The 47,546-nt window shown below is 67.0% G+C and carries 49 protein-coding genes (1 of these 49 only partly in view); 23 read left to right on the top strand and 26 right to left on the bottom strand.

All coding sequences use genetic code 11. The features are described 5' to 3' along the window. The first annotated feature begins 392 nt into the window (after window positions 1–392). The 5 genes from ACSQ23_RS26545 (at window position 393) to ACSQ23_RS26525 (ending at window position 5,357) form a co-directional block, all read left to right on the top strand. Window positions 393–1,664, top strand: coding sequence for an extracellular solute-binding protein (locus ACSQ23_RS26545; protein WP_082527998.1), 1,272 nt, complete (start codon window positions 393–395; stop codon window positions 1,662–1,664). Window positions 1,665–1,894: 230 nt separating this feature from the next. Next, on the top strand, window positions 1,895–2,782 hold the full coding sequence (locus tag ACSQ23_RS26540) for a carbohydrate ABC transporter permease (protein WP_248310508.1): 888 nt from the start codon (window positions 1,895–1,897) through the stop codon (window positions 2,780–2,782). Beyond that, complete coding sequence (locus ACSQ23_RS26535; RefSeq protein ID WP_055877446.1) at window positions 2,779–3,609, top strand: carbohydrate ABC transporter permease; 831 nt, start codon at window positions 2,779–2,781, stop codon at window positions 3,607–3,609. The genes ACSQ23_RS26540 and ACSQ23_RS26535 overlap by 4 nt, the downstream gene beginning before the upstream one ends. 39 nt (window positions 3,610–3,648) lie before the next feature. Continuing rightward, complete coding sequence (locus ACSQ23_RS26530; protein WP_055877449.1) at window positions 3,649–4,572, top strand: sugar phosphate isomerase/epimerase family protein; 924 nt, start codon at window positions 3,649–3,651, stop codon at window positions 4,570–4,572. Beyond that, window positions 4,569–5,357, top strand: coding sequence for a TIM barrel protein (locus ACSQ23_RS26525; RefSeq protein ID WP_436092450.1), 789 nt, complete (start codon window positions 4,569–4,571; stop codon window positions 5,355–5,357). The genes ACSQ23_RS26530 and ACSQ23_RS26525 overlap by 4 nt, the downstream gene beginning before the upstream one ends. Before the next feature lie 189 nt (window positions 5,358–5,546). Here ACSQ23_RS26525 and ACSQ23_RS26520 read toward each other — a convergent pair whose 3' ends face one another. The 11 genes from ACSQ23_RS26520 to ACSQ23_RS26470 form a co-directional block, all read right to left on the bottom strand. Then, window positions 5,547–6,170: a TetR/AcrR family transcriptional regulator gene (locus tag ACSQ23_RS26520; RefSeq protein ID WP_436092449.1), complete on the bottom strand. Its 624-nt coding sequence runs from the start codon at window positions 6,168–6,170 to the stop codon at window positions 5,547–5,549. Window positions 6,171–6,172: 2 nt separating this feature from the next. Continuing rightward, window positions 6,173–6,958, bottom strand: coding sequence for a hypothetical protein (locus tag ACSQ23_RS26515; protein WP_436092448.1), 786 nt, complete (start codon window positions 6,956–6,958; stop codon window positions 6,173–6,175). Between the two features lie 13 nt (window positions 6,959–6,971). Then, window positions 6,972–7,835, bottom strand: coding sequence for an alpha/beta fold hydrolase (locus tag ACSQ23_RS26510; RefSeq protein ID WP_436092447.1), 864 nt, complete (start codon window positions 7,833–7,835; stop codon window positions 6,972–6,974). Between the two features lie 84 nt (window positions 7,836–7,919). Next, window positions 7,920–8,045, bottom strand: a complete 126-nt coding sequence (locus ACSQ23_RS26505) for a hypothetical protein (RefSeq protein WP_436092446.1) — start codon at window positions 8,043–8,045, stop codon at window positions 7,920–7,922. A gap of 120 nt (window positions 8,046–8,165) precedes the next feature. After that, window positions 8,166–9,725: a polyamine aminopropyltransferase gene (locus ACSQ23_RS26500; protein WP_436092445.1), complete on the bottom strand. Its 1,560-nt coding sequence runs from the start codon at window positions 9,723–9,725 to the stop codon at window positions 8,166–8,168. Then, a complete protein-coding gene (locus ACSQ23_RS26495; RefSeq protein WP_055884344.1) occupies window positions 9,722–9,952 on the bottom strand; it encodes a hypothetical protein in 231 nt (76 codons plus the stop codon). Before ACSQ23_RS26495 ends, ACSQ23_RS26500 begins: the two co-directional genes overlap by 4 nt. Continuing rightward, the gene (locus ACSQ23_RS26490; RefSeq protein WP_055995021.1) at window positions 9,949–10,599 is read right to left on the bottom strand and encodes a hypothetical protein; all 651 of its coding nucleotides are present in this window, start codon (window positions 10,597–10,599) and stop codon (window positions 9,949–9,951) included. Before ACSQ23_RS26490 ends, ACSQ23_RS26495 begins: the two co-directional genes overlap by 4 nt. 9 nt (window positions 10,600–10,608) lie before the next feature. Next, window positions 10,609–11,460, bottom strand: a complete 852-nt coding sequence (locus ACSQ23_RS26485; RefSeq protein WP_436092444.1) for a DUF350 domain-containing protein — start codon at window positions 11,458–11,460, stop codon at window positions 10,609–10,611. Window positions 11,461–11,492: 32 nt separating this feature from the next. After that, entirely contained in the window at window positions 11,493–11,888 is a 396-nt protein-coding gene (gene speD, locus ACSQ23_RS26480; RefSeq protein ID WP_055884448.1) for an adenosylmethionine decarboxylase, read from the bottom strand. Window positions 11,889–11,995: 107 nt separating this feature from the next. After that, window positions 11,996–12,532, bottom strand: coding sequence for a nucleoside kinase (locus tag ACSQ23_RS26475; protein WP_436092443.1), 537 nt, complete (start codon window positions 12,530–12,532; stop codon window positions 11,996–11,998). 7 nt (window positions 12,533–12,539) lie between these two features. Continuing rightward, the gene (locus tag ACSQ23_RS26470) at window positions 12,540–14,396 is read right to left on the bottom strand and encodes an ABC transporter ATP-binding protein (RefSeq protein ID WP_436092442.1); all 1,857 of its coding nucleotides are present in this window, start codon (window positions 14,394–14,396) and stop codon (window positions 12,540–12,542) included. A gap of 195 nt (window positions 14,397–14,591) precedes the next feature. On the opposite strand from ACSQ23_RS26470, the gene ACSQ23_RS26465 reads away from it, so the two are divergent. Next, window positions 14,592–15,512 (top strand): cation diffusion facilitator family transporter, encoded by a 921-nt coding sequence (locus ACSQ23_RS26465; protein ID WP_436092441.1) that lies wholly within the window; start codon window positions 14,592–14,594, stop codon window positions 15,510–15,512. Between the two features lie 220 nt (window positions 15,513–15,732). Here the strand turns inward: ACSQ23_RS26465 and ACSQ23_RS26460 are convergent, their stop codons facing one another. Further along, window positions 15,733–16,629 carry an AraC family transcriptional regulator gene (locus tag ACSQ23_RS26460; RefSeq protein ID WP_436092440.1) on the bottom strand — a complete coding sequence of 299 codons (897 nt, stop codon included), beginning with the start codon at window positions 16,627–16,629 and terminating at the stop codon, window positions 15,733–15,735. A gap of 165 nt (window positions 16,630–16,794) precedes the next feature. Between ACSQ23_RS26460 and ACSQ23_RS26455 the strand changes: the two genes are divergently transcribed. The 4 genes from ACSQ23_RS26455 to ACSQ23_RS26440 all read left to right on the top strand — a co-directional run bounded on the left by ACSQ23_RS26455 (window position 16,795) and on the right by ACSQ23_RS26440 (window position 19,856). Next, the gene (locus ACSQ23_RS26455) at window positions 16,795–17,097 is read left to right on the top strand and encodes a putative quinol monooxygenase (protein ID WP_436092439.1); all 303 of its coding nucleotides are present in this window, start codon (window positions 16,795–16,797) and stop codon (window positions 17,095–17,097) included. Between the two features lie 73 nt (window positions 17,098–17,170). After that, on the top strand, window positions 17,171–18,118 hold the full coding sequence (locus ACSQ23_RS26450) for an alpha/beta hydrolase (RefSeq protein WP_436092438.1): 948 nt from the start codon (window positions 17,171–17,173) through the stop codon (window positions 18,116–18,118). 11 nt (window positions 18,119–18,129) lie between these two features. Continuing rightward, on the top strand, window positions 18,130–18,873 hold the full coding sequence (locus ACSQ23_RS26445; RefSeq protein ID WP_436092437.1) for an SDR family oxidoreductase: 744 nt from the start codon (window positions 18,130–18,132) through the stop codon (window positions 18,871–18,873). A 104-nt stretch (window positions 18,874–18,977) separates the two neighbouring features. Beyond that, complete coding sequence (locus ACSQ23_RS26440; RefSeq protein ID WP_436092436.1) at window positions 18,978–19,856, top strand: hypothetical protein; 879 nt, start codon at window positions 18,978–18,980, stop codon at window positions 19,854–19,856. Here the strand turns inward: ACSQ23_RS26440 and ACSQ23_RS26435 are convergent. After that, the gene (locus tag ACSQ23_RS26435) at window positions 19,816–20,712 is read right to left on the bottom strand and encodes a 2-dehydro-3-deoxygalactonokinase (RefSeq protein WP_436092435.1); all 897 of its coding nucleotides are present in this window, start codon (window positions 20,710–20,712) and stop codon (window positions 19,816–19,818) included. The two genes, ACSQ23_RS26440 and ACSQ23_RS26435, sit on opposite strands and share 41 nt — an antisense overlap. A gap of 129 nt (window positions 20,713–20,841) precedes the next feature. Between ACSQ23_RS26435 and ACSQ23_RS26430 the strand changes: the two genes are divergently transcribed. The 8 genes from ACSQ23_RS26430 (at window position 20,842) to ACSQ23_RS26395 (ending at window position 29,696) form a co-directional block, all read left to right on the top strand. Next, a complete protein-coding gene (locus tag ACSQ23_RS26430; RefSeq protein WP_436092434.1) occupies window positions 20,842–21,768 on the top strand; it encodes a dihydrodipicolinate synthase family protein in 927 nt (308 codons plus the stop codon). Then, the gene (locus tag ACSQ23_RS26425; protein WP_436092433.1) at window positions 21,768–22,937 is read left to right on the top strand and encodes a mandelate racemase/muconate lactonizing enzyme family protein; all 1,170 of its coding nucleotides are present in this window, start codon (window positions 21,768–21,770) and stop codon (window positions 22,935–22,937) included. Before ACSQ23_RS26430 ends, ACSQ23_RS26425 begins: the two co-directional genes overlap by 1 nt. Before the next feature lie 27 nt (window positions 22,938–22,964). Then, window positions 22,965–24,224, top strand: coding sequence for an ABC transporter substrate-binding protein (locus ACSQ23_RS26420; RefSeq protein WP_436092432.1), 1,260 nt, complete (start codon window positions 22,965–22,967; stop codon window positions 24,222–24,224). A gap of 95 nt (window positions 24,225–24,319) precedes the next feature. Next, entirely contained in the window at window positions 24,320–25,249 is a 930-nt protein-coding gene (locus ACSQ23_RS26415; protein ID WP_436092458.1) for a carbohydrate ABC transporter permease, read from the top strand. Window positions 25,250–25,262: 13 nt separating this feature from the next. Beyond that, window positions 25,263–26,093, top strand: coding sequence for a carbohydrate ABC transporter permease (locus tag ACSQ23_RS26410; RefSeq protein WP_055884301.1), 831 nt, complete (start codon window positions 25,263–25,265; stop codon window positions 26,091–26,093). Between the two features lie 4 nt (window positions 26,094–26,097). Continuing rightward, the gene (locus ACSQ23_RS26405; protein ID WP_436092431.1) at window positions 26,098–27,228 is read left to right on the top strand and encodes an ABC transporter ATP-binding protein; all 1,131 of its coding nucleotides are present in this window, start codon (window positions 26,098–26,100) and stop codon (window positions 27,226–27,228) included. Between the two features lie 12 nt (window positions 27,229–27,240). Beyond that, window positions 27,241–28,947 carry an SMP-30/gluconolactonase/LRE family protein gene (locus tag ACSQ23_RS26400; RefSeq protein WP_055884296.1) on the top strand — a complete coding sequence of 569 codons (1,707 nt, stop codon included), beginning with the start codon at window positions 27,241–27,243 and terminating at the stop codon, window positions 28,945–28,947. After that, window positions 28,944–29,696 (top strand): SDR family NAD(P)-dependent oxidoreductase, encoded by a 753-nt coding sequence (locus tag ACSQ23_RS26395; RefSeq protein ID WP_436092430.1) that lies wholly within the window; start codon window positions 28,944–28,946, stop codon window positions 29,694–29,696. The genes ACSQ23_RS26400 and ACSQ23_RS26395 overlap by 4 nt, the downstream gene beginning before the upstream one ends. Window positions 29,697–30,010: 314 nt before the next feature. On the opposite strand, the gene ACSQ23_RS26390 is transcribed toward ACSQ23_RS26395, so the two are convergent. The 8 genes from ACSQ23_RS26390 to ACSQ23_RS26355 form a co-directional block, all read right to left on the bottom strand. Then, entirely contained in the window at window positions 30,011–31,087 is a 1,077-nt protein-coding gene (locus ACSQ23_RS26390; protein WP_055995109.1) for an ABC transporter ATP-binding protein, read from the bottom strand. 5 nt (window positions 31,088–31,092) lie between these two features. Further along, on the bottom strand, window positions 31,093–32,085 hold the full coding sequence (locus ACSQ23_RS26385; RefSeq protein WP_436092429.1) for a hypothetical protein: 993 nt from the start codon (window positions 32,083–32,085) through the stop codon (window positions 31,093–31,095). Window positions 32,086–32,096: 11 nt separating this feature from the next. Then, entirely contained in the window at window positions 32,097–32,975 is an 879-nt protein-coding gene (locus tag ACSQ23_RS26380; RefSeq protein WP_436092428.1) for a carbohydrate ABC transporter permease, read from the bottom strand. Further along, window positions 32,975–34,048: a carbohydrate ABC transporter permease gene (locus ACSQ23_RS26375; RefSeq protein WP_436092427.1), complete on the bottom strand. Its 1,074-nt coding sequence runs from the start codon at window positions 34,046–34,048 to the stop codon at window positions 32,975–32,977. Before ACSQ23_RS26375 ends, ACSQ23_RS26380 begins: the two co-directional genes overlap by 1 nt. Before the next feature lie 77 nt (window positions 34,049–34,125). Beyond that, window positions 34,126–35,382 carry an extracellular solute-binding protein gene (locus ACSQ23_RS26370; protein WP_436092426.1) on the bottom strand — a complete coding sequence of 419 codons (1,257 nt, stop codon included), beginning with the start codon at window positions 35,380–35,382 and terminating at the stop codon, window positions 34,126–34,128. Window positions 35,383–35,387: 5 nt separating this feature from the next. After that, the gene (locus ACSQ23_RS26365) at window positions 35,388–36,470 is read right to left on the bottom strand and encodes a LacI family DNA-binding transcriptional regulator (RefSeq protein ID WP_055995124.1); all 1,083 of its coding nucleotides are present in this window, start codon (window positions 36,468–36,470) and stop codon (window positions 35,388–35,390) included. A gap of 258 nt (window positions 36,471–36,728) precedes the next feature. After that, window positions 36,729–38,108: a sensor histidine kinase gene (locus ACSQ23_RS26360; RefSeq protein WP_436092425.1), complete on the bottom strand. Its 1,380-nt coding sequence runs from the start codon at window positions 38,106–38,108 to the stop codon at window positions 36,729–36,731. Beyond that, window positions 38,105–38,761 carry a response regulator gene (locus ACSQ23_RS26355; protein WP_055884264.1) on the bottom strand — a complete coding sequence of 219 codons (657 nt, stop codon included), beginning with the start codon at window positions 38,759–38,761 and terminating at the stop codon, window positions 38,105–38,107. Before ACSQ23_RS26355 ends, ACSQ23_RS26360 begins: the two co-directional genes overlap by 4 nt. 176 nt (window positions 38,762–38,937) lie before the next feature. Here ACSQ23_RS26355 and ACSQ23_RS26350 point away from each other — a divergent pair, with 176 nt between their 5' ends. Beyond that, on the top strand, window positions 38,938–39,570 hold the full coding sequence (locus tag ACSQ23_RS26350; RefSeq protein ID WP_436092424.1) for a Spy/CpxP family protein refolding chaperone: 633 nt from the start codon (window positions 38,938–38,940) through the stop codon (window positions 39,568–39,570). A 49-nt stretch (window positions 39,571–39,619) separates the two neighbouring features. Here ACSQ23_RS26350 and nusG read toward each other — a convergent pair whose 3' ends face one another. The 3 genes from nusG to ACSQ23_RS26335 all read right to left on the bottom strand — a co-directional run bounded on the left by nusG (window position 39,620) and on the right by ACSQ23_RS26335 (window position 42,017). Beyond that, entirely contained in the window at window positions 39,620–40,174 is a 555-nt protein-coding gene (gene nusG, locus ACSQ23_RS26345) for a transcription termination/antitermination protein NusG (RefSeq protein ID WP_436092423.1), read from the bottom strand. A gap of 365 nt (window positions 40,175–40,539) precedes the next feature. Continuing rightward, a complete protein-coding gene (locus tag ACSQ23_RS26340) occupies window positions 40,540–41,445 on the bottom strand; it encodes a hypothetical protein (protein WP_436092422.1) in 906 nt (301 codons plus the stop codon). Next, on the bottom strand, window positions 41,442–42,017 hold the full coding sequence (locus ACSQ23_RS26335) for a helix-turn-helix domain-containing protein (RefSeq protein WP_436092421.1): 576 nt from the start codon (window positions 42,015–42,017) through the stop codon (window positions 41,442–41,444). The genes ACSQ23_RS26340 and ACSQ23_RS26335 overlap by 4 nt, the downstream gene beginning before the upstream one ends. Before the next feature lie 474 nt (window positions 42,018–42,491). Here ACSQ23_RS26335 and ACSQ23_RS26330 point away from each other — a divergent pair, with 474 nt between their 5' ends. Then, a complete protein-coding gene (locus ACSQ23_RS26330; RefSeq protein ID WP_436092420.1) occupies window positions 42,492–43,211 on the top strand; it encodes a S24 family peptidase in 720 nt (239 codons plus the stop codon). 257 nt (window positions 43,212–43,468) lie between these two features. Here the strand turns inward: ACSQ23_RS26330 and ACSQ23_RS26325 are convergent, their stop codons facing one another. Next, window positions 43,469–43,717 (bottom strand): hypothetical protein, encoded by a 249-nt coding sequence (locus ACSQ23_RS26325; protein ID WP_436092419.1) that lies wholly within the window; start codon window positions 43,715–43,717, stop codon window positions 43,469–43,471. Between the two features lie 166 nt (window positions 43,718–43,883). On the opposite strand from ACSQ23_RS26325, the gene ACSQ23_RS26320 reads away from it, so the two are divergent. Next, a complete protein-coding gene (locus ACSQ23_RS26320; RefSeq protein WP_436092418.1) occupies window positions 43,884–44,282 on the top strand; it encodes a hypothetical protein in 399 nt (132 codons plus the stop codon). 12 nt (window positions 44,283–44,294) lie between these two features. On the opposite strand, the gene ACSQ23_RS26315 is transcribed toward ACSQ23_RS26320, so the two are convergent. Further along, window positions 44,295–44,750, bottom strand: a complete 456-nt coding sequence (locus ACSQ23_RS26315) for a PH domain-containing protein (protein WP_436092417.1) — start codon at window positions 44,748–44,750, stop codon at window positions 44,295–44,297. Between the two features lie 578 nt (window positions 44,751–45,328). Here ACSQ23_RS26315 and ACSQ23_RS26310 point away from each other — a divergent pair. Further along, window positions 45,329–46,852: a M81 family metallopeptidase gene (locus ACSQ23_RS26310; protein WP_436092416.1), complete on the top strand. Its 1,524-nt coding sequence runs from the start codon at window positions 45,329–45,331 to the stop codon at window positions 46,850–46,852. Window positions 46,853–46,902: 50 nt separating this feature from the next. Further along, on the top strand, window positions 46,903–47,546 hold the beginning of the coding sequence (locus ACSQ23_RS26305; protein WP_436092415.1) for an extracellular solute-binding protein. Its footprint extends 655 nt past the window's final position; 644 of the gene's 1,299 nt are visible here — the first part of the coding sequence; its start codon is at window positions 46,903–46,905; the stop codon falls past the right edge of the window.

Genomic DNA, 47,546 nt, shown 5'->3' with positions numbered 1-47,546 from the left:
CCCCCCCCCCCTTTGTCCCCCCCCCGGGGGGGGGGGGGGGGGACCAGGGGAGGGGGGGGGGGGGGGCGGCAAGAGTCTCGGCTTTGGCCCCCCCCTCCACCACCCTTCGGGCGGTCCCCCTCCCCCGCCACGCGGGGGAGGATGATTGAGAGACCGGTGCGTGCATTCCCCCGACAACTAACCAATCAGCGCCAAGGGCTTAGCGCCCGGTCCGCTGTCGCTCTCAACTGCCCATCTCATGTGCACAAATCCCGCTTGCGTAGAAAATCAGCATATGCAACCAATAGCGTCATGGCAATCGATTGCCAAGCCTAACCGGTGTCTCGAGGGAAGACGTTTAGACGGCGCCCACGGACACGAGTGCCCACTCATCACCAGCTCGGGGAACAGGTATGAAGTCCACCAATCGTGTAGCTCGGAGGGCCGTCCTTATCGGCGCCTCCGCCTTGGCCGCGTCGCTCGGCCTCGCCGCCACTGCCCATGCCCAGACCATCGACGATGCTCCGGCGAGCGGGGTACTGCAGCTCTGGATCGGCGGCGCCGAGGGCGAGAAGCTGCCGAGCTTCCTTGCCGATTTCGAGAAGGCCAACCCTGAGCTGAAGGTGGAGATCACCCAGATCCCGTCCGACCAGTTCGACGCAAAACTGTTGACCGCCATTGCTGCCGGCACGGTGCCCGATCTGGTGCGGCTCTATTCGCAGAGCCAGGCCAGCCTGATGGCGACCGGGGCCTTTGCAGCGGTGCCTGAAGGGCTGGTCAAGGCCGAGGATTTCTTCCCCGGCGCCTATGCCACCAGCGTCAAGGGCGGCGTCGCCTACGGCGTGCCGATGGATGCCTATGCCACCATGTTCCAGTATCGCAAGGATCTGGCCGACAAGGCCGGGCTCGGCGCGCCCAAGACCTGGGATGAGATGAAGGTTTTCGCCAAGGCGATGCAGGGGCAGGGCGCCACCTGGGGGCTCGGCATGGATATCGGCTACGATATCTACAACGCCCAGGGCCTCAACGAGTATGTGCACCAGAACGGCGGCGGCTTCCTCAGCGCCGACGGCACGCAATGGACCATCAATTCCGACGCCAATGTCGCGGCGCTCGACTATTGGGGCTCGTTCTTTTCCGAGGGGCTCGCTTCGCCCGACGGCCCGAAATTCCTCGATACCGTGCCGTGGTTCACCTCCAACGAGATCGCCGGCAAGGATATCGGCCCCTGGTTCGAGCAGTGGCTGGTCGATGCCAATGGGCGCGAGTGGGTGACTGCCAATCTCGCCACGGCAACCATGCCGGCCGGCCCCGCCGGCAGCGTCTCGGCGCTTGGCTCGGGCAGCCTTGCGGTGCTGAAGGACGGCAAGAACCCGACCGCCGCCTGGAAGCTGGTGCGCTACATGACCAAGCCCGAAACCCAGGTCGCCTGGTACATGTACTTTGGCAGCCTCCCCGCGGTGAAGGCGGCCTGGGACGATCCGGCCATTGCCGCCAACGGGCTGCTCAACGCGCAGCGCGAGGCACTGCAGACTGCCGTCGACGTGCCGCAGGTTTCCACCTGGAGCCAGGTCGGCACCTATCTCGGCCAGCAGATGGAACTGGTGGCCCGCGGCCAGGCAACGGCGAAGCAAGTGCTCGACGACGTGCAGGCCTTCGCGGAGTCGGCTGGGGTCGGGAACTGAGGCTGGCGCTATAGGGCGCGGGATGGTTCGGTTCGCATAGAGCACCCCCACCCTGTCCCTCCCCCGCAAGGGGACGCGGTAGCGCCCTGAGGGGGAGGAGACCAAAACACTGGCGTCAGTGTGAGCGTCTCCCTCCCCCTTGCGGGGAGGGGACAGGGGAGGGGGTACTCTTCCCGCACCGGCCCGGGAATTCGGCGGAAACATCGTCTCGGAGAATTGTGTTGGCCAATGTGGGCACAAGGCGGGGATCGTCGTGGCAGGCTGCCACGGCCTGGCTGTTCGTCGCGCCGTTCCTCGCAATCTTCCTGGTCTTCACCGCCATCCCGGCGCTGGTGGCCCTGGTCTATAGTTTCACCGATATGGGCGTTGCCGATATCCGGCGCCCGCTCGAGGTGGATTTCACCTTCCTCGATACCTTTGCCCGCGTGCTCACCAATGCGGGGTTCCTCAAGTCGCTGTGGACCACCGGGATCTTCATCGTCATCGGCGTGCCTCTGACGATGGCGATCGGGCTGATCCTCGCACTCGCCCTCAACAGCGGCATCCGGCGGCTCCGCGCCGTCTATCGCTCGGCCTTCTACCTGCCTGTCATCACCAACATCGTCGCCGCCGCGGTGATCTGGCAATACGCCTTCACATTGAAGGGGCCGGTCAACACCTTCCTCGGCTCGCTCGGCCTCCTCGGCCCCAACTGGCTGGGCGACCCGAACATGGCGATCGGCACGGTGATCCTCCTCACCACCTGGCGCAATGTCGGTACCTGCATGGTGCTGTTTCTCGCCGGGTTGCAGGCCATTCCCGAGGATGTCTACGAGGCGGCGGCGATCGACGGCGCCTCGGCCTGGCGGCGCTTCCTCTCCATGACCCTGCCGCTGCTGAAACCGGCGACCGTGCTGGTCAGCGTCCTGATGACAGTCTCCTACATGAACATTTTCGATGAGCCGTACCTCCTCACCAAGGGCGGGCCGCTCAGCGCGACCAAGTCGGTGGCGCTCTGGGTCTACGAGCAGTTCGGGCACGGCAATATCGCCGCGGCGATGGCCGGCTCCTACGTGATGCTGGCGATCGTGGTGCTGCTCGGCATCCTTCAGCTCAGGCTGCTGAGGGCCTGGCGATGAGCGGCAAGCACCCGTTGCGCACCGCGCTGCTCTACGCCGCACTGACCCTCGTGGCAGCCATCGTGCTCATGCCCTTCGTCTGGGTGCTGTTCGGCGCCTTCAAGACGCAGGGCGAGATCATGGCGGCGCCGGGCGCCTGGCTGCCGCAGGATTTCTCCAACCTCGCCAATTTCGCCGAGCTGTTCGAGCGCCGGCAGTTCGGCACCTATATGGGCAATTCGCTGATCGTTTCGGCGTTCACCGTCGCCTCGAACGTCTTGTTCAGTTCGCTCGCCGGCTATGCGCTGGCCAAGCTCCCGTTCAAGGGCAGCAAGCTGGTGTTCGGCTGCATCCTCGCAGCGATGATGATCCCCTATATCGCGCTGTTCGTGCCGCAGTTCTTCATCATCGTGCAGTTCGGCCTGGTCAATACGCTGGCCGGCATCGTGCTGCCGATCGCGGTGATGCCGATCGCGGTGTTCATCATGCGCCAGTTCGCGGATTCGGTGCCCGACGAGCTGCTCGAAGCCGCCCGGCTCGATGGCGCCGGGGAGTTCCGCATCTTTTTCGGCATCTTCCTGCCGCTGGTCGGGCCGGCGATTGCGACGGTCGCCATCATCACCTTCCTCAACTCGTGGAACTATTTCCTCTGGCCGCTGATCGTGGCGCAGGACCAGGGCACCTACACCCTGCCGGTGGGGCTCGCCGTCGCCAGCCAGGCGGCGCGCTCGATCGACTATGGCCTGCTGCTCGCCGGCGCCATCGTGGTGCTGCTGCCGGTGCTGATCCTGTTCCTGTTTTTGCAGAAGTACTTCGTGCGCGGCGTGGCCGTCACCGGGCTCAAATAACGCCCACACCCCTCAGTTTCATCCAGCGGAGATAAGTCCATGGCCAGCCGGCTCGCGACCGACATCATCACCTTCTACCACCCCCGGTTCTGGGGCCTCGAGAGCGAGGCGGAACTGGGGAGCTGGGCGGCGGCCAATCTCGACAAGTTCTGGGGCACGGTGCTCAACGCGCTCAGCGAAGCCGGCGTCAGCGGGCTCGAACTGACCTTCGCGCCGGGCAGCATCGACAATGTACTGAAGGCCTTCGGCAGCGCCAAGGCGTTCCGGGCCGAGCTCGATAGCCGCGGCCTCGCGGTGGTCAGCGCCTTCATGGCCGATGCGCCGGCCTGGAGCGGCACCGCCGATCTCGGCGCCATCATCGCCGATGCGGAGCGGCGGGCGGCGTTCATCGCCGAGGCGGGCGGCGAGATCCTCGTTACCGGGCTGCCGATGCGGAAGACCCGCGGCGTGCGGCCGCCGATGTTCATCGATCAGGCCTTCATGGCTGAGATGGCCCACATCGCCCATGCGGTGGGTGAGGCAATCGAGGGGGCCGGCATCAAGCTGGCGCTCCATACCGAATCCAACAGCGCGCTGTGGTACGAGCGCGATATCGCGCTGTTCATGGCCTATACCGACCCGCGCTATGTCTGGCTCTGCCCGGATTCCTGCCACATCACCTTGGGCGGCGGCGATCCGGTGCGGGTGGCGCGCCAGCACGACCAGCGCATCATCCTCGCGCACTGGAAGGATGCGGTGGGCAGGATCGAGACCGATCTCACGATCGACCACACCATCTACAGCCAGCAGCAGCGCTATATGGCCGATTTCGGCGTCGGCATCGTCGATTGGAATGCCTGGTCGGAGGCGATGCTCAACACTCCGGGTGCGGACATTGTGCTGCTCGAACTCGATGCGGCGAGCGATCCGGTCGCGGCGCTGAAAGCCGGCCGGGCAGTGGTCGACGCGGTGCGGGGGAAGTGATCGACTTTTCCATCTCGATCGAGCTGGCCTTCGCCGAAGGCGATCGTCCGTTCCCCGATCGGGTGCGGGCGGCAGCCGATGCCGGCTTTCCGGCGGTGGAAATCTGGGACTGGCGGGACAAGCCGCTTGCGGCGCTGGGCCGCGCGCTGCGTGACACCGGCACCAGGCTCGAAACGCTCTGCGTCGAGGATTGGCGCAACAAGTGCCAATTGGCCGAGCCGGCCGAGCACGCCGAGTTCGTGCGGCGGGTGGCCGAGACGGCGGCGGTGGCGGTCGAGCTCGGCTGTCCGAAGCTGGTGGTGCTGGCAGGCGACATCAGTGCTAGCGTGGCGCTCGAAACGCAGCTCGCGGCCGCCGGCGAGGCGCTGGCCCGGGCGTCCGATGCGATTGCCGGCCTGCCGGTGGAGCTGCTGGTGGAAGTGGTGAACCGGCAGTTCGAGGGGCCGAACGCGCTGCTGCAGGATAGCGAAAGCGCGCTCGACCTGCTGCGCCGGCTGGGCCGGCCGAATGTACGGTTCCTCTATGACCGCTACCACGCCATCCTCAATGGCGAGGCGCTCGGCTGGGCGGTGGCGGGGAACATGCCGCTGGTGGGGCACATCCAGGTGGCGGACATCCCCGGCCGGCACGAGTTCGGGGCAGGGGCGCATGACTGGGCAGCGGAATTCAACTGGCTGCTGCAGGCGGGCTATGCGGGGTTTGTCGGGATCGAGGCGATGCCGGTGGGGGCGAGCGCGGGGTTGTACCAGGGCGCGCAGGCGGTGTTGCGGGGGGCGGTGGGCTGACCCAGGAGTGCGACGGACGTCGGTTAAGTCCGTCGCTGCGCGGTTGCCGACCATCCACGTCACCGAACCCAGCCCCGCCGGTGCTGCTGATCCATGGGACCGAAGACGAGGTGGTGCCGATCGAACAGAGCCAAGGAGTTTCGAGAATCTGGTAAGGTTGGAACCAGGACAAGCGGGCCGGACGCTTGCTCAGTGCGGCAGGATCACCCGCACGCGGCCGGCGATTTCCGCCATGATGTCGTCGACCGAGCGCGTGGCGTTGATGGTGGCCGCCATGCTGACGAACATGATCGTCGAGACGATCTGCGCCAGGGTGGCGGCGACGTCCGGTTCGATGCGCTCGTTTCGACACAGAACCGCGGCGACTGCCGCTTCGGTCTTGAAGGTCAGCGTCAGGGCATCGCGGTGGTGCGGCTCGTCGGGGTCGCCGAAGACCAGTTCGCGCAGGTAAGCCCGCCCGTTCTCGACATTGACGCGGTTGCATTCGACGATCGGGCGGATGATGGCGAGCACCCCATCGAGCGCTCCGGACGTGGCTTCGGCGGCGGCCCGGCCTTGCTCGAGCGCCTCGACATAGCCCGAGTTCTGCACCAGCAGCAGCAACTCGCTTTTGCTTTTGGCATAAAGGAACAGCGTGCCGGTGCCGATGTCGGCCCGGTCGGCGATCTGCTGCGTGGTCACCGCATCGACGCCGTGGGCCTCGAAGAGCTGGCGCGCGGCGGCGACGATCCGGTCGAGCTTGTCCTGCTTGTTGCGCTCGCGACGTCCCACCGGTTTCGGTCCGGCCGGCGACATGTCCTCCAAGGTCTTCACCGCTACTCCTGATAATGGGGAAGGATGACGCCATCCCACACGAACGTCAGTGCCTCGGCGACCTGATAGGCATGGGCGGCAGAGGCGATTTGGGCCAGCCCGGTCGACAGACTAGCCAAACTGCGGCCCGCAAAGAAGGCCGCCTGCGTGGCCGTGTCGGGGAAGCCGAGGATCACCGAGGCGTGGAACTGCTGATCCCCGGGATTGTCGTGCGCGACATTGGGGGTGTTCCACAGGGCCTTGCTCCAGGGCAGGAAGGTTTCGGTTCTGAGCTCCTGCAACGCTCCCGTGCCGGCAAGGGCGGGCGCCAGCTGATCGTTGATGAACCTGCGAAAGGCGCGGCCACCGACCCCGTCCCGCCGCCGCAGGTAGACCAGCACCCGGGAGGCAACCCGTTCGCCCGGCCGCGCAACGTCGTACCAGCGCGACCAGTTCGGCAGACCCAGATAGAGCAGGGTGCGCCGGAACACGTTGACCTCGTCCTTGAACGCCAGCTTGTTCTGCTCGCGCCCGGCCAGCACCGAGAACGCCGACTGGAACGCCACCTGGGCGACGCCGTCGATCCGGCGACCGGCGGGAATCTCGGTTTCGAGACCCGGGGTCGCCGGCCACAGCCCCGGGTTCGTCTCAGCGAGGTGAGTCTGGCGATACTCATGGAGGCCCGGGCTTGCCGAGATGATCTTCGAATGCGGCCCTTTCCAGCAGTTCATGCCGGTTTGGCGGGGCTGGTCGGAACGCATCCACAACAGGATCGAAGAGGAGAAGCGCCTGCTGAATGTCGTGCTCATTTTGCTCGTCCTTTCAGCGATCGAGGAATGCGACGGCGAGCGGGGCGAACCTGTCGTGGAACTGGAAGATGCCGCCATGGCCGGAGTCGGGATAGATGATCAACTCGGAACCCTTGATGCGCCGATTGAGATCCGTCGAGAGCATGGAAGGCACCATCCGGTCATTGTCGCCATTGGCGATCAGGGTGGGCTGGGTGAGCCTCGAGAGGTCCGCCGGAGCCGAGCGCCCCCACTTGCCGATCGCCTTCAGCTGCGTCCGGAACGCCTTGAGCGTCACCGGCACGTCGCGGTCGATGCTCCGCTCCTTGGGCCGGTTGACGAAGGCCCGCGCCGCCGGCTTGCCGCTGGCGTTCCGGTTGAAGAACAGAAATTCCTTGGGGTCAGACCCGGTCAGGGTCGCACGGAGGATGTCGAAATAGGTGACACCCGCCACCTTATCGATGTCCTTGCCGCCGGCCGGGCCGGTGCCCGTCAGGATCAGCTTGCGGACCAGGCCGGGGTGCTTGTCGACCAGCGCCTGGGCGACGAAACCGCCGAGCGAAAACGAGAAGATATCGATCCTGTCGAAGCCGAGGGCCTTGATGAAGGTGAAGGCGTCGTCGGCCATCGCCTCGATGCTGTCGGGCACCTGGCCGCTCGAGCCGCCGACGCCGCGGTTGTCGAAGGTGATGACGTGGTGACCCCTGGCGATCGGGTCGATGAGGCGCGGGTCCCAGTTGTCGAGGTTGGCGGCGAGGTGGACGAAGAAGACGACGGGGACGCCGCCTTTCGGCCCCAGCTCGCGATAGGCGTAGGTGACGCCGCCGGCGGTGATCGTCCGCCCCGGTGCATCCTTATAGGCGGTGATGACGGTGTCGTTCGAGTGATGCGCGTTCATGTGGGTGCTCCCTGGATGAATGGCGGCAGGCAAAGTTGATCCGTCATTCTGATTGCACTCAAATATGAATGCATTCAGTTTTTGTCAATGGAGGCTGCTGGCACAACCGTATCCGGCACCCTGCATGCGGTCCTTCTCGAGCGCTTCCTCGTCCGCGTCGCCGCGCTGCGGCTCGGCGATCCGCTCGGCGACGGGTGATCTCGCCGGCAAGGGCGGATTTTCTGGTCTAGGAGCGTGCAGGCGGGAGAGGGTACGCCGACTGCGAGATCCTGCGCGGCGAGTCTGTGGGTTAGGCGGGGCTCGTTGCGGCCGGCCGGCCGCGGTTGGCCATCAGCGGTAGTACTGCCACCCGGCCAGGTAGTCGTCGAGGATGGTCGGCCTGTCCAGGGTGCTGACCCCGGCATTGGCGACGATGGTGTCCTTGTCGAACTGGAAGTGCTTGGGGATGTCGTCGGCTTCGAGGTAGCGCGTTGCAACGGCGAGCCGAGGCTTGTCGAGGTCGAGCGCCACGTCGCTGGCGAGGACGAACCCCCATTCGCCGAACGAGGGCACGTTGAGGTGGTAGGGGTAGGTCCGCTCGAAGCCGCCGGCGCGGACCGTGGCCTCGATGCTCCAGAACGCCCGGGGCGAGAAATACGGGCTCGTCGCCTGCGTCACGAACAGTCCGCCCGGCGCGAGGCTCCGATGCACCAGCTGGTAGAACTGCTTGGCATAGAGCCGCGCCAGCCCGCTATTGTTGGGGTCGGGCAGGTCGGCGATCACCAGGTCGAACGGCTCGCTGTTCTCCCGCAGGTATTCGAACGCATCGCCGATCACCACCTGCACCCGGGGTGAATCGAGACTGCCGCCATTGAGCTCGCGGATGCCGGCATTGCCGCGCGCCAGGGCGACGACTGCGGGGTCGAGGTCGACGAGTACGATCTCGGCAATCGCCTGGTGCTTCAGCAGTTCGCGCGCCGCAAGCCCGTCGCCGGCGCCCAGCAGCAGCACGCGCCTCGGCGGCCGCGGGCTGAGCCCGAGCGGGATGTGCACCAGCGCCTCATGGTAGCGGTACTCGTCAACCGAGGAGAACTGCAGGTTGCCATCGAGATAGAGCCGCAGATCGTCGCGGTCGCGGGTCAGGACGATGCGCTGGTAGCGGGTCTGCTCGGCGTGGACGATCCGATCCTCGTAGAGGCTCTGGTCCCACTTTTCGAGGAAGGCATGCGACAGGGCGATCATGCCGCCGAGGAACACCGTGACCGCCACGCTGAGCGCCAGCATCGCGCGCGCCGGCTTGCCGATCTCTTCGCCGAAGACGCGCAGCATGACGAAGCCGATCGAGACGTTGGCGAAGCCGAACAGCAGCGACGACTGGTAGATGCCGAACACCGGCAAGAGGAAGAACGGGAAGGCGATAGTGGCGATCAGCGCGCCCAGGTAATCGAAGGACAGGATCGAGGCGATGTTGATCTTGAGCGGGTTGTAGCGGTCCATCAGCCGGGTGAGAAACGGGATCTCGAGCCCGATCAGCACGCCGATACCGACGGTCAGCACCAGGTAGGCGTGGAAAAACAGCTCGGTCCAGGCATAGGCAAAATAGAGGATCGGGATGCTGAGCCCGCCCAGCGCCGCCAGCGCCAGCTCGATGATGACGAAACGGCCGAGCATGTGCCGTTCGATATAGCGCGACAGGAAGGTGCCCAGCCCCATCGCCGCCATGTAGATGCCGATGGTGAGCGAGAAGAACTTGATGCTGTCGCCGAGAAAATACGAAGCCGTGGTGGCAATGAGCAGCTCGTAGATGATCGAGCAGAGGCCCGACACGAAGGCCGAAAACACCAGGGCCAGCACCTGGCGGCGATTGCCGCCCGCGGCTGCAACGGCCGCTTCGGTTCCATCAGTGGTCATTTGCCGCCTTCCGGCCCACCGCCGACAATGCCGAGGCCGCCGGCGCTGCCGGTGCGCGCGCTGCGATCGTGGTAGGTCTCCACGCCGCCACGGAACCATGGCCGGGAGCTGTAGCCATGGTAGCCGGCGTGGCCGAACCCGTCGCCGGCGACGTAGAAAAGCGCGATGTAAACCGCGCCCAGGCCAACCAGGGCGATCAGCACGGCGTTGCGGGTCGGCGAGTTCATCGGAACACCCCAAGGAGCTTCATGACCGTCCGGTTGGCGATCTCGTTCATCACCAGCCCGGCCAGCAGCGTCACGATGCCGAAGATCAGGTGCGGAATATTGCTGCCCCTGGTGCGGCGGATGTTCACCTCGATCCGTTCGGGCCGCAGTTCGCCCTGGGTCTTGAAGTTGAGGTAGAACTCGCCGGCCTCGGGGATGGTCAGGTTGAGATTGTAGTTGTTGTCCGTCTCGTCCCACGGGCCGTCGTCATAGCCGGTTTCGTGCCAGAGCTCGCTGCCGAAGCCCATCAGGTAGTTCTGCCGGGCATCGAGCAGTTCGCCCTCGATGAACACCCAGGAATTGACGGGTAGGTTGGCCTTGACCGACACCCAGATGCTCTGGCCCGGGCGAGCGATAGTGAAGGGCCCGACCATGGCGTAGTCGAGCGCGGCGAACTGCTCGCCCGGCTCGAGCGGGGTCGGATCCTCAAGCGCCGGAGCGTATTTCAGGCTGCCGCTGAAGATCTTGTCCAGGGGCACACCGAGAACGAGCGAGGTGAGCAGGCCGAGCAGCCCGAAGACGATGAACACCGCCCCCAGATAGCCGAGATGCACCCCAGCTTTGGCCGGAGCGGCGGGCGCCGGCCGCGACGATGCTGAAACCCGCATCGGCCGCCCCTAGATCAGCATCGCCGTCACGCCCGCAAAGCAGATCGCGGTCGTGGCTTCGAGCAGGGCGGCGGCGAGGTTGCCGTTGTCGCGGATTTCGCGCCCCAGCGAGCGACCAGGGATGACCATGCGGTCCATGATCAGCCGCAGGATCGGCAGGAAGACGAAGGCGATGAGGTCGGCGGCGAAGAAGGCCATCAGGTCGGCCGGCCAGTTGACGAAATCGCCGGCCGAGGCGTTCATGATGATGATGGCGAGGGCGATCAGGTGGCCGGCGAAGGCGACGCCGCTGGCGACGTTGCTGTCGACCAGCGTCTTGTGGATGCTGTAGGGCGAGAGCCGCTCATAGATCAGGCTGAACGCCAAGAGCGACAGCTGCCCCAAGACGAAGAACACCAGCATCGAGACGATGCCGCCGCCTTCGCCCGATACCGAGCCGGCAATCACCAGCCCGGTCGCGACATAGGCGCCGAAATGCACCGCGCCGACGCCGACATTCCGTCTGGCGATCAACTGGTGCGTGTCGTCGAACTTGCGCAGGATCGCCCAGTCGTTGAACCAGCGCGACAGGTTGAGCAGCACGATGCCGGCCAGCGAGTAGCCACCGACCGCCAGCAGGTCCTGCAGCAGCCCATGGGAGGGGCCATAGAGCGCCCCGACCAAGATCAGCGCCGTCGCCAGGTAGTAGCCCGACATGGCGAGCCCGATGGCGAGGTTGCCGCTTTCGCTCAACTGCTGGTTGATCTTGTAGGAGATCGCCAGGCCCTTGAACCATTTGGCGAGCAGCAGCAGCACCAGATACAGCACAAGGAATATCGGCGCGCGCACGATGTCCTGGATCGGCAGCCCTGCGAAAGTCATCCACCACCCCCCGATGGTCGCCGCTGGCGGCGCTAGGCTGAAGCGTCCGGGGTCAGTGACCCGCGGGCAACGGCCGTGATTTTCAAGTTGCTCGGCTGAAACGCGGCCTGCAGCGGCGCAATGGCCTCCTCGGCGCGGCAATCGCCGCACATGAAGACGTCCAGTGCGACGTAACCGGTCTCGGGCCAAGTGTGGATGCTGATATGCGACTCGGCAAGCAGAGCAACGCCGGTAATCCCACTATTGGCGCCGAAATGGTGGAAACGCGTTTCGAGCACTGTGGCGTTGCAGGCTGCGGCCGCGCGGCGCATCGCCTGTTCTATGAAAGATTGATCATCGAGGCCGGTCGCACCCCAGAAATCGAGCAGAATATGAGTACCGGGCCGGTATTGTGGCCCGGTTTCTGCTCCAGATGCCGCTTCAGTCACTATCGCCTCCACGGCACCAGCAGACAAAGCTGGCGTAACTCATCGTTAGCGCAGCGCGATTGCCGCCACAACCCGGGGGGCGAGGACCCTGGCCACCGTCGGTCCGATCAGCCGCCGCTCTGCGGCTGGCATGCAGCGAGGATCGCGTCGACGACGTCGGCAAGCGGCGCGGTGGCGTCGATGCGGATGGCGTTGCCCGGGTCGTTGTCGCCGCTCGCATGGAGCCGCGTGTTGAACGCCCGCTCAATCGGCTTGCCGCCGAAGACATCGGCCGGCCGCGCCGCGAGCCGCCGGTTCAGGGTGGCGGCGTCGGCTTCGAGCACGAAGACCCTGTCGAACAGCGCGATGAAGTGATGGCGGTTGCGCGAGCCGCCGCAGAAGAAGCTGATGGGGTGGCCCCGGTCGGCAATCAGCGCCTTGACCCGTTCGACCGGCCAGATCCAATGCCGGTAACCCCACGCCACCTTGTCGTTCTCGCTGTCAAAAGCCGGCCAATCCAGCGGTGCGCCGGTCTCGGGGTCACCGTAATAGGCGAATTGCCGGTCGCCGTGGATGACGTGATGGCCGCGGCGCTGCAGCTCTTCGGCCACCGTGGTCTTGCCCGCGCCGGAGAGGCCCTCGATCAGATAATTGCGCACGCCCATCCGGTCCTCACCCCGTCGCGCCGGCCCGGTGCATGGCGGCGTAGCGGCCGCCGGCGGCGATGAGTTCGGCATGGGTGCCGCGTTCGACCACGCCGCCATGCTCGATCATCACCACGCGATCGGCGCGCTCGATCGCCGAGGTCCGGTGCGCCACCACCAGCACCGCCCGGTTGGCGGCAATCGCCGCGATGGCGTCGAGGATGCCTTCCTCGCGTTCGGCATCGAGATGCGAGGTGGCCTCGTCGAGGATGAGCAGCGGGCGATCGCGCAGCACGGCGCGGGCAATGGCGATGCGCTGCCGTTCGCCGCCGGAAAAACGCTTGCCGCGTTGCCCGACCATGGTGCCGAGCCCCTCGGGCAGCTGCCGCAGCAGCTGGCCGAGCCCGGCCTGGTGCAGCGCGTCGGTGAGCCGCTCGTCGGTCGCATCCTCGAGGCCGTAGCGCAGGTTGTCGCGCAGCGTCGCATCGCGCAGGTAGACATCCTGGCTGACCAGCGAGACTGAGCGCCAGATATCCTCTTCACTTAGCGCGACGGCATCGCGCCCCTCGATCCGGACCGCACCGCTCGATGGCCGGAGCGAGCCGCAGGCGAGGCTGATGATGGTCGATTTGCCCGAGCCGGAAGGCCCGGCGATCGCCAGGGTTTCGCCGCGCCGCACCGAGAAGGAGATGTCGGCGAGGATCCGGGCCGGCTGGTCCGCCGCGCCCGGGTCCGCCTGGTCCAGCCGGGTGAGCGACACCCCGGCGAGAAACCCGGTCATCCCGGCGCTGGCGTTGGCGACATCGGACAGCGTCCTGACCGCGAGGGCGTCGCGGCCGGGATAGGTGTAGCCGACGGCTTCGAACGCCAGGATCTCGGGGGAGGGCGCCGCGTCAGGCGCTCGGGCGGCCGCCGCTACCGTGGGCAGGCCGGTATTGTCCGACTGCAGCACCGCCTCGACGCGATCGAGCCCCATGCCGGCGCGGATCAGCGGATAGCGCTGGCCCACCACTTCGCCCAGCGGCTGGCGCACCAGGCCGACGAAGAACAGGGCCGAGACGACATTGCCGATCGAGATCTGCCCGGCCGAGGCGAGCAGCACGCCGATGCCGATAAACAGCACCGTGATCAAATCGAAGCACAGCCGATAGGCGACGTTGATCACGGCGCGCCAATTGTCCATGCGCGCCGCCAGCGCCACGGATTTATCGGCCAGCGTGGCGAAGCGCTGTTCCTCGGCGCCGGTGGCGCGCGCCTGCCGGACGAGGCTCACCGCATCGCCGCTGGTGGTGCTCTCGATCTGCGCGGCGACAGCGGCGTTGATTTCGTAGGAATCCTTGATGGTGGCGTTGATCTGCCCTTCGGCGAAGCGCACCGCGAACAGGGCGAGCGGCACCAGCGCGAAGGCGGCAAGGAACCAGGGGTTGATGAGGGCCAGCGCGATCGCGACCGCAGCGAGCCCGACCCAGCCATGCACGGTCGCCAGCGGCACGACGGTGAACAGCGGATCGACCATGCGCATGTCGTTGGTGAGGCGGCTGTTCAGCACGCCGGGGTTGATGGTGGCATAGCTCAGCATCGGCATGCGCAGCACTTCGCCATAGAGCCGCCGCGCCAGCTGCCAGGAGAGGCCATAGCCGAGGCGCGCCCCCAGGGTATTGGCCAGCACTTCGGCCAGTGCGGCGGCGATCGCCAGCCCGGCGACGAGCCCCAGCAAGGGCAGCAGCTCCATGAGCCCCGCGCCGCGCAGCGCGCCATCGATGATGCGGCCGAGCAGCAGCGGCACGCCGACCGGCAGGGCGGCCGCCAGCACGGTCGCGGCGAGGATCGGCAGCACCCGCAGCCAGTCGATCGCGAGGCCAAGCCGCAAAACTCTGCCGAACATGGTGCCGCCCTCCCAAGGCCAGTCCTCGCCCCATGGGTGACATTGCCGCTCAGGCCGCGCAACCGGATTTCCCGCCGTTTGCAGAAGCCCTTGCAGCTATAGTGGCTAGAGGTTGTAGCGTCGGCCGGGTGTTACCGGAGATCGATCATGGCCATGGGTTGCGCCGAACGTCTTGCCGTCGCGGGGAGGGGCTGAATGGGAGCTGGACACAGCCATGGGGCCACGCGCCCGGCGAGCGGTTCGGCCGGGGCGCGGCATCGCCGTAACCTCGTCATCGCGCTGGGGCTGACGACCGCCTACCTCGTCGCCGAAGTCGTCGGGGCGCTGATTTCGGGGAGCCTGGCGCTCCTCGCCGACGCCGCGCATATGCTCACCGATGTGGGCGGCATGGCGCTGGCGCTGCTCGCGATCTGGTTCGCGGCGCGGCCGCCGAACGCATCGAAGACCTATGGGTACCTGCGCACCGAAGTGCTGGCGGCGCTCGCCAATGCGGTGGTGCTGCTCGTCCTCGCCATTTACATCCTCTACGAGGCCTATGAGCGCCTGTTGGCGCCGCCCGAGGTGCTGTCGACGCCGATGCTGATCGTTGCGGTGATCGGGCTCGTGGTGAACCTCGTCAGCATGCGGCTGCTGGCTGCCGGCTCGAAGGAAAGCCTCAACCTCAAGGGCGCCTATTTCGAGGTGCTGGCCGATATGCTGGGCTCGATCGGCGTCATCGTTTCGGCGCTGCTCATCATGTTCACCGGCTGGACCCTGGCCGATCCGCTCATCGGCGCGGCGATCGGGCTGTTCATCGTGCCGCGCACCTGGGCGCTGCTGAAGCACGCGGTGAATATCCTGCTCGAAGGCACGCCGGCCGGCTTCGATCTCGGCGGGCTAGAGCGCGCCTTGCGGGCGCTGCCCGATGTCACCGATGTGCACGACCTGCATGTGTGGACCATCACATCGGGCGTCGATGCGATGAGCGGGCACCTCGTGATCGGCGACGGCGCCGACCAGCAGGCGCTGCTGGTCGCGGCCCGCGAGCTGCTGCATGAGCAGTTCGGGATAGAGCACTCGACCATCCAGATCGAAACGGCAGCCAGCCGCGCCGGGGAGGCGGAGATGCCGGTGTAGGGGGGCTTGAACGGCGCAGTCGGCGTCCCTCTCCCGCCTGCGGGGGAGGGGGGACCACGCGAAAGCGTGGTGGGAGGGGGGTGCCCCACGCTCGAACGGTGGGCGGCTGGGGCTTGGCTCGGTGTCTGCGGCACCCCCCTCCCACCAGCCTTTCGGCTGGTCCCCCCTCCCCGTAAACGGGAGAGGGACGCCGACTGAGACATTCGCGTGTCCGCGCATCCTACACCAGCGACGCCATACCCCGCGCCTCGCCGCGCAGGCGCTGGGCGTCCTGGCTGGGTGGGGCGCCGAACTGGCGGCGGTATTCGCGGCTGAACTGCGAGGGGCTGTCATAGCCGACGCGGAAGCCGATGCCGGCGACGTCGTCGGGGGTGGCGGCGAGTTGCAGCCGCGCCTGCTGCAGCCGGATCTGCTTTTGGAACTGGATCGGGCTCATCGCCGTCACCGCCTGGAAATTGCGATAGAAGGCCGAGGGGCTCATGCCGCAGATTTCCGCCACGTCCTCGACCCGGAAGGCGCTGGCATGGTGCTCGCGGATCCAGCGCACGGCGCGGGCGATGTGACTGAGATGGCTGTCGGCGAGACCGAGCTGGCGTACCGTCGCCCCCTGTTCGCCGACGATCAGCCACCAGAGGATTTCGCGCTTGATTGATGGCGCCAGCACGGCGAGATCGCGCGGCCGGTCGAACAGCCGCAGCAGCCGCAATACCGCATCGAGCAGCTCGGTGGGGGCGTCGGAGACAATCAGGGCGGAGGGCACGCCGCTGGGCCGGCCGAGGCTCTCCGAGCCGGCCTCGAGCAGCAGTTCGGCGATGCTGGGCGGATGCAGCACCATGCCGAAGCCGCGGGCCGGGTGCTCGGGGCTGGCGCCGACGAACTGGCCGCTGATCGGCAGGTCAACCGAAGCAACAAGATATTGGCCGGCGCCGTAGCGATAGAGCCGGTCGCCCAGCGCCAGGCGCTTTTCGCCCTGGGCGATCAGCGCCAGTACCGTGCCGGTGGTCGAGTGTTCCTCGATCGAGGCGTTGTGCTCGGCGAGCAGCACGCCCTCGACCGGCGTCGAGGCATCGGGCCGGGCGTGGCGGGCGATCAGGGTGTTGAGTTCATCGATCTGCATGGAGCTTGAGTAACAGCGGAGAAGGCTGCGTTCAAACGATTCTCTCGATGATGGTAGGATCGTGCAAGTCGTCGGGAGCCCTGTGATACCGCTGCGGGGGCTGGAAATGGTTTGGTGTCGTTGCCGCCGAGCACTGGGCGTGCCGGCAACGAAAGGACACTCGAAATGACCAGCAAGCACGGTTTCCACGCCGCAATGACCGCCCAGCCGGGGAAGGGCGACGAACTCGTCGCACTGCTCGAACGGGCTCCCTCGCTCGAGCATGACGACTGCCTCGTCTTCCTGATCGGCCGCTCGGCCAGCAACCCGGACCTGGTGTTCGTCACCGAAGGCTGGAGTAGTGCCGAGGCGCATGGCCGCTTCTTCGCCAGCGACGTAGCGAAGGCCTATACCGCCGAGTTCGGTCCGCTGGTCGCCGACAGCGCCTACACCGACGAAGTGCCGCTGGGCGGCAAAGCCGTCCTCTAGCTCCCCTATTCACCGCGACGCCCGCACACGCCCATCGGCGTCGTGGCATCGCCTTGCCCAAAGGAACCCTCCCATGACCACGTCCCGCCCTGCACTGGACCCCGAACTGGCCCGGCTATTGGCAGAGTTGCCGGCGGCGCCGGCGCTCGATGCCGAGAGCCTGCCGCTGCTGTGCCAATACAAGCTGCCGGCCGAAGCCTTCATCGAGGGCCGCTCGATCGAACGGCGCGAGCTGACTGTCACCGCTGCCGATGGCGCCGAACTGCCGCTGTCGATGTTCCGCCCGGCCGGGCTCGAGGCGGCGGCGCCCTGCATCTACTGGCTGCATGGCGGCGGCATGGTGATGGGCGACCGCTTCGCCAATCTCGATATTCCGCTTGATTGGCTCGAGCGCTTCGGCGCCGTGGTGGTGACGCTGGACTATCGGCTGGCGCCGGAGGCCAAGGGCGCGACCCCGGTCGAGGATTGCTACGCCGGCCTCGTCTGGGTTGCCGCGCACGCCACTGAGCTCGGCATCGACCCCGCGCGGCTGATCGTTGCCGGGGCCAGCGCCGGTGGCGGCCTGACCGCCGGCATGACGCTGCTGGCGCGCGACCGGGGCGGCCCGGCGATTGCCGCGCAGGTGCTGATCTGCCCGATGCTCGACCATCGCAATGACAGCGTCTCGAGCCGGCAATTTGCCGAGGGGCCCGCCACCTGGACGCGCGCCGCCAATACCTTCGGCTGGCAGGCGCTGCTCGGCGCCGCCACCGAAGTGCCGGCCTATGTGTCGCCGGCGCTGGCGGCCGATCTCGGCAGCCTGCCGCCGAGCTTCATCGATACCGGCTCGGCCGAACTGTTCCGCGACGAAGACACAGCCTTTGCGAGCCGGATCTGGGCGGCCGGCGGCGAAGCCGAGCTGCATGTCTGGCCCGGCGGCTTTCACGGTTTCGACGCGCTGTTCCCCACGGCGCAGCTGTCGCGCATCGCCCGTGAGACGCGCAGCGCCTGGCTCGGCCGCATTCTCAACTCCAGCAACTGAAGGAGAGTTTCATGAACACCATTCTCATCACCGGCGCCTCTTCGGGCTATGGCCGCGAGACCGCCCGCCACTTTCACGAGCTGGGCTGGAACGTCATCGCCACGATGCGGAGGCCCCAGCCGGGCATCCTGCCGGACACCGAGCGGATGCGGCTGCTGCCGCTCGAAGTCACCGATGCCGCCAGCATTGGCGCCTGCATCGCCGCGGCCGGGCCGATCGACGTCCTGGTCAACAATGCCGGGGTGGGCCTCGGCGGCGCCTTCGAGATCGCGCCGCTCAGCGATATCCGCCGCATCTTCGAGACCAACACTTTTGGGGTGATGGCGATGACCCAGGCAGTGCTGCCGGGCATGCGCGAGCGCGGCAGCGGTACGGTGGTCAACGTCACCTCCTCGGCAACGCTCGGCGCCTTCCCGTTCTCGGCGCCCTACACCGCGAGCAAGATGGCGATCGAGGGGTTTTCGCAGGCCCTGGTGCCCGAACTCGCGCCGTTCGGCCTGCGGGTGAAGCTGGTGGAGCCCGGTCTCGGGGTCAGCACGCGCTTCGCGCAGAACTCGGCCTTCGACTTCGCTGCGCAGGTTCCGCCGGCCTACGCGGCCCACGCCACGGCAGTGTTCAGCGCCCGCCCTGAAGTGACCACCAGCGAAAGCGATGTCGCGGAAGGGGTGTGGCGCGCCGTGCACGATACCACCGGGCAGTTGCGCTTTCCGGCCGGCGCCGACGCGCTTGCGCTCTGGGAGCGGCGGTCCTGGTGAGAACAGGGCCCCCGGGGTTCATCGCAATCTGCCACTTGGCTTGTCAGCCGTTACGCCTTCAATTGCGGGCGCGAGAAACCAGGAATCAGGCGGGGTAACCTTCGGTGGGATCGATCGAGCTCGAGGCTGGTGAGCTGACCGCCGGCATCTCTGCTGTTGGGGCGGAGCTCACATCCCTCAGGCATCACCAGGTCGGGGAGTTCATCTGGCAGGCGCAATCGGAGGCGTGGCGGCGCAGCGCGCCGGTGCTGTTCCCGGTGGTGTCGCATTATCCGCGCGGCCTGGTGCTGCTCGGTGATACCCTGATGGAGCTGCCGCCGCATGGTTTTGCGCCGAGCAGGGGATTTGACGTGCTGGAGGCGGCGCGGGACGCCTGCCGGTTGCGGTTGCGATCGTCGCCGGAGACCCTGGCGGCGTTCCCCTACGCCTTCGAGCTGAGCGTCGATTTCGCGCTCGACGCCGAGGGACTGACGCAGGTGATGCGGGTGCACAACCCGGATGCCGAGGCCGAGCTGCCTTACATGCTGGGGGCCCACCCGGGCTTCAACTGGCCGCTGCCGGGGGCAGGGCGGCGCGAGGCGCACCGGCTACAGTTCGACGCGGTGGAGGCCGAAGAGACGCAGCCGCTCGGCGCCGCGCCGGTCCCTCGCTACCGCTTTGACGGACGCGTCGCCGTGCCATCCGACATCGACTTTTCGACCGCCCATGGCCTCAAAGATATCGCCAGCCGTTCGGTGCGGTTCGGCACCGAGGCGACGCATATGACGCTCGCTTTCGACGGCTTCGCACAGTTCGCGCTGTGGAGCCGAGGTGCGGCGCCGTTCCTCTGTCTCGAGCCGTGGAGCGACATGCCGATCGCCATTACCGCGCCCCGGCAGTTCGCCACCCTGCCAGGGGTTTCACGGCTACCGCCGGGCGCCAGCCGCAGCTACCGGCTGCGCTTCACCCCGGGAGGAGCGCTGGTGCGGGAAGGGCGGCGATAAGGCCGCCGATGTCGATCCGCGCCGCTGCGGCGGCGATGCCGCGCCGGCCGAGGGCCGTTGCGTAGCGGACGGCATCGGGGCTGCTGCCGGCGACCAGAACGGGCACCGAGCCCAGCGACCACTCCGCCTCGGCTTCGAGGATTTCGGCGCCGGTGACGAGGCCGGCAATGTAGCCAGCAATATCCTCGCGCGGCAGGCGCTCGAACAGCACCAGGCTGCGGGCGGAAAACAGCCGCCGCAGCAGGCCGCCGGCAATCTCGCTGCTCCATGCCGTCGCAAGGCCCAGCTCGAAGCCGGCATCGGTGATCGCCGCCCCCTCGGGGATCAAACGGCTGATCAGCGAGTCGCGGCGCAGCAGCGCGGCGGTCTCGCCGCCCATATAGGTGGCGAGGCGCGTGATGCGGCCGGCTTCGACGGCGACATATTTGGTGTGGGCGCCCGGCAGGATGACGGTGGCGGCGGGGTGCGCTCCGGCTGCGGCGATGGCCTTGAGCTCCTCGCCGCGCATCACATCGGGCAGCGGGTCGTCGACACTGACGCCGCTGAGAAACAGCAGTGGCAGGCCGTCGAGCATGAGGTGTTTTCCCTGTGCGGCGATTTCCGCCAACCCTGCGGGCGCCGGCGCGAAGCTGGTCTCGAGCCAGCCGCCCCGTCCGGTGATCATTCCCGAGAGATAGGCGTGCGTGGCGCGACGACGCCAGTCGGCCGGGATCAGCTCGCGGAAACGGGCCTCGAACGCTCCGTCCTTTACCTGGTTGACCCCGAGCGGCTGACGGATCTCGGCCACCACCGCCCCGGCCGCGTCGATCAGGTCGGCGGCGAAACTCGCTGATGTCCACTCCACATAAATCTGCATCGGATCCCCGTTCTGCTGGTCGGCGCGCTCAGCAACTTCGTCACGCGCCCTTGACCGCTAGCACGGCCCGTGGCATCAGTTCCATATTAAAGAAAGTAGTTCCAATATATGGAACTCAGGGAGTTGAGGATGCTTGAGGGAGTGCTGCCGGTCCTGCCGACGCCGTTCGACGCGTCGGGGCAGATCGATGAGGCCGGCATGGCGCGGGTGACCGAGTTCGCCCTCGAGGCGGGTGCGGATGGCGTGGTGTTTCCGGGCGTCGCCAGCGAGTTCGACCACCTGAGCGCCGCCGAGCGCGAGACGCTGGTGCGGATCGTCGGCCGTACGCTCGGCGGCCGTCGGCCGCTCATCGTCGGGGCCAGCGCCGCAACTCCCGCCGAAGTCATCGCCTTCTGCCGCATCGGCAAGGCGGCGGGCGCGACAGCCGCCATGGTCATGGCCCCGGCATCGGTCGGAGCTGATCCCGCTCGCCTCGTTGCCTTTTTCGGCACTGTCGCGGCCGAGGCCGGCATCGACATCATCCTCCAGAACGCACCGGCGCCGGTGGGCAGCGGCCTGCCGGTCGCCGCCATCGCCGAGGTGGTTCGCGCCGTGCCGGCCATCCGCTACGTCAAGGAAGAGACGCTCCCGTCGGGCCCCCGCATCACCGCCTTGCTCGAAGCGGTCGGCGAGCGGCTCGACGGCGTCATGGGCGGGGGTGGTGCACGCTATGTCTATGACGAGCTCGAGCGGGGCGCAGTGGCGCTGATGCCGGCAGCCGAGATCACCGATCTCCATGCCGCGCTGTTCCGGGCCTATCGCCGCGGCGATCTCGGTGGGGCGCGTGAGCTCTACATCCGCTCGCTGCCGCTGCTGCTGGTGCAGATGATCTACCGGATGTCGCTGACCAAGGAAGTGCTGATGCGTCGCGGCATCTTCACCAGCTCCGGCGTGCGGGCCCCGCTGCCCAAGTTCGATGCCCACGGCTTCGCCGAGATCGACATGATGATCGCCGAGATCGCCGACCTGCTGCCGGTCGGCGCCGCGCCGAAACTGCCTGCCCTGGGAGATGCATGATGACGAGCCGCATCAAATCGGTCGAGAGTTTCACCATCCAGATCGACCGGCAGGACGAGCCCTATCTGGGCGGCCCCAAGAACGGCGAATCCGCCAACGAGGCCGGCTATTTCGTCCGGGCCGAAAACCGGACGGTGTACCCGACCAAGGACCGCACGGTGCTCTGCCGCATCGAGACGGTCGATGGCACGGTGGGCTGGGGCGAGACCTATGGCATCGTCGCCCCGGGGGCGGTGCGGGCCATCATCGATGACCTCTTGTCGACCTTCCTCATCGGTCGCGACCCCTTCGATGTCGCGGTGATCTACGAAGACCTCTACGACCTGCAGCGCGTCCGCGGCCAGCACAGCGGCTATACCCATGATGCGCTGGCGGCGGTGGATATCGCGCTCTGGGATATCTGCGGCAAGCTCCGCAACGCGCCGATCGCCAAGCTGCTGGGCGGGGCGCGCCGCAGCGAGGTGCCGGCCTATGTGTCGGGCCTGCCGGGCGAGACGCTGGCCGACCGGGCGAAGTTCGCCGTCAGCTGGCTCGAGCGCGGCTTCACCCAGTTCAAGTTCGCCTCGCCGCATGCCGAGAGCGGCGTGGTCGAGGAGTTCCGGGTGCTGCGCGAAGCGCTCGGCCCCAAGCCGATGATCGCCGCGGACCTCCACTGGACCTTGACCGACGTCGAGACGGTGGCATTGGCGCATAAGTGCCTGCCTTACGATCCCTGGTTCCTCGAGGCGGTGTGCAAGCCCGAGGATATCGAGGGCATCGGCCGGGCGGCCGAGCATTCGCCGGTGCCGATCGCGGCGGGCGAGGAATGGCGCAACGTCTTTGATCTCCGCGCCCGCCTTGAAGCCGGGCCGCTGGCCATCGTGCAGCCGGAGATGGGGCACACCGGGATCACGGCGTTCCACCGCATGGGCCTCCTGGCGCAGGCGCATCATCGCCAGATCATCCCGCATGCCACCATCGGCACGGGCATCTTTCTCGCCGCCAGCCTGCAGGTCAGCGCGACGCTGCAGAACCTCAGGGGGCACGAATTCCAGCACTCGGTGATGGCGCGCAACGCGCCCTATGTCGAGACGGCGCTCGAGGTGCGGGAAGGCAAATACCTGGTGCCCGACAAGCCCGGCCATGGCGCCGAGCCGTCGGCCCGGGCGCTGGCCACCATGGTCAAATAACACGTCACATTCGGGAGGATATTGACGATGAAGCTTTCGAAAACACTTGGCGCGCTGCTCTTGGCCGGCATCGTCGCGCTACCGGGGCTCGCCGCCGCGGAAACGCGGTTGAACTTCGTGTCCTGGCAGAAGGGCGAGAAGGGCTATGGCGACTGGTGGCAGGCCGTCATCGACGAGTTCGAGACGACCCATCCGGACGTCAAGATCGACTTCACGCTGATGCCGCGCGACGGCTATTCGGACGCGATGATCACCCAGTTCGCCGCCGGCTCGGCACCCGACATCGTGCATCTCACCTCGTTCGAATATGTCACCTTCGCCGAGAATGGCTGGCTCGAGGACCTCGGTCCGTGGATCGAGAAATCGGGCATGGATCTCAACGGCTGGGCCGGCCAGAGCGTCTGCGAATGGGACGGCAAGACCCAGTGCATCATGATGCTCTATTTCGGGTACATCATGGCCTATAACGAGCAGATCCTCGCCGAGGCCGGCATCACCGAGCCGCCCAAGACCTGGGAAGAGTTCCTCGCGGCGGCCCGCGCCACCACCATCGATCGCGATGGCGACGGCATCAAGGATGTCTACGGCACCGGCGTGCACATGGTCTCGGCCAATTCCGGCTGGACCAACGACATGCTGATCTACGTGCTGTCGGCCGGCGGCCGCTGGACCAATAATGAAGGCAAGGTCACCATCAACACCCCCGAGACCATCGAGGGGATCAACCGCTGGCGCACCCTGGTGGATGAGGGGCTGGTGCCTCCGGGTGGGGCCGAGCTCGATCAGCTGTTCATCGAAGGCAAGGTCGCCATGCGCCTCAATGGCCCCTGGATCAACGCCTTCCTGCAGAAGGCCGATCCGGCGATCCAGCCGCACCTGAAATACGCGGCTTCGCCGATGCAGCCGCCGCTTGGTGGGGCGTCCAACGTGCTGACCCTGGCGGCCGAGACGCCGCAGGAAAAGAAGGAACTGGCCTGGGAGTTCATCCAGCTCGCCACCAGCCAGAAGTTCCAGGAGCTCTATTCCGAGCTCGGCGCCTCGCCGGCGCCGCGTCCGGGCGCCGTCGGCCCGGCCTCGTTCGAGAAGGTGCCGCACATGCAGCTGTTGATCGACGCCACCAACGCCGCCTCGGCCGCCGGTGTCGACCGCATGCCCAAGGGGCTCGAAGCGCAGAACAACGAGTTCACCAAGCTGGCGGCCGAGCAGTTCCAGCGCATGATTATCGAGAAGCTGCCGACCGAAGCCGTCGCCGCGACCGTGCAGGCCGAAGCCGAAGCGCTGCAGTAGCGACAAGCGGGCCGCGCACTGGCAGGTGCGCGGCCCGCTTCGAGTCATCTTGAGGAGGAGAGGCTGATATGACCGACCTGACCCAGCCGCGCCCGGTGACGGCGCCGGTGCGCCGCAGTTCCGGCTTGTTCGGCATCGACCTCGCGAGCCCGCGCCACGCCAGAAAGCTCGGCTACCTGCTGCTGCTGCCGGCGGTGCTGCTGATCCTCGGCATCCTCGTTTACCCGATGCTGCTCGCCATCGAGATCAGCTTTCATGACGTGAAATTCGCCACCCTCAGCTTCGGCGCCAGCGACTACACGCTCAAGAACTACGTCAAACTGTTCACCTCGAGCGATTTCTGGAACGCCATCGGCGTCAGCGCCAAATTGCTGGTGGTGGTGACCAGCATCTCGATGCTGGTGGGGCTTGGCGCGGCCTTGCTGGTCAACCAGCAGTTCCGCGGCCGCGGCGTCGCCCGCATGCTGATCGCGCTGCCCTGGGCCATTCCCGAAGTGGTGGCGGTGATCACCTGGCTGTGGATCCTCGATGCCTCGTTCGGCGTGCTCAACTGGATGCTGCTCAAGCTCGGGGTGATCGGCCTGCCGATCTCCTGGCTCAACCAGCCGCTGCCGGCCTTCTCGGCGGTCACCATGGTGATGGTGTGGAAGGGCTTTCCGTTCATTTCCATCATGATCCTCGCGGGCCTGCAGTCGATCCCCGAGGAATACTACCAGGCGGCCCGCGTCGACGGCGCCAATGTGTGGAAGCGCTTCATCTGGATCACGCTGCCCTGCCTGATGCCGGTGCTCGGCGTGTCGCTGGTGCTGACCGTACTCTGGGTGTTCCGCGACTTCTCGATCATCAACGTGTTGACCGGCGGTGGTCCGGTGGGCGCCACCGAGACCCTCGCCATCATGACCTATGAGGAGGCCTTCTCGTTCTTCCGCATGGGCTACGCCTCGGCGCTCGGCGTGGTGACGCTGGTCATCTGCGCACTGATCAGCGCCTTCCTGGTCAAAAAGACCAGCCACGCCGTGTTCTGAGGAGGGGCGCTCGATGAAACGCAAGCTCTGGCAATCCATCCTGCTCTACGCGACGGTGATCGTCGCCTGTGCCGTGGTGCTGTTCCCGGTCTACTGGATGGTGGTCACCTCGCTGCAGCCGCCCGGGTCGCTCCGCGCCTACCCGCCGCATTTCCTGCCGCCCGACCCGCAGTGGCAGACCTATATCCGGCTGTTCATCGAGACCGACATCCTGCGCTGGATGGCCAACTCGGCCATCGTCGCCGTCACCGCCACCGGCATCTCGATGGTGGCCGCGGTGCTGGCCGGCTACAGCCTGTCGCGCTACCAGACCAAGAGCAGCGAGAATGTCGGCCTGTTCATCCTGATGAGCAAGATGCTGCCGGCCACCATGCTGATCATCCCCTTGTTCGGCATCATGCGCTCGCTGGGGCTGATGGGCTCGCTCTGGTCGCTGATCTTCGCCCACGCCACGGCGATCGTGCCGTTCGCCACCTGGATGCTGAAGGGCTATTTCGACTCCATTCCCAACGAGCTCGAGCAGGCGGCGCAGGTCGATGGCTGTACGCCCTGGGGCGCGCTGTTCCGGGTGATCCTGCCGGTGGCGGCGCCGGGGCTGGCCGCCACCTCGCTCTATGGGTTCGTGCTGAGCTGGGCGGATTATCTGTTCGCCCGCACGTTCCTCGCCAACAATGCCGACAGCTGGACGGTTAACCTGGGCATCGCCACCTTCAAGGGCGAGTACCAGACCGACTGGAACCTGGTGATGGCGGCCTCGCTGCTGGCCGCGCTGCCGATCATGATCGCCTACCTCTTCCTGCAACGCTTTCTCGTCGGCGGTATGACCGCAGGCGCTGGGAAATAGTCCGATGGCCGATATCCAGATCCAGAACCTCAACAAGCGCTACGGCACCTTCCAGGCGCTCCACGACATGTCGCTGGACGTCAAGGACGGCGAGTTCATCGTCTTTGTCGGCCCCTCGGGCTGCGGCAAATCGACGGCGCTGAAGATCCTCGCCGGGCTCGAGGCGGCCAGCACCGGCAGCATCATTATCGGCGGCGAGGACGTGACCGAGCTGGCGCCGGCCAAGCGCGACATCGCCATGGTGTTTCAGAACTACGCGCTCTACCCGCATCTGACGGTGCGGCAGAATATCGGCTTCGGCCTGATGATGCGCGGCACCGACAAAAAGCAGATCAACCAGCGCGTCGAGCGGGCAGCGCAGGCGCTCGAAATCAGCGACCTCCTGGAGCGTCGCCCCAAGGCCCTGTCGGGCGGGCAGCGGCAACGCGTGGCGCTGGGCCGGGCGATCGTGCGCGAGCCGCGGGTGTTCCTGATGGATGAGCCGCTGTCCAACCTCGACGCAGCCTTGCGCGTACAGATGCGGGCCGAAATCACCGCACTGCAGCGGCGCATCGGCGTCACCACCATCTATGTCACGCACGACCAGACCGAGGCCATGACCATGGCCGACCGCATCGTCATCATGCGCAAGGGCGTGGTGCAGCAGATCGGCTCGCCCGACGCGCTGTTCAATCACCCGGCCAACATGTTCGTCGCCGGCTTCATCGGTTCGCCGGCGATGAATTTTCTTCGCGGCGTCGTGCAGCGCGATGATCGGGGCCTGTTCGTCGATGCCGGTGGCCTCAGGCTGCCGGTGGTCGAGGCGGCGGCATCCTATCTCGGCAAGACCGTGATCTGCGGCATCCGCCCGGAATCGCTCGACCTGGCGCGCGGCGACGCGCCGGCGCTGGAGATCACTCCGACGCTGGTCGAGAGCCTCGGCACCGAGGCCTATGTGCATTTCAAGCTGCCCGGACAGCAGGTCGCGACGGCGGTGGCGGGCGAGCACGAGCACCAGCCGCTCGGCAACGGCACGCTGATCGCCCGGCTCTATGATGTCGGCACACCGCTTTCCGGGGGGACAATCCGGCTGGGCCTCAAGCCGCAGGCTTCCGTCCACCTGTTCGACCCGGCTACAGAACAGGCAATCAGCTAAGCCGGAGCCGCAATGCCGATCGACGCAAAGCAACTAGGCGGGCATGAAATGCCCATGGGCACCTCGGCCCTGGGCAAGGGGCTCTATGTGCTCGACCTGCTCGGCGAGGTCGAGCGGCCACAGCGCTTCACCCAGTTGCTCAAGCTCACCGGCTTTCCCAAGGGCACGCTGCACCGCATCCTCGAAGCGCTGATGGAGTTCCGGCTGATCCGCTTCAACGAGGCGGACCAGACCTATCGGCTGGGGCCGCGGCTGTTCGAACTGGCGCACAAGGTGTGGGACGAGTTCGACCTCCGGGGCGCCGCCGCCCCCGAGCTCGATCGGCTCGCCGACCTCACCCACGAGACGGTGTCGCTGTGCGAGATCGAGAGTGGCGCGATCCTCTACATCGACCGCCGGCTGGGGGCGGATGCGTTCGGCTTCCGCATCGAGGTGGGGCGTCGCGCCCCGTTGCACTGCACCTCGGGCGGCAAGGCGCTGCTGGCCTTCCTCGCGCCGCATCGCCAGCATGAACTGATCGCCGAACTGCGCAATTCCGGCGATCCGACGAAGATTCCGCCGGACGAGCCGGGGCTCCTGGCCGATCTCGGCCTCACCCGCGCCCGGGGCTATGCGCTGTCGATCGAGGAGCATGTCGCGGGCGTGGTGTCGGTGGCGGCGCCGGTGCTCGACCATCGGCATGAACCGATCGCGGCGATCGGCGTCTCCGGTCCGCGTGAGCGCATTTCGGTCGAGCGATTGCACACCATCGGCCGCGACCTGATGGAGGCGGCCCGGCGCATTTCGGGCAATGTCGGAGCCACAGCCATGAGCATCAATGCCCCGGACCGGCCGCGTACCGCGGTTACGGCCAATGCCGAGTGCGTGCTGCCGGTGGCGGCGCATCTGGGCGAGGGGCCGATGTGGAGCGCGGTGGACAGCCGCCTCGTCTGGCTCGATATCCTCGCGCCGGCGGTGCATGTGTTCGATCCGGCAAGCGGAGAGGATAGCACCACCAAGGTGTCGCGCATGGTCACCGCCATCGCCCCGCGCGCCGCCGGCGGCTATGCGGTGATGACGCAGAACGGCCTTGAACTGCTCGACATTGCCACGGGCGAGCTGACGCCGGTGGTGGACCCGGAAGCCGATATCGAGACCAACCGCTTCAACGACGCCAAATGCGACCGTCGCGGGCGGTTCTGGGCCGGCTCGATGGCCCTCGATGCGTCGCGGCCGGCCGGCTCGCTCTATTCGATCGAGGCGGATGGCAAGTGGCGGCGGCACGACACCGGCTTTACCGTCTCGAACGGCATGGGCTGGAGCCCGGATGACCGGCTGATGTATTTCGTCGACTCGGCTGAGGGCTGTGTCTTTGCCTATGACTTCGACATCGAGGCCGGCACCCTGTCGAACCGCCGCAGCGTGATCCAGATCCCGCCGGTCGAAGGCAAGCCCGACGGCCTCACAGTCGATGCCGAGGGCTATATCTGGGTGGCGGTGTGGGACGGCTGGGCGGTGCGCCGCTATGCCCCGGACGGCCGGCTGGACCGGGTCGTCGGCGTACCGGTGCCGCGTCCTTCGAGCTGCTGCTTCGGCGGCGACAGGCTCGAGACGCTCTACATCACCTCGGGCCGCATCCGCCTCGCCGAGCGCATGCTGGTGGAGGCGCCGCTGTCGGGCGGCATCTTCGCCATCGCCGCGGGCGTGCGTGGGCAGCCGAGCGGGACGTTCGGCCGATGAGTCTCTCCAACCGCTACCCCAGTCTTGCCGGCCGTCCGGTGCTGATCACCGGCGCCGGCGCCGGTATCGGCCGCGCCATGGCGCTGGCCTTTGCGGGGCAGGGCGCCCTTATGGGGCTGATCGACCGCGACGCGGCCGGGCTCGAACGCACGGCCGGGATGATCGACGGCACGGTCGCGACCCGGGTTGCCGATGTGACCGATATCGAGGCGCTGCGTAGCGCCATTGCGGCGATACGAGCCGAGCTCGGGCCGATCCGCATCCTCGTCAACAATGCCGGCAGCGATACCCGGCACGACTTCCGCACCATCACCCCGGACTATTGGGACGACCGCATGGCGACGAACCTGCGGCATCTCGCCTTTGCGGCCCAGGCGGTGACGCCGGACATGGAGGGCGCCGGCGGCGGCGTCATCATCAACCTCGGCTCGACTTCGTGGATGCAGGGCGCCGCGGGCCTCATCGCCTATGGCACGGCGAAGGCGGCGATCGGGGGCTTCACCCAGTGCCTCGCCCGCGACCTCGGCGAGGCAGGGATCCGCGTCATGTGCATCGCACCGGGGCGGACGGTGGTCGAACGAACGGCGACCGATCCCGCCTATGTGGCCGAAACCATCGGGCGGCAGGCCGTCAAGCACCTGGTAAAGGCCGAGGACATTGCGAGCCTCGCGCTGTTCCTCTGTTCCGACGATGCCCGCATCCTCTCGGGCCAGACCATCATCGCCGACGGCGGCCACCTGATGCGGTAGGGGCTGATGCGGCTCTCGCAGGTGCGTTCGCCACCGCACGCGCCTAAACGCGATGTCTCCCGGCGAAAGCGGGGACCTCGCGGCGAGGGGCTTTTGCCCTCGTCCCCCATCCATCCCACCTGCGCGGGCTGTGAGTTGGGTCCCTGCTTTCGCAGGGATGACACCGAGTTAGGGGCGCTGCCGGCGGCAAGTTCGCCGATCGGCGCCGCATATGGGCGAAGGCCCGGACGCATCACCGCGGCGAGGGCCTCGCCCTCGTCTGCTAGAGGTGGCGCAATCGGCGCCGAAGCCATCCGACTGCACGTCCTGTGACCTCAGTTCACCGCCGCGCCTGAGCTCAGGAACAGGCTGGCCCGCTCCGGTTGGGGGGCGAGGCGCAGGTCTTCGCCGATGCTGACGTCCACATCGCCCGGCAGGGCGGCGATGAGTTGCTGGCCGGAGGCGAGGGTGAGGGCGGCCAGGGTTTCGTTGCCGAGCCGCTCGACCAGCTTCACTTTGCCGCCGATCTGCTGGCTACCGCTCGTGCCGAGGTGGTGGGGCCTCAGGCCGACCACGACCTCGTCGCCGCGGCTGACCGCGGCATTGGCGCGCGGCAGCACCAGGGTGCCGAGATCGGCGGAGGCGAGCTTGACGCTCGTCGCATCGACGCCTTCGACCCGGGCCTCGAGCAGGTTCATCTTGGGCGAGCCGATGAAACCGGCGACGAAGAGGTTGGCCGGGCGATGGTAGAGATCGAGCGGCGAGCCGATCTGCTGCACGACGCCGGCGTCGAGCACGACGATCTTGTCGGCCAGCGTCATGGCTTCGACCTGGTCGTGGGTGACGTAGATCATCGTGGCGCCGAGATCGGCGTGGAGCTTGGCCAGCTCCATGCGCATGTCGACGCGCAAGGCCGCATCGAGGTTACTTAGCGGCTCGTCGAACAGGAACACCCCTGGGTGCCGCACGATGGCGCGGCCGATGGCGACGCGCTGGCGCTGGCCGCCCGAGAGCTGGCTGGGGCGGCGCTCGAGCAGGTGCTCCATCTTGAGGATGCGGGCGGCCTCCGCCACCTTGGCGTCCTTTTCGGCCTTGGGGGCCTTGGCGATGGTGAGGCCGAAGGCGAGGTTTTCGCGCACCGTCATATGCGGGAAGATGGCATAGCTCTGGAACACCATGGCGATCGAGCGATCCTTGGGCGGCAGGTCGTTGACCACCCGCTCGCCGATGGTGAGCGTGCCCCCCGAGATATCCTCGAGGCCGGCGATCATCCGCAGCAGGGTGGATTTACCGCAGCCCGAGGGCCCGACGAACACGCAGAACTCGCCATCGGCGATGTCGATATCGACGCCCTTGATGACCTCGGTCGAGCCGTAGACCTTCCTGATACCGTCAAGCGATACGCGTGCCATCTCTGCTACTCCGCTGCAGCTCTGATCGGGGTGACCGCAAGCAGCCCATCGGGGCCGACGGTGACCGGATCGGGGTCGGTGACGTAGCCGCCGAACTGCGCCTTGCCATTGTCGGCAAAGCCGAGGATGCGCAGCCCGTCAGCGGTCTCGACGATGCGGGCGGCATAGCGGCGGCAGGGCTCGGCGCCATCGAGGAAGGGGCCGGGGGCCACCTGCCAGGGGCCGCGCGGATCGTCGGCGATGAGGTAATGCGTGCCGGTGACCGGGCTTTGCGGGTTGAAACGCTTATAGGCCTCGGACCAATGCGCGCCCGAGGTGCAGAACAGGCAATACCACTTGCCCCCATGTTCGAAGACCTGCGGTACTTCGAGCTGGCCGAAGCCGCCTGAGAACACCGGCGGCTGCAGCGTCCAGGTCACGAGGTCGGGCGAGGTGGCAAAGCCGATGGCGCCGCCGGCATTGGGTTCGGCCACACCGGGGACGCGGGCGGTGAAATACATCAGCCAGCCCTTGCCGCCGGGATCGCGCATCACCCAGGGGTCGCGCATGGCGCGATCGTGCCAGTGGCCGACGGCGTGCGCGGCCTCGTAATGGGGGGCAGCCGGGCCTTCGAGATCGAGGCAGAAGCCGGTGCCGACGCGCTGCCAATTATGGAGGTCGGTCGAGGTGGCGTGGCCGATGCGCTGGTAGAGCGCCGCTTCGCTGCGGCGCGTGCCGGTATAGAACAGGTGCCAGAGCTGATCATCGCCACGGACCACCGAGCCGGTCCAGGTGGTGTAATCGTCCCAGGCGGGGCCGGCGCTGGGAGCAAATGTGGTGCCCAGATGCTGCCAATCGACCAGGTTGTCGGAAACGGCATGGCCCTGGGTGACGTTGAGGTGCCTGAGGTCGGGGTCGCCGAGGCGCTTGTCGGCCTGGAGGAAGAAGCCGTGCCAGCGCTGGCCGTCATTGACGTACCAGCTGTCCCAGATCCAGTTTTTTTCGAGGGCAATGACCATGAGGAACTCCGTCAGCCTTTGACGCCGGTCGAGGCGATCGAGGCGATGAATGCGCGTTGCAGGAACAGGTAGAAGGCGAGCACCGGCACGGTGATCAGCGACAGGTAGGCCATGATCTCGCCCCAGGCCCGGTTGAGCTGGAAGAAGTATTGGAGGCCCACCATCACTGGCCGGTAGCCTTCCTGCTGCACCACCATCAGCGGCCACAGGTACTGGTTGTACATGACGAGGAATTTGAGGATCGCGGCAGTCGCCAGCACCGGGCCGGCAAGCGGCATCACCACCTTGCGGTAGACTTGGCCCCAGCTGGCGCCCTCGACGCGGGCGGCTTCGATCAGCTCGCCCGGCAGGTCCTTAAAGTACTGCACGAACAGGAAAATCGTCAGCCCATCGGCAATGAACGGGACGATCTGTACCTGGTAGGAGTTGAGCCAGCCGAAGGTCAGGCCCTCGAGGCCGATCCAGGGGAGCTTGGAGGCGATCAGCAGCAGCGGGATGGCGATGGTTTCGAACGGCACGATGAGCGTCGCAAGGATCGCCGTCAGCACCAGCTCGCGGCCGCGCCAATCGACAAAGACGAAGGCGAAGGCGGCGGCCGAGCAGATCAGCAGCGACAGCAGCACCGTAACGCCGGTGACCAGCACCGAGTTGAAGATGAACAGCCCGACCGGCGCCCGCTTGAACGCATCGGCATAGTTATCGAGCGAGATGTCGCCCACCGGCAGGAAGGCGGCAAAGCTGCCGGTATCGTTGAGCAGCTGCTGGTCGGGCTTGAAGCTCGACATCACCATGAAGATCAGCGGGAAGATGAAGATCACCGCGATCAGGATCAGCACGGCATAGCGCACCGCGAGGCGGAGGCCACGGTTATCGGAGGCGATGGTCGCCATCACTGCTTCTCCCGGGTGAGGTAGCGCTGGATCAGCGAGATCGAGAACACGATGACGAACAGGATCACCGAGATGGTCGAGCCGCCCGAGATATCCTGCTTGCCATAGCCGCGCTCGACCGCCTGGAAGACGATGGTCTGGGTAGAGTCGAGCGGCCCGCCGCCGGTCATCACGTCGATCTGGCTGAACAGCGCGAAAGCCTGCATGGTGATGACGATGAGGATCAGCACGGCGGTGTTTCGGAGCCCCGGCCAGGTGACGTAGCGGAACACCTGCCACTTGCTGGAGCCCTCGATGGCCGCGGCCTCGTAGAGCGAGGGGCTGATGGTCTGCAGCCCCGAGAGCCAGATCACCATGTGAAAGCCCACGGCCTGCCAGATCGACATGGCGATGATGGCGCCGAGCGCCGTCGAGGGGTTGCCGAGCCAATCGATCTTGGGGAAGGCGCCGAAACTGAGCGCCGCCAGCAGGTTGTTCAACAGCCCGCTGCTGCCGTCATAGATGAAGCGCCAGAGCAGCGAGACGACGACGATCGAAACCACCACCGGCATGAAATAGATGGCGCGGAACAGGTTGATGCCCCTGAGCCGCTGGTTGATCAGCAGCGCCAGAACCAGCGCCAGCCCGGCCTGCACCGGGGCGACGACGAGGACGAAAATGAAGGTGTTGACGATCGCCTTCATGAACACGACGTCGCGGGCCAGCACATAGGTGGGGTGCTCGCCCAACTGGAAGCTGAACCACTCGCGCATGCCGGCAAATTGCGGCAGATCGGGATTGTTGCGGGTGACGCTGCGCAGCGTCGGGTATTTCGGCGCCCCGTCCGCATCGCGCAGCACGGCGCCACTGGCGTCGCGCTCGGGCTCGAGCGTCAGCATGCCGATGCCGAGCAGCTGCTCGTAATTGGCGAGGCCGACGAACTCGGTGGGGTTGGGCGAGATCAGCCGCTGGTTGGTGAAGCTCAGCCCGATGGCGAAGATGAACGGCAGCACCACGAAGACCGCGATGAGCAAGGCCGCCGGCCCGGCCATCAGCCAGCCGATCCGATTGGAGCGCGTGAACTTGGAAGCCATGTCGATCTCGCGAGGGCAGGGGACAAGATCCCGGCCGAAGCCGGGATCCCCTCCTGAGGGCCAGAGGGAGTTAGACCCTAGAAGCCGTAATTGCCGTTCTTTTCGATATCGGCGTCGATCTCGTCGACCGCCGCATCGAGGGTGTCGGCGACGCTGGCGCCATTGGCGATATCGGCGAGGGCCTTTTCGAACACCTTGGCCTCGACCACGTAGCCGGGGGTGACCGGCCGGAGCAGCGCCTGCTTGGCCGACAGATCGAAGAACACCGCCAGCTTGCCGCCCGGCTTGTAGTTCTCGGTCAGCGCCGCCGCCGAAGCGGTGGCCGGGATCAGCCCGATGCCGTCCGAGAAGGCCGCGAGGTACTTATCCTGCAGCGCGAACTCGATGAACTTCGCCGCCCCATCGGGGTGCGCCGATTTGGCCGAGACGCCGAACTGCCACGACGCGGCGCCGATCTTGGGACCATTGCCGAAATCGGGCGCCGGCAGGAACAGCACGTCGTCATAGGCGGCGAGGGTGCCGATGGCCGCCCAGTTGCCGTTCCACGAGAAGGCGTATTTGCCGCTGTTGAAGCCGGCATCGCGATCGGCCGGATCCTGCGTCGCCTGGGCATAGCCGGCGGTGAACAGGCCCTGCCACCACTCGCCAAAGGCCAGGGCGGCATCGCCGTTCAGCTTGCCTTCGGCAGTTTTGTAGGTCGAGCGATCGACGATATCGCCGCCAAAGCTCTGCAGCAGTGGCGAATAGGCATAGGGATACCACTCGCCCGTCCAGGCCGTGCCGAGGTCGAGCGCGTATTCGAAGGTGCCCGAGGCCTTGGCCTTATCGAGCGCAGCCATGAACTCGTCCTTGGTCCAGGGCTGCTCGAGCGTCGGGGTGCGAAGGCCGAGCGCATCGAGCGTCGACTGGCGGGTGACGAGCGACACCGCGGCGTCCCACAGCCCGATCGAATAGAGCTGGCCGTTCCACACGCCCTTGGTGCCGGGCAGGAAACTGGCGATCTTCGTCTCATCGATCTTGAGCGGCTGCATGTAGCCGGCCCAGGCCCAGTTCGGCATCACCGGGCCATCGACATCGAGGATGTCGGGCAGGTTGCCGGCGAGCGCCCCGGCAACGACGCTGTCATTATAGGCGGCCTGCGGGAAGCTCTGCAGCTCGACCTTCCAGTCGGCCTGGCTGGTGTTGAAATCGGAGATGATCTGGTTGACCAGCTTCTGTTCAACCTCGTTGCCGGCGCCATGGTACCACATGGTGAGCGTGGTCTGGGCCAAGGCGCCACCGGATGAAAGCGCGGTGCTGAGCAGCACGCCCGTAATGAATGCAAGTTTGCTCACTGTCGTTAGTCCTCCCTGACGAGTTTTAGCTGTGAGACGTTGGGTGGGCGCCGCTCGGTGACCGATTGGCGCCAGTAGACCGGCCCGCCGATCACGTCGGGGCCGGTATCATTCCGGCTCTCGCCGGAAATCAGATCGAGCAACCGCTGCGCGGCGCGGACGCCCATCGCGGTATAGGGCAGCTCCACGGTGGTGAGCGGCGGATAGAGCGTTTCGGCGATGACGCGGTAATTGTCGTAGCCGGCCACCGAGATATCGTCGGGGACCGCAAGCCCGCGCGAGCGCAGGATCCCGTAGACCTTGAGCGCCTGCCGGTCGTTACCGCAGCAGAACACGGTGGGCGGCTGGTCGAGGTTCAGCATCCGGTCGATGGCGGTCCACAGCACCTGCGTCTCGGTTTCCGGGCTGCCGATCTCGCCGCATTGCAGCAGCGCCGGATCGTAGGCGATGCCGGCCTCGCCGAGCGCATCGCGATAGCCGCCGCGGCGGAGGCCGGTGGCGACGATATCCTCGCGCAGCGTCAGGTAGGCGATGCGCTGGTGTCCGGCGGCGATCAGCCGCGACACCAGGTCGTGCTGGCCGCGCCGGTCATCGGGGATCACTGCAGGGGTACCGGCATCGTCGTAGCAGTTGGTCAGCACCACCGGCGTATCGTCGGGCACCGGCGGCAGCCGGACATTCTGGTGGTAGGGCGCCACATAGATCAGGCCCTCGACCCGGTGCTCGAGGAAGGTCTTGATCAGCTCGGGCACGCGTTCCGAGCGGTTGCCCGAGTCGGCGATCATCAGCGTCTTGCCGGTGAGCCCGATGGTCTGCTGGATGCCGCGCACCAGCAGCAGCTCGGGCAGGCCGGCCGGCTGCGCCGGCTCGATCTGGTCGGAGATGGCGCCGGTGATCAGCCCGATCAACCCGGATTTGTTGGAGCGCATCATCCGCGCGGCGCTCGAAGGGACATAGCCGAGCGCGGCGATCGCGGCAGTGACCGCGGCGCGGGTTTTCTTCCCCACCGGGGCATCGCCATTCAGCACCCGGCTCACCGTCTTGGGCGAAACCTTGGCGGCTTTCGCCACGTCATAAATCGTCGCCATCGTGTCCTCCTCAGGTCATGTCCGGTTTGTGACACCGATGTCATGACACCGATGTCATCTACTGGCGGATGGGGCGGGAGTCAATGGTGATCGCAGGCTTGCCCGGGTTCTCGCCTCCCCACCGGCTGTCATCCCAGCGAAAGCTGGGACCCATCCATCCGCTTGCGCTGTGGCGAGTTGGGTCCCAGCTTTCGCTGGGATGACATCGAGTTTGGGGCAATTGCGGTGGGTCGGTTGCCAGTACTTGCAGTCTGTTTCCTAGCCGCCCAGCCGCAGCCTCGCCTCGAACCCATCCGCCCACCCCTCGACTGGTGAGCGCAGCAGCAGCTCGCCGCCGGTCTGCTGCATGATGGTGGCGACCACGGCGAGGCCGAGGCCGGTGCCGCTGGCGCGGGTGGGGCCGCGGGCGAAGCGGTCGGTGAGGCGGGCCATCAGTTCGGGGGCGACGACCGGGCCGTGGTTGCGCACCACCAGCAGCGACCCGGGGCCGGCGGTAACGAACACCGGGCCACTCGGCGCGCCATGCAGCAGGCCATTGTGGATCAGGTTGCGGATGGCGATGGCGAAGGCATCGGGGTTGATCCGCTGGGTGAGCTCAGCCGCCGGGTGGCGCTCGAAGCGCACCCGCCCGCTGGTGCTCGATTGCGCCTCGAAATCGCGCAGCACCAGGTTGAGCACCGGCGCGAGGTCGACAAGATCAGCGGAACGCGCGAAGCCGGCCTCGAGCCGGGAGAGCTGCAGCAGCTTTTCGCTGAGATCGGCGAGGCCGCGCAGCGATTGCTCGATCTCTTTCAGCCGCGGCGAGGCCTGGTCGCCGAGTTCGCGGGCCAGACGCTGGGTCTGCGCCAGCGCCCCGGCGATCGGCGTCCTCAGCTCATGCGCGCTGCTCGCGGCGAAGGTGCGCTCGGCCTCCATGGCGGCGCGTAAGCGCTCGAGCAGGCCCTCGATCTCGCGGGCGATCGGCGCGAGTTCGGCCGGCTGGTCGTCATCGTTGAGCGGGGTGAGGTTGGTGCCGCTGCGCAACGCCACGTCGCGGCTCAGGCGCTTCACCGGTTGCAGCGCCAGCCGCACCGCCTGCCAGATGCCGAGCCCGACCAGCGGCAGCAGAGCCGCCAGCGGCCAGAGCAACCCGGCGACGGCGCCCCACAGCGCATCGCTGCGCGCAGTTGAGGTTTCGAGCACCAAAATGCCCATGCCGTTGCGCCGGTCGGTGGATTTGAAGGCGCGGTGGCCATCGATGAAGGTGAGGCCATCGCTGGCCGGCAGCGCCGGCAGCACCTCGGGCGCATCCTCGGCGCGGAGCCGGATCACCCCGTTCTGGTCGAACACCAGGTAGGTGAAGGCTTCGAGCTCGGGCGCCATTTCGTCGGGCCGGGGCAGGGGCCGGCCCTTGGGCCCGCGATTATCGTCGTCGCGCCCGAGCCGCGGCACCGGGGCGCGGCCATGCACATCGTCGCCGACATCGCGGTTGGCCAGCGGCAACAGGCGATAGGCGCTCTGGCGCAGCGTTTCGTCGAACGCCTGCTCGAGTTCGCTGCGCAGCACCAAAGTCGAGATCGCGGCGCCGCCGAGCCAGAACACCAGCATGCCGGCGCTGAGCCATACTGCGAGCTGCAGCGCGATGGAGCGGCGCTTCATGGCTCGACCCGGTAGCCGAGGCCGCGCACCGTGGTGATGACGGCCTGGCCGAGTTTCTTGCGTAACCGGCTGACATAGACCTCGACGGCATTGCCTTCGATTTCGGCGCCGAACGGATAGAGCGAATCCTCGATTTCGGCCTTGGTGACGATGCCGCCGCGCCGGCTCAGCAGCCGCTCCAGCACCGCCCATTCGCGCGCCGTGACGCCGATCGGCTTGCCGTTGAGGGTTATGCTGCGGGTCGCGAGGTTGACGCTCGCTTCCCCGACGCGCAGCTCGGGCGTGGCGATGCCGGCATAGCGGCGGGCGACGGCCGAAACGCGGGCGCTCATTTCGTCGAGATCGAAGGGTTTGACCAGGTAATCGTCGGCCCCGGCATTCAGCCCCTCGATGCGGATGGCCACCTGGTCCTGCGCCGTGGCGATGATCACCGGCACCGGATTGCCCGACTTGCGCAGGTGCTTGAGGAGATCGAGCCCGCGCCCATCGGGCAGGTTCAGATCGAGCAGGATCAGCCCGTATTCCACGGTATCGAGCGCGGCGCGCGCGTCGTCGAGCCGCTGCATCCAATCGACGCCATGGCCATCGGCACGCACCTGATCGCGCATCGCCTCGCCGAGCACATAGTCATCCTCAATCAGCAGAATGCGCACGCCACGGGCCCCTTTGGCCGGCTGTGTAACCCGCCAAGCTGTCGCCAGCCTTACGAAAAATCTGCGCCCCCGCAAGGTCGCCGACAGCTTGGGCTGGTTGGTTGCAGCCAGATCGCAGCGACCCCGCCGCGACCCCGCGCCGGCGCCGCAGCCGGCCAGCAAGAGGATAGACGATCATGAACAACCGCATGCTTGTTACCACCGCCCTCGCCGCCATCATGGGCCTCACCGCCCTCGCACCCGGCGCCTATGCCCAGTCGGCCCCGGCAGCGCCGGATGCGCCGGCCGTGACGCAGCCCGACGCCAAGGGCCCCGGCCCCCAGGGCGAACATCGTGGTGAGCGTGGCCAGCGCGGCGGCATTGCCGGGCTGATCTGCAGCACCGATGGCGCGACGCAGCTCGAAACGAGGCTCGCCGATATCGCCACCAAGCTCGCCCTCACCGCCGAGCAGCAGCCGCTGTTCGAGGCCTACCGCACCGCGACACTGACGGCCCAGACCAGCTTCGCCGAAAGCTGCGCCACGCTGCAGCCGGCCACCGCTCCGACCACTCCGCCGGATGCCCTCACCGTGCTGAAGGACCGCCAGGCCCGCCAAACCGCCGAGCTCGACGCACTGAACGCCGTGCTGCCGAGCTTCGAGGCGCTCTACAACAGCCTCACCGATGCGCAGAAGGCGGCGCTGATGCCGCTGGTCGGCCCGCATCACGGCGGCGAGCATGGCCCGCGCGGCGATCGGGCCGGTCGTGGCGACGATCACCGCGGCGGCGAGCACGACGGTGGCCGTGGGCGCGATGGGCGGGCTGGCTAAGCACCCAAAGGTGCAGTCGGCGGAAAGATTTCGCCGACTGCACGTTCCGTTATGCCGCCAGCTCCACCTGACCAACCCGCAGCTCCACCGGCGTCGGCCGCCCAAACAAATCCAGCAGCACCTTCAGTCGATCGAGCGAATCCACCGCTTCCACCGTGCCGGCAAAGCTGGTGAACGGCCCCGCCGCGACCCGTACCGGCTTGCCGGTCAGCCGCTTCTGCATCGCCTTCAGCGTCTGCTTCGTCGTCTCGCCACGCAGCCGCCGGGCCGCATCGGTATCATCGAACAGCTGGCGGGTTTCCGCGTCGCGCAAGGCCAGCACGTCCGCTGTCGGCACCGGCATCGGCGGGTGCGGGCGGCCCGGCAGCAGCTCGAGCACCTGGGGGCAGGCGAGCACTTTCGACGTGTCCTCGAGCTGCTCCATCCGGACGAACAGATAGCGCGGGAAGTGGCAGAGCGTCGTGACTTTGCGCACCCGCAGCCGCCGGTTGAAGCGTTCGATGCGATATTGCGGCAGGTAGGCCTCGAAGCCCGCCCGCTCGAGCTGGCGCAGCGCCTCGCGCTCGCCCTTGGCCCGTGTCCTCAGCGCGTACCACTCTGCCATGTTCGGTCTCCTTCAGCTGTCGGTCGAGGGCGCGCAACGCCGCCCGGATCTCTGCCATCGCGGCACTGGCGCCGAGGCCGCGATCCGAATATTCGGCCGCCACCTCGCGGATGCGTTCGATGAAGTTTTTGCGGCCGCCGCCGCGGTGTTCGGCGCCGGTTTGCGACCAGGTCATGGCGCGCCTCCTGTCTGTGGGGCGCGACACCCAGCGGGCCCGCACCAGCAGCGGATGCGGCCGAATTCGCCGGTGCGGATGGCTTCGCGGAGGCTGCCTTTGCCATGCGGCGCGTGAAGCGCTCCGCAGCCGTCGCAGCGGCGCTCGAAGACGTGGGAGCCACGGGCGGTTTCGATGGGGCGGATCGGCATCAGTGCACCGCCTCGGCGACCAGCGCCCGGGCCGCCGCGACCACCTCGGGCTCGAACGACCAGGGGCTCGCCGGCGCCGGCTTGCCGCGCACCGTTTCGCAGGCGGCCCACAGGGTGGCATCGAGGATGCGATCGAGCCGCACCATGGTCACCGCCGGTCGATCCGGATCGACCTGCAGCCCCAGCCCCGCCGCCTCGCGCCAGGCGCCATCGCCGAGCCATTTGGCGAGGTGCGGGGCATAGCGCCGGCCCGCCTCCTTGCTGCGCCCGCGCGCCGCACAATCCTCGGCAAACCAGTTCCGGTAGCGCCGCGCCGCCGCCAGCACCGGCTGGCGCTCGGCGGAACCGAGGGCCGCGAACGCCGCTTCGGCCTTCGCCCTCGAACTGGTCGGGTTGCGCGGGAACACCGACCAGAGCGTCGCGAAGATTTCGCGCGTTTCGGCTTCAGGCACTGGCGGGGGTGGGTTGGAGTCCTCCTTCTCTCCTCCTTCCTCCTCCATCTGCGCGAAGAGTTCGGCAGTGGTGGCGGCGGGGTGGGGAATTGCTTCCGCATTGACCGGGCTGAGCCCGACATAGGCTTCCCATTCGGGCCGCAGCAGGCCCGAGGAGTTCGGCTTTTTCGGCCGCTGGAAGGCGCGGAAATTGCGGATCAGCCCGATCGGCCGGCCGCCCACCGCCTCGCGACGCACGAACCCGCCGGCGATCAGCTCGTCGAACAGGCCGGCCATCTCGACGGCATCGACCGGGAAGATCCGTGCCCTCAGGGTCAGCGGCTTCCACTCGAACACGCCATCGTCGAACGCCTCGGTCCAGAGGCCGATGAGCAGCAGCCGGGCCGGGGCCGAGAGCGCCATGAAGGCCTCGTCGGTCCACAGCCCCGGGTGGATGGAGCGGATGCGGCTCATCGCGCACCCGCCTGCTGCGCCGGGTGCGCCGACGCGGCGGCATCGCCAGCCCTGGCCTCGAGCTCGGCCGCATAGCGGCGGATGTTGTAGAGCACGGTGGTGTGGTCGCGGCCGCCCAGGTGCCGGGCGATCTCGGGCAGGCTGATCTGCCGGCCATTGACCAGCACTTCGTGGCGGATGCGCCAGCTCGCCTCGCGCCGCGCCGCGGTGACCGGCGCCCGCCGCGACGAACCTGACAGTTCGAGCCGGCTGATCCGGTGTTTTGTCACCACCTCGTCGATGATCTCGCGCGCCGTCAGCGGACGGACAACGACGGGGCCAAACTCCATGGTCTCGTAAGGCGCCGGCTCGCGATAATCCGGCCAGGCCTCCGCCGCCGGCAGCAGCGGCTGCGGCCGCGGGCGCGGCGTGTGGAACGGCCGCACCACGAGGTTCGAGGCGGGCAGGGGGTGCTGGGCGGCGCGGCGGATGCGCGCCTCGCGGGCCCGCCGCTCCTCGGCGAGGCGCTGCTGGCTGGGGCTGGCATCGGCCGCCCGCACCGGGGCAAGGCGAAGCTGGCGATAGAGCATCATGAGCTCGGCTCCATGGGCAAAGGGGTGGCGTTCACCGGCGCGGGGTGCGCCGGCGGTGGGGTGGTGGCGTTGCCCGTGGGTTCCCGCGGGCAGTAGTTTGAAGCTCAGTGCCGGCGCTTCAGCGACGGCAGCAAAAGTGGCGGGTGGGGCGGATTGCCGGGTTCATGCCGGCGTTGCCGCCCGCCCGAGCTCCGGTTTGACTCCTCGACGCGATAGCTCGTCGTCGTTGAGCATCCGCCCCTGCGACTGCGCCCGCCCGCCGGCAGGCTTGGGAGTTCGGCGCGAGGTCTTCCTCGTCGCCTCGGCGCGAGGTCTTCCTCGTCGCCTCTCGGGCTTGAACTGGCCGCAGCGCGGCGACTCGAAACCGAAGATGTCGTTGCTGCTGCTCATGGGGAGATACACTGAGCATTAATGCACAGTATGTCAAGCATGAATGCACGATGCATTTGTGCACAGAGGTGCTAGGTTATGCACATGGCAGAACCCAACCAGCTCGCCGTCGAGTATGTGCGCCACGTGCTCGGCGTCACCGGCCTGTCGCCGACGGGCCTGGCGCTCAGGGCCGGCATTTCATCGACCACGCTGACCCGGCCGCTGAACTCGGCCGACTACAAGTTCGCGCTCACCAACACCACGCTCAGCAAGATCGAGGCGGCCACCGGCATCGCCTATCTGAGCTTTGCCGCCGCCCACCGCACCGACCAGATGCCGCCCGGATCCGAAGCACCGGCCCAGCCCCGCACCGCCGGCCAGCCGGTGCGCTACGTGCCGGGCGAGCAGGTGGTGCTGAGTGGCCGGCGTAACCTGTTGCCGGTGTTTTCGGGCGCCATGGGCGGCGATGGGAAGCTCATCGTCAGTTCCGATTTCGTCGACCACATGGCCATGCCCGCGGCGCTCGAGGGGGTGCAGGGCGCCTATGGGCTGATCGTCGATGGCAGCTCGATGAACCCCGAATTCTGGGAAGGCGACATCGCCTGGATCAACCCGCATCTGAAGCCGGCGCGCGGCCGCAACCACGTCTTCTTCCACACCCCGCCCGGCGGCGAAGATGCCGAAGCCATCATCAAGCGGCTCAACGGCTGGAACGATCGCGAGTGGCAACTCGAGCAGTGGAACCCGGCCAAGCAGTTCACGGAGTCGCGCCGCATCTGGCCGATCTGCCACCGCGTGGTGGGCAAATACGAGGCGCCATAGGGCAGGGGCCCCGGCCGGTCGTCAGGTCGGGATCCAGCCCCAGCCTTGATGCCCACCTCCCCCTTGACGGGGGAGGCAAGCGAAGCTTGGGAGCGCCAGCGACCTAGCGCAGCTCGGAGGGGGTGCACAGCAGGCGCCAACCATCGTGCCTCCCACGACCCCCTCTCTTGCGAAAACTAAGGGCTTAGCGTTTGCTAAGTCCTGGAAATCGTAAGAGAGGGGGTGCGGAGCCACAATGCTCCGAGGATACATCTCCCTCAAGCCGCCGCCTCAGCCAGCAACTCATCCGACACCGCCCCCAGCCGGCAGATGATCTCCGCATCCTGCCACTCACCGGTCGCCGGGTCGCCGCTGCGCGAAAACGCCACCGCCGCCATGCGGTCGGCCATCAGCCGCTCGCACAGCGCCAGGGCATAGCGCGCATTGGGCACCTCGCGGCTTTCCTCGGGGATCGGATAGCCGTTCTTCCCCGCCACAAACCCCTGCACGACGTAATACGTCACCATCCCCCGCAATCCCCTAAAGTTCACTGTTTGTTCACATTCAAACACCAGCTCCGCGACGGAGTCGAGTCGGTCTCGTGACTGCAGCGTGATGTGCATTCGTGCATGGCGTCGCTTGACGATAATTGTGCATTAATGCATCGTCATGCCATCGCACCTGGAGCTGGCAATGACCTCCTACCTGATCGAGCGCGGCCCTTACCCCATCGCCGCCGAAACCATCCGCACCGCCCTCGGCCTCAAAACCACCGCCCTCGACCTCCTCATCACCGCCGGCATCACCTCGATCTGCGCAATGAGCGTCCGCCCCGTCACCCGCGAAATCTGGGATGTCACGGTCGACGACGACCCAGCGACCTTCGGCGTCCCCCTCTCGATCAGCGCCCCCCGCGAAACCACCGCCGACCGCCGGCTGGTGCGGCGGGTCGAGTACGTGGCGGACGATTTCGCGGTGGCGAAGGCACGGGAGCGGGTGGAGCGCTGGTGCCGCAACCAGCATGAGGTGGCGCTGGCGCTGTTGGCGGAGCGGGAGGGGCAGGGGGCGGCGGAGCTGGCGGAGGTGGCTTGAGGGGGGCGTCCCCTACCGCACCACAATCGAACTCCTCAGCGCGATCGGGTCCGCGATGAAATGCAGCCCCTCGATCCCCGACCCGGTCCCCCGCACCACGATTGAGCCATAGCCGAAAATCCGCCCGAGGATGGATTGGTCGACAATGACCGACTCGACCTTTTCCATGTTCATCTCGCCGGTCTGCCGGCGGATGAGGCCGCGTTTCTGGATAACGCGGCGGCTGGTGACGGCGATTTCGGTGGTCATCTGTTCGATCCAGGCGCCGGCGAGGCTCCAGAGGCCGAACAGCATGACGATCGCGCCGACGATGGCAAAGGCGGTGCTGATGCCAGGGCCGACCGGCGCGAGAATCAGGATCAGCCCGATGGCGGCGAGGATCAGGCCGCGCAGATAAACGATCCAGTGCATGCGGCCGATGGCCAGCACCTGCTCATCGGGTTTCAGCACGCTTTCGACATAGCCCATCTCAGAGGCACCTTCCGCTAGCAACGGCTATCCCGCGCACCGCGCTTTGGGGGCAGGCGCTCGCTCGACTCAACCTGCGCCGGGCTTTTCGGCGACGATAGGTCGTGTTCCCTAATATCGGGCCAAGGGCAAGTCGGATGCCGTTGCGTTCGTGAAGGTGGCGAGCGCGGGTTGGTCGACGTCAACCAAAAGGCTGACGCATGCTGCATTCGCGTCAACGCATAGGTTGACGCCGGCAGTCGGAGGGGCGTGCGGCCCGTTGGGCCGTTGCGTGGACGCAGGAGGCTGGGAGCCGAGCTGGTACCGGCCCGACATCCACGGCCTCGGCGGTGGTGGCGGCAGCTGCCGCGGTCTTCAGACAGCGGATCATTCCCTAGTCCCTTGATGTGCTTGGCAGCCCCGGTTTCCGGCCGGTTCGCTGCCTCTGAAACAGGCTGTGCAACGCTACTGCATCCGGATGCAGAAGGCTATTGCATCCGGATGCAATTGTTGCTTATCTTGCTCTCGCCGGATCGGTCGGCGGCCTCGCGGGGAGGGCGCAGCGACCAAACCGGCCAGGAATCTAACGGGGTCTCTCGATGTTCAGGGTGTTGTTCCTCGAATGCATGCAGGAGGTATCCTCGTTCAACCCGGTGCAGTCGGGCTACGAGAACTTCCGCATCGATCGGGGCAACTCGATGCTGAGCCAGCGCGGGCTCAACACCGCCATCGGCGGGGCGCTTTCGGTGCTCGAGGCGGACCCCGAGGTCACCGTGGTGCCGGGCTATGGCGCCCGCTCCGACAGCGCCGGCCCTCTGTCGGCCGCCGGCTGGCAGCGGCTCAGTTCCGAGCTGCTCGGGGTGGTCGATCGCCATGCCGATGTCGATGCGGTGCTGGTGTCGCTGCATGGGGCGATGGCCGCGATCGGCGAGCTCGACCCGGAAGGCGCGCTGCTCAGCGAAATCCGCCGCCGGGTAGGGCCCGAGACGCCGATCGTCATGTCGCTCGATCTGCATGGCATCGTCACTGCCAAGATGATCGAGGCGGTGAACGGGCTCGCCATCTATTACACCTATCCGCACCGCGATTTCGCCGATACCGGCGCCCGCGCGGCCCGGGTGCTGCTGAAGCTCTTGCGCGAGCGGCCGGCGACCACCATCGTCCGGGTGACCATCCCGGCGCTGGTGCGTGGGCACGAGCTGGTCACCGATACCGGCATTTATGGCGAATACCTGCGGGAGTGCCTGGCGCTTGAACAAAGCGGCGCGGCGATCGCCGCGGGGGTGATGATCGGCAACCCGTTCACCGATGTGCCCGAGCTCTGCAGCCAGGTGCTGGTTATGACCGATCGCGACCCGGCCGAGGCGGTCAAAACAGCCGAGCGGATCGCCGCGGCATTCTGGGCCGAGCGCAACCGCATGCAGGCGCACCTGACGCCGCTCAGCGAAGCGATTGCCGGCGCCGAGGCGATCACCGATGGCACGGTGCTGTTTTCCGATGCGGCCGACGCGCCGTCATCGGGCTCGAGCGGGGATTCCAACCTCCTGATCCAGGGCCTGCGCGATGCTGGTTACAGCCGAAAGGTGCTGGCGCAGATCGTCGATGCCGGTGCCGCGGCGGCGGCGCACCAGGCCGGAGTGGGGGCAACCATCGAGGTGAACCTCGGTGGGGCGCTCGACCGCAAGCGCTTCAGCCCGATGCGGGTCGTGGCGCGGGTCAAGCTGCTCTCCGATGGGGAATCGCGGCTCGAAACCATGGGCATTCCGTTGAGCGCCGGTCCATCAGCGGTGCTGACCTTCGACAATTTCACCGTGGTGGTGTTCAGCCGTTCGCTCAGCCTGTTCGACCGCGCCATGTACTATTCCAATGGCATCGATCCGGTGGATTACGACCTCGTCGTGGTGAAGTCGCCGCATACCGAACACCACATGTACGAGGCCTGGGTCAGGCGCAACTTCATCGTCGATGTGGCGGGCTCCACCTCGGCCAACCTGCCGACACTCGGCCATACGATCTGCGCGCGGCCGATGTTCCCGCTCGATCCCGAAGTGCCGTTCACGCCTCGCGCCACACTGTTCCATTCACGCCTATCCACCGCGGCAGCACGCGCTGCTGCCCAGTGATCATCTACCGGCCCTTGGGGGGCCGCCAGCGACTACAGGGAGAACCACAAATGTCTAAGATGAAGACCTGGTTTGACGTGCATCGCCTTCGCCTCAGCCACGCGGTGCTGCCCGCCGCAGTGCTGGCCACCGGGCTCGCCGGCATCGCGCCGGCCGTGGCGCAGAGTTTCAGCTTCTCGGTGATGGCCTCGGGCACCTATGACAAGGCGGCGGCGGACCTGGCGCCGGCTTTCGAAGCCAAAACCGGGGTGAAGACCACGGTGGCGGCGTTCCCCTGGGCGATCCTCAGGCAGAACAACATCACCGACGTGCTCACCGGCACCAACCAATATCAGGTGATGAGCGGCGGCTTCTACCTCGTGGATATCTATCCGCATTTCGTGCCGCTGGCCGAGATGATCAAGGCGGATAACCTCGCTGACGGGATGATCCCCGGGCTGATGGATCCGGGCCGGTCGGAATATTTCAACGGCCAGCAGATCGGCTTTCCCTACGGCACCGACGTCTATGGTGTGATGGTCAATGACGAGATGCTGAAGACCGCCGGGGTGACCGGCGAGTTCAAGACCTGGGCCGATTTCGTCGCCGCCTGTCCGACGATCGAGGCGGCTTTGCCCGATGTGGCCTGCTTCTCGCACCCGACGGGCAGCCCGGAGCAGATCAGCGCCTTTTTCACCGGCGCCTATGACGGCAC

It is taken from the genome of Devosia sp. LjRoot16 (assembly GCF_964252795.1).
In the GTDB taxonomy this organism is placed as follows: Bacteria; Pseudomonadota; Alphaproteobacteria; order Rhizobiales; family Devosiaceae; genus Devosia_A.
Note: the sequence above shows the minus strand (reverse complement) of the source record. Positions and strands in the feature narration are given on the sequence as shown.

What these genes read in the sequence shown, in the direction of transcription:
- ACSQ23_RS26535 (WP_055877446.1), top strand. Translation starts at nt 2,779, where the DNA reads ATGAGCGGCAAGCACCCGTTGCGCACCGCGCTGCTCTACGCCGCACTG.
- ACSQ23_RS26390 (WP_055995109.1), bottom strand. Translation starts at nt 31,087, where the DNA reads ATGGCACGCGTATCGCTTGACGGTATCAGGAAGGTCTACGGCTCGACC.
- ACSQ23_RS26380 (WP_436092428.1), bottom strand. Translation starts at nt 32,975, where the DNA reads ATGGCGACCATCGCCTCCGATAACCGTGGCCTCCGCCTCGCGGTGCGC.
- ACSQ23_RS26340 (WP_436092422.1), bottom strand. Translation starts at nt 41,445, where the DNA reads ATGAGCCGCATCCGCTCCATCCACCCGGGGCTGTGGACCGACGAGGCC.
- ACSQ23_RS26490 (WP_055995021.1), bottom strand. Translation starts at nt 10,599, where the DNA reads ATGCGGGTTTCAGCATCGTCGCGGCCGGCGCCCGCCGCTCCGGCCAAA.
- ACSQ23_RS26545 (WP_082527998.1), top strand. Translation starts at nt 393, where the DNA reads ATGAAGTCCACCAATCGTGTAGCTCGGAGGGCCGTCCTTATCGGCGCC.
- ACSQ23_RS26515 (WP_436092448.1), bottom strand. Translation starts at nt 6,958, where the DNA reads ATGAGCACGACATTCAGCAGGCGCTTCTCCTCTTCGATCCTGTTGTGG.
- ACSQ23_RS26365 (WP_055995124.1), bottom strand. Translation starts at nt 36,470, where the DNA reads ATGGCGACGATTTATGACGTGGCGAAAGCCGCCAAGGTTTCGCCCAAG.
- ACSQ23_RS26495 (WP_055884344.1), bottom strand. Translation starts at nt 9,952, where the DNA reads ATGAACTCGCCGACCCGCAACGCCGTGCTGATCGCCCTGGTTGGCCTG.
- ACSQ23_RS26325 (WP_436092419.1), bottom strand. Translation starts at nt 43,717, where the DNA reads ATGGTGACGTATTACGTCGTGCAGGGGTTTGTGGCGGGGAAGAACGGC.
- ACSQ23_RS26485 (WP_436092444.1), bottom strand. Translation starts at nt 11,460, where the DNA reads ATGACTTTCGCAGGGCTGCCGATCCAGGACATCGTGCGCGCGCCGATA.
- ACSQ23_RS26350 (WP_436092424.1), top strand. Translation starts at nt 38,938, where the DNA reads ATGAACAACCGCATGCTTGTTACCACCGCCCTCGCCGCCATCATGGGC.
- ACSQ23_RS26320 (WP_436092418.1), top strand. Translation starts at nt 43,884, where the DNA reads ATGACCTCCTACCTGATCGAGCGCGGCCCTTACCCCATCGCCGCCGAA.
- ACSQ23_RS26330 (WP_436092420.1), top strand. Translation starts at nt 42,492, where the DNA reads ATGGCAGAACCCAACCAGCTCGCCGTCGAGTATGTGCGCCACGTGCTC.
- ACSQ23_RS26450 (WP_436092438.1), top strand. Translation starts at nt 17,171, where the DNA reads ATGACCACGTCCCGCCCTGCACTGGACCCCGAACTGGCCCGGCTATTG.
- ACSQ23_RS26465 (WP_436092441.1), top strand. Translation starts at nt 14,592, where the DNA reads ATGGGAGCTGGACACAGCCATGGGGCCACGCGCCCGGCGAGCGGTTCG.
- ACSQ23_RS26405 (WP_436092431.1), top strand. Translation starts at nt 26,098, where the DNA reads ATGGCCGATATCCAGATCCAGAACCTCAACAAGCGCTACGGCACCTTC.
- ACSQ23_RS26395 (WP_436092430.1), top strand. Translation starts at nt 28,944, where the DNA reads ATGAGTCTCTCCAACCGCTACCCCAGTCTTGCCGGCCGTCCGGTGCTG.
- ACSQ23_RS26530 (WP_055877449.1), top strand. Translation starts at nt 3,649, where the DNA reads ATGGCCAGCCGGCTCGCGACCGACATCATCACCTTCTACCACCCCCGG.
- ACSQ23_RS26375 (WP_436092427.1), bottom strand. Translation starts at nt 34,048, where the DNA reads ATGGCTTCCAAGTTCACGCGCTCCAATCGGATCGGCTGGCTGATGGCC.
- ACSQ23_RS26430 (WP_436092434.1), top strand. Translation starts at nt 20,842, where the DNA reads ATGCTTGAGGGAGTGCTGCCGGTCCTGCCGACGCCGTTCGACGCGTCG.
- ACSQ23_RS26500 (WP_436092445.1), bottom strand. Translation starts at nt 9,725, where the DNA reads ATGACCACTGATGGAACCGAAGCGGCCGTTGCAGCCGCGGGCGGCAAT.
- ACSQ23_RS26435 (WP_436092435.1), bottom strand. Translation starts at nt 20,712, where the DNA reads ATGCAGATTTATGTGGAGTGGACATCAGCGAGTTTCGCCGCCGACCTG.
- ACSQ23_RS26310 (WP_436092416.1), top strand. Translation starts at nt 45,329, where the DNA reads ATGTTCAGGGTGTTGTTCCTCGAATGCATGCAGGAGGTATCCTCGTTC.
- ACSQ23_RS26315 (WP_436092417.1), bottom strand. Translation starts at nt 44,750, where the DNA reads ATGGGCTATGTCGAAAGCGTGCTGAAACCCGATGAGCAGGTGCTGGCC.
- ACSQ23_RS26335 (WP_436092421.1), bottom strand. Translation starts at nt 42,017, where the DNA reads ATGATGCTCTATCGCCAGCTTCGCCTTGCCCCGGTGCGGGCGGCCGAT.
- ACSQ23_RS26360 (WP_436092425.1), bottom strand. Translation starts at nt 38,108, where the DNA reads ATGAAGCGCCGCTCCATCGCGCTGCAGCTCGCAGTATGGCTCAGCGCC.
- ACSQ23_RS26400 (WP_055884296.1), top strand. Translation starts at nt 27,241, where the DNA reads ATGCCGATCGACGCAAAGCAACTAGGCGGGCATGAAATGCCCATGGGC.
- ACSQ23_RS26455 (WP_436092439.1), top strand. Translation starts at nt 16,795, where the DNA reads ATGACCAGCAAGCACGGTTTCCACGCCGCAATGACCGCCCAGCCGGGG.
- ACSQ23_RS26420 (WP_436092432.1), top strand. Translation starts at nt 22,965, where the DNA reads ATGAAGCTTTCGAAAACACTTGGCGCGCTGCTCTTGGCCGGCATCGTC.
- ACSQ23_RS26445 (WP_436092437.1), top strand. Translation starts at nt 18,130, where the DNA reads ATGAACACCATTCTCATCACCGGCGCCTCTTCGGGCTATGGCCGCGAG.
- ACSQ23_RS26510 (WP_436092447.1), bottom strand. Translation starts at nt 7,835, where the DNA reads ATGAACGCGCATCACTCGAACGACACCGTCATCACCGCCTATAAGGAT.
- ACSQ23_RS26460 (WP_436092440.1), bottom strand. Translation starts at nt 16,629, where the DNA reads ATGCAGATCGATGAACTCAACACCCTGATCGCCCGCCACGCCCGGCCC.
- ACSQ23_RS26425 (WP_436092433.1), top strand. Translation starts at nt 21,768, where the DNA reads ATGACGAGCCGCATCAAATCGGTCGAGAGTTTCACCATCCAGATCGAC.
- ACSQ23_RS26385 (WP_436092429.1), bottom strand. Translation starts at nt 32,085, where the DNA reads ATGGTCATTGCCCTCGAAAAAAACTGGATCTGGGACAGCTGGTACGTC.
- ACSQ23_RS26410 (WP_055884301.1), top strand. Translation starts at nt 25,263, where the DNA reads ATGAAACGCAAGCTCTGGCAATCCATCCTGCTCTACGCGACGGTGATC.
- nusG (WP_436092423.1), bottom strand. Translation starts at nt 40,174, where the DNA reads ATGGCAGAGTGGTACGCGCTGAGGACACGGGCCAAGGGCGAGCGCGAG.
- ACSQ23_RS26475 (WP_436092443.1), bottom strand. Translation starts at nt 12,532, where the DNA reads ATGGGCGTGCGCAATTATCTGATCGAGGGCCTCTCCGGCGCGGGCAAG.
- ACSQ23_RS26470 (WP_436092442.1), bottom strand. Translation starts at nt 14,396, where the DNA reads ATGTTCGGCAGAGTTTTGCGGCTTGGCCTCGCGATCGACTGGCTGCGG.